This is a genomic window from Microbacterium sp. A84, from assembly GCF_051842815.1.
Lineage (GTDB): Bacteria > Actinomycetota > Actinomycetes > Actinomycetales > Microbacteriaceae > Microbacterium.
Genome location: NZ_JBPXMS010000001.1, coordinates 342,016 through 396,836, shown reverse-complemented (window position 1 = coordinate 396,836; position 54,821 = coordinate 342,016). Strand labels below are relative to the sequence as shown.

The 54,821-nt window shown below is 62.1% G+C and carries 62 protein-coding genes, 4 tRNA genes and 1 pseudogene (2 of these 67 only partly in view); 32 read left to right on the top strand and 35 right to left on the bottom strand.

Annotation, left to right across the window (positions count from 1 at the left end; genetic code table 11):
* The 12 genes from thrS to idi all read right to left on the bottom strand — a co-directional run.
* Positions 1-1,024: the 5' portion of a threonine--tRNA ligase gene (gene thrS, locus ACSU04_RS02000; RefSeq protein WP_439289404.1), read on the bottom strand. It extends 905 nt beyond the left edge of the window; the window shows 1,024 of its 1,929 coding nt (coding positions 1-1,024); the start codon lies at positions 1,022-1,024; its stop codon lies beyond the left edge, outside the window.
* Between the two features lie 354 nt (positions 1,025-1,378).
* The gene (locus tag ACSU04_RS01995) at positions 1,379-3,340 is read right to left on the bottom strand and encodes a fibronectin type III domain-containing protein (RefSeq protein ID WP_439288267.1); all 1,962 of its coding nucleotides are present in this window, start codon (positions 3,338-3,340) and stop codon (positions 1,379-1,381) included.
* Positions 3,341-3,479: 139 nt separating this feature from the next.
* Entirely contained in the window at positions 3,480-4,664 is a 1,185-nt protein-coding gene (locus ACSU04_RS01990; protein ID WP_439289403.1) for a ferrochelatase, read from the bottom strand.
* Between the two features lie 23 nt (positions 4,665-4,687).
* The gene (locus ACSU04_RS01985; protein ID WP_439278162.1) at positions 4,688-5,185 is read right to left on the bottom strand and encodes a pyrimidine dimer DNA glycosylase/endonuclease V; all 498 of its coding nucleotides are present in this window, start codon (positions 5,183-5,185) and stop codon (positions 4,688-4,690) included.
* Positions 5,182-6,654, bottom strand: a complete 1,473-nt coding sequence (locus ACSU04_RS01980) for an SDR family oxidoreductase (protein ID WP_439288266.1) — start codon at positions 6,652-6,654, stop codon at positions 5,182-5,184. The genes ACSU04_RS01985 and ACSU04_RS01980 overlap by 4 nt, the downstream gene beginning before the upstream one ends.
* Positions 6,651-7,541, bottom strand: a complete 891-nt coding sequence (locus ACSU04_RS01975; RefSeq protein WP_439278160.1) for a prenyltransferase — start codon at positions 7,539-7,541, stop codon at positions 6,651-6,653. The genes ACSU04_RS01980 and ACSU04_RS01975 overlap by 4 nt, the downstream gene beginning before the upstream one ends.
* Positions 7,534-7,869, bottom strand: a complete 336-nt coding sequence (locus ACSU04_RS01970) for a lycopene cyclase domain-containing protein (RefSeq protein WP_439278159.1) — start codon at positions 7,867-7,869, stop codon at positions 7,534-7,536. The genes ACSU04_RS01975 and ACSU04_RS01970 overlap by 8 nt, the downstream gene beginning before the upstream one ends.
* On the bottom strand, positions 7,866-8,189 hold the full coding sequence (locus ACSU04_RS01965; RefSeq protein ID WP_439288265.1) for a lycopene cyclase domain-containing protein: 324 nt from the start codon (positions 8,187-8,189) through the stop codon (positions 7,866-7,868). The genes ACSU04_RS01970 and ACSU04_RS01965 overlap by 4 nt, the downstream gene beginning before the upstream one ends.
* On the bottom strand, positions 8,186-9,745 hold the full coding sequence (gene crtI / locus ACSU04_RS01960; protein ID WP_439288264.1) for a phytoene desaturase family protein: 1,560 nt from the start codon (positions 9,743-9,745) through the stop codon (positions 8,186-8,188). Before crtI ends, ACSU04_RS01965 begins: the two co-directional genes overlap by 4 nt.
* Positions 9,742-10,608 (bottom strand): phytoene/squalene synthase family protein, encoded by an 867-nt coding sequence (locus tag ACSU04_RS01955; protein ID WP_439278156.1) that lies wholly within the window; start codon positions 10,606-10,608, stop codon positions 9,742-9,744. Before ACSU04_RS01955 ends, crtI begins: the two co-directional genes overlap by 4 nt.
* Complete coding sequence (locus tag ACSU04_RS01950; protein ID WP_439289402.1) at positions 10,605-11,531, bottom strand: polyprenyl synthetase family protein; 927 nt, start codon at positions 11,529-11,531, stop codon at positions 10,605-10,607. Before ACSU04_RS01950 ends, ACSU04_RS01955 begins: the two co-directional genes overlap by 4 nt.
* 130 nt (positions 11,532-11,661) lie before the next feature.
* Complete coding sequence (idi, locus tag ACSU04_RS01945) at positions 11,662-12,204, bottom strand: isopentenyl-diphosphate Delta-isomerase (RefSeq protein WP_439289401.1); 543 nt, start codon at positions 12,202-12,204, stop codon at positions 11,662-11,664.
* 72 nt (positions 12,205-12,276) lie between these two features.
* On the opposite strand from idi, the gene ACSU04_RS01940 reads away from it, so the two are divergent.
* Positions 12,277-12,837 carry a MarR family winged helix-turn-helix transcriptional regulator gene (locus ACSU04_RS01940; RefSeq protein WP_439288263.1) on the top strand — a complete coding sequence of 187 codons (561 nt, stop codon included), beginning with the start codon at positions 12,277-12,279 and terminating at the stop codon, positions 12,835-12,837.
* 24 nt (positions 12,838-12,861) lie between these two features.
* Here the strand turns inward: ACSU04_RS01940 and ACSU04_RS01935 are convergent, their stop codons facing one another.
* The 4 genes from ACSU04_RS01935 to ACSU04_RS01920 all read right to left on the bottom strand — a co-directional run bounded on the left by ACSU04_RS01935 (position 12,862) and on the right by ACSU04_RS01920 (position 15,698).
* Positions 12,862-13,098, bottom strand: coding sequence for a hypothetical protein (locus tag ACSU04_RS01935; RefSeq protein WP_439278152.1), 237 nt, complete (start codon positions 13,096-13,098; stop codon positions 12,862-12,864).
* Positions 13,099-13,888: 790 nt separating this feature from the next.
* On the bottom strand, positions 13,889-13,957 hold the full coding sequence (locus tag ACSU04_RS01930; protein WP_439278667.1) for a hypothetical protein: 69 nt from the start codon (positions 13,955-13,957) through the stop codon (positions 13,889-13,891).
* A gap of 32 nt (positions 13,958-13,989) precedes the next feature.
* Entirely contained in the window at positions 13,990-14,397 is a 408-nt protein-coding gene (locus tag ACSU04_RS01925; RefSeq protein WP_439288262.1) for a hypothetical protein, read from the bottom strand.
* A gap of 131 nt (positions 14,398-14,528) precedes the next feature.
* Entirely contained in the window at positions 14,529-15,698 is a 1,170-nt protein-coding gene (locus ACSU04_RS01920; protein ID WP_439288261.1) for a glycosyltransferase, read from the bottom strand.
* A gap of 255 nt (positions 15,699-15,953) precedes the next feature.
* On the opposite strand from ACSU04_RS01920, the gene ACSU04_RS01915 reads away from it, so the two are divergent.
* On the top strand, positions 15,954-16,559 hold the full coding sequence (locus tag ACSU04_RS01915; RefSeq protein WP_439288260.1) for a TetR/AcrR family transcriptional regulator: 606 nt from the start codon (positions 15,954-15,956) through the stop codon (positions 16,557-16,559).
* A 258-nt stretch (positions 16,560-16,817) separates the two neighbouring features.
* Here ACSU04_RS01915 and ACSU04_RS01910 read toward each other — a convergent pair.
* The 3 genes from ACSU04_RS01910 to ACSU04_RS01900 form a co-directional block, all read right to left on the bottom strand.
* A tRNA-Val gene (locus ACSU04_RS01910) sits at positions 16,818-16,889 on the bottom strand.
* Between the two features lie 29 nt (positions 16,890-16,918).
* Positions 16,919-16,989 (bottom strand) — tRNA-Cys (locus tag ACSU04_RS01905).
* Between the two features lie 54 nt (positions 16,990-17,043).
* Positions 17,044-17,115 (bottom strand) — tRNA-Gly (locus ACSU04_RS01900).
* Between the two features lie 150 nt (positions 17,116-17,265).
* Between ACSU04_RS01900 and ACSU04_RS01895 the strand changes: the two genes are divergently transcribed.
* From ACSU04_RS01895 to ACSU04_RS01885, 3 genes are all read left to right on the top strand, one after another.
* A tRNA-Val gene (locus ACSU04_RS01895) sits at positions 17,266-17,341 on the top strand.
* A gap of 160 nt (positions 17,342-17,501) precedes the next feature.
* Positions 17,502-17,729: a helix-turn-helix domain-containing protein gene (locus tag ACSU04_RS01890; protein ID WP_439288259.1), complete on the top strand. Its 228-nt coding sequence runs from the start codon at positions 17,502-17,504 to the stop codon at positions 17,727-17,729.
* Positions 17,726-18,838: a tyrosine-type recombinase/integrase gene (locus tag ACSU04_RS01885; RefSeq protein WP_439288258.1), complete on the top strand. Its 1,113-nt coding sequence runs from the start codon at positions 17,726-17,728 to the stop codon at positions 18,836-18,838. The genes ACSU04_RS01890 and ACSU04_RS01885 overlap by 4 nt, the downstream gene beginning before the upstream one ends.
* A gap of 19 nt (positions 18,839-18,857) precedes the next feature.
* On the opposite strand, the gene ACSU04_RS01880 is transcribed toward ACSU04_RS01885, so the two are convergent.
* A complete protein-coding gene (locus tag ACSU04_RS01880; protein WP_439288257.1) occupies positions 18,858-19,523 on the bottom strand; it encodes a hypothetical protein in 666 nt (221 codons plus the stop codon).
* Positions 19,524-19,577: 54 nt separating this feature from the next.
* Here ACSU04_RS01880 and ACSU04_RS01875 point away from each other — a divergent pair, with 54 nt between their 5' ends.
* Positions 19,578-20,639, top strand: a complete 1,062-nt coding sequence (locus tag ACSU04_RS01875) for a ParB N-terminal domain-containing protein (protein ID WP_439288256.1) — start codon at positions 19,578-19,580, stop codon at positions 20,637-20,639.
* 100 nt (positions 20,640-20,739) lie between these two features.
* Here ACSU04_RS01875 and ACSU04_RS01870 read toward each other — a convergent pair whose 3' ends face one another.
* Genes ACSU04_RS01870 through ACSU04_RS01860 form a run of 3 tightly spaced genes read right to left on the bottom strand, consistent with a single transcriptional unit; the run spans position 20,740 to position 21,958 of the window.
* A complete protein-coding gene (locus ACSU04_RS01870) occupies positions 20,740-21,249 on the bottom strand; it encodes a hypothetical protein (RefSeq protein ID WP_439288255.1) in 510 nt (169 codons plus the stop codon).
* On the bottom strand, positions 21,246-21,446 hold the full coding sequence (locus ACSU04_RS01865) for a hypothetical protein (protein WP_439288254.1): 201 nt from the start codon (positions 21,444-21,446) through the stop codon (positions 21,246-21,248). Before ACSU04_RS01865 ends, ACSU04_RS01870 begins: the two co-directional genes overlap by 4 nt.
* Positions 21,443-21,958, bottom strand: coding sequence for a hypothetical protein (locus ACSU04_RS01860; RefSeq protein ID WP_439288253.1), 516 nt, complete (start codon positions 21,956-21,958; stop codon positions 21,443-21,445). Before ACSU04_RS01860 ends, ACSU04_RS01865 begins: the two co-directional genes overlap by 4 nt.
* 85 nt (positions 21,959-22,043) lie before the next feature.
* On the opposite strand from ACSU04_RS01860, the gene ACSU04_RS01855 reads away from it, so the two are divergent.
* Both ACSU04_RS01855 and ACSU04_RS01850 read left to right on the top strand, forming a co-directional pair.
* Positions 22,044-22,655: a hypothetical protein gene (locus ACSU04_RS01855; RefSeq protein ID WP_439288252.1), complete on the top strand. Its 612-nt coding sequence runs from the start codon at positions 22,044-22,046 to the stop codon at positions 22,653-22,655.
* A 381-nt stretch (positions 22,656-23,036) separates the two neighbouring features.
* Positions 23,037-23,573 (top strand): hypothetical protein, encoded by a 537-nt coding sequence (locus ACSU04_RS01850; RefSeq protein WP_439288251.1) that lies wholly within the window; start codon positions 23,037-23,039, stop codon positions 23,571-23,573.
* Between the two features lie 1,763 nt (positions 23,574-25,336).
* Here the strand turns inward: ACSU04_RS01850 and ACSU04_RS01845 are convergent.
* The 3 genes from ACSU04_RS01845 to ACSU04_RS01835 form a co-directional block, all read right to left on the bottom strand.
* Positions 25,337-26,032 (bottom strand): hypothetical protein, encoded by a 696-nt coding sequence (locus ACSU04_RS01845; RefSeq protein WP_439288250.1) that lies wholly within the window; start codon positions 26,030-26,032, stop codon positions 25,337-25,339.
* Positions 26,029-27,303, bottom strand: coding sequence for a hypothetical protein (locus tag ACSU04_RS01840; protein WP_439288249.1), 1,275 nt, complete (start codon positions 27,301-27,303; stop codon positions 26,029-26,031). The genes ACSU04_RS01845 and ACSU04_RS01840 overlap by 4 nt, the downstream gene beginning before the upstream one ends.
* A 262-nt stretch (positions 27,304-27,565) precedes the next feature.
* The gene (locus ACSU04_RS01835; RefSeq protein ID WP_439288248.1) at positions 27,566-28,057 is read right to left on the bottom strand and encodes a hypothetical protein; all 492 of its coding nucleotides are present in this window, start codon (positions 28,055-28,057) and stop codon (positions 27,566-27,568) included.
* Between the two features lie 295 nt (positions 28,058-28,352).
* On the opposite strand from ACSU04_RS01835, the gene ACSU04_RS01830 reads away from it, so the two are divergent.
* From ACSU04_RS01830 to ACSU04_RS01755, 16 genes are all read left to right on the top strand, one after another.
* Positions 28,353-31,124, top strand: a complete 2,772-nt coding sequence (locus ACSU04_RS01830) for a DNA primase family protein (RefSeq protein WP_439288247.1) — start codon at positions 28,353-28,355, stop codon at positions 31,122-31,124.
* Between the two features lie 594 nt (positions 31,125-31,718).
* Entirely contained in the window at positions 31,719-32,183 is a 465-nt protein-coding gene (locus tag ACSU04_RS01825) for a hypothetical protein (RefSeq protein WP_439288246.1), read from the top strand.
* 300 nt (positions 32,184-32,483) lie between these two features.
* Positions 32,484-32,888, top strand: coding sequence for a hypothetical protein (locus tag ACSU04_RS01820; protein ID WP_439288245.1), 405 nt, complete (start codon positions 32,484-32,486; stop codon positions 32,886-32,888).
* A 324-nt stretch (positions 32,889-33,212) separates the two neighbouring features.
* Entirely contained in the window at positions 33,213-33,761 is a 549-nt protein-coding gene (locus ACSU04_RS01815; RefSeq protein WP_439288244.1) for a hypothetical protein, read from the top strand.
* Positions 33,762-33,970: 209 nt separating this feature from the next.
* Positions 33,971-34,561 (top strand): hypothetical protein, encoded by a 591-nt coding sequence (locus tag ACSU04_RS01810; RefSeq protein ID WP_439288243.1) that lies wholly within the window; start codon positions 33,971-33,973, stop codon positions 34,559-34,561.
* A 311-nt stretch (positions 34,562-34,872) separates the two neighbouring features.
* A complete protein-coding gene (locus ACSU04_RS01805; RefSeq protein WP_439288242.1) occupies positions 34,873-35,916 on the top strand; it encodes a hypothetical protein in 1,044 nt (347 codons plus the stop codon).
* A gap of 61 nt (positions 35,917-35,977) precedes the next feature.
* Positions 35,978-36,181: a helix-turn-helix domain-containing protein gene (locus ACSU04_RS01800; RefSeq protein ID WP_439288241.1), complete on the top strand. Its 204-nt coding sequence runs from the start codon at positions 35,978-35,980 to the stop codon at positions 36,179-36,181.
* On the top strand, positions 36,174-37,007 hold the full coding sequence (locus ACSU04_RS01795; RefSeq protein WP_439288240.1) for a hypothetical protein: 834 nt from the start codon (positions 36,174-36,176) through the stop codon (positions 37,005-37,007). The genes ACSU04_RS01800 and ACSU04_RS01795 overlap by 8 nt, the downstream gene beginning before the upstream one ends.
* Before the next feature lie 125 nt (positions 37,008-37,132).
* A complete protein-coding gene (locus ACSU04_RS01790; RefSeq protein WP_439288239.1) occupies positions 37,133-37,360 on the top strand; it encodes a hypothetical protein in 228 nt (75 codons plus the stop codon).
* On the top strand, positions 37,360-37,611 hold the full coding sequence (locus tag ACSU04_RS01785) for a hypothetical protein (RefSeq protein WP_439288238.1): 252 nt from the start codon (positions 37,360-37,362) through the stop codon (positions 37,609-37,611). The genes ACSU04_RS01790 and ACSU04_RS01785 overlap by 1 nt, the downstream gene beginning before the upstream one ends.
* Positions 37,612-37,770: 159 nt before the next feature.
* A complete protein-coding gene (locus tag ACSU04_RS01780; RefSeq protein WP_439288237.1) occupies positions 37,771-37,998 on the top strand; it encodes a hypothetical protein in 228 nt (75 codons plus the stop codon).
* Complete coding sequence (locus ACSU04_RS01775) at positions 37,995-38,561, top strand: hypothetical protein (protein ID WP_439288236.1); 567 nt, start codon at positions 37,995-37,997, stop codon at positions 38,559-38,561. The genes ACSU04_RS01780 and ACSU04_RS01775 overlap by 4 nt, the downstream gene beginning before the upstream one ends.
* 312 nt (positions 38,562-38,873) lie before the next feature.
* Positions 38,874-39,725, top strand: coding sequence for a hypothetical protein (locus ACSU04_RS01770; protein WP_439288235.1), 852 nt, complete (start codon positions 38,874-38,876; stop codon positions 39,723-39,725).
* Positions 39,726-39,898: 173 nt separating this feature from the next.
* Positions 39,899-40,486: a hypothetical protein gene (locus ACSU04_RS01765; RefSeq protein ID WP_439288234.1), complete on the top strand. Its 588-nt coding sequence runs from the start codon at positions 39,899-39,901 to the stop codon at positions 40,484-40,486.
* Positions 40,487-40,922: 436 nt separating this feature from the next.
* Positions 40,923-41,579 carry a hypothetical protein gene (locus ACSU04_RS01760; protein WP_439289446.1) on the top strand — a complete coding sequence of 219 codons (657 nt, stop codon included), beginning with the start codon at positions 40,923-40,925 and terminating at the stop codon, positions 41,577-41,579.
* Positions 41,580-41,783: 204 nt separating this feature from the next.
* Positions 41,784-42,554, top strand: coding sequence for a hypothetical protein (locus ACSU04_RS01755; protein WP_439288233.1), 771 nt, complete (start codon positions 41,784-41,786; stop codon positions 42,552-42,554).
* 64 nt (positions 42,555-42,618) lie between these two features.
* Here the strand turns inward: ACSU04_RS01755 and ACSU04_RS01750 are convergent, their stop codons facing one another.
* Positions 42,619-42,810, bottom strand: coding sequence for a hypothetical protein (locus ACSU04_RS01750; protein ID WP_439288232.1), 192 nt, complete (start codon positions 42,808-42,810; stop codon positions 42,619-42,621).
* Between the two features lie 182 nt (positions 42,811-42,992).
* Between ACSU04_RS01750 and ACSU04_RS01745 the strand changes: the two genes are divergently transcribed.
* From ACSU04_RS01745 to ACSU04_RS01735, 3 genes are all read left to right on the top strand, one after another.
* Complete coding sequence (locus ACSU04_RS01745) at positions 42,993-43,547, top strand: hypothetical protein (RefSeq protein ID WP_439288231.1); 555 nt, start codon at positions 42,993-42,995, stop codon at positions 43,545-43,547.
* A gap of 43 nt (positions 43,548-43,590) precedes the next feature.
* A complete protein-coding gene (locus tag ACSU04_RS01740; RefSeq protein ID WP_439288230.1) occupies positions 43,591-44,169 on the top strand; it encodes a recombinase family protein in 579 nt (192 codons plus the stop codon).
* 84 nt (positions 44,170-44,253) lie between these two features.
* Positions 44,254-45,165 (top strand): restriction endonuclease, encoded by a 912-nt coding sequence (locus ACSU04_RS01735; protein ID WP_439288229.1) that lies wholly within the window; start codon positions 44,254-44,256, stop codon positions 45,163-45,165.
* 12 nt (positions 45,166-45,177) lie between these two features.
* On the opposite strand, the gene ACSU04_RS01730 is transcribed toward ACSU04_RS01735, so the two are convergent.
* Together ACSU04_RS01730 and ACSU04_RS01725 are read right to left on the bottom strand one after the other, a co-directional pair.
* Positions 45,178-45,945, bottom strand: coding sequence for a metallophosphoesterase (locus ACSU04_RS01730; RefSeq protein WP_439288228.1), 768 nt, complete (start codon positions 45,943-45,945; stop codon positions 45,178-45,180).
* 163 nt (positions 45,946-46,108) lie between these two features.
* A complete protein-coding gene (locus ACSU04_RS01725; protein ID WP_439288227.1) occupies positions 46,109-46,543 on the bottom strand; it encodes a hypothetical protein in 435 nt (144 codons plus the stop codon).
* Positions 46,544-46,987: 444 nt separating this feature from the next.
* Here ACSU04_RS01725 and ACSU04_RS01720 point away from each other — a divergent pair, with 444 nt between their 5' ends.
* Together ACSU04_RS01720 and ACSU04_RS01715 are read left to right on the top strand one after the other, a co-directional pair.
* Positions 46,988-47,380, top strand: a complete 393-nt coding sequence (locus ACSU04_RS01720; protein WP_439288226.1) for a hypothetical protein — start codon at positions 46,988-46,990, stop codon at positions 47,378-47,380.
* A gap of 87 nt (positions 47,381-47,467) precedes the next feature.
* Positions 47,468-47,692, top strand: a complete 225-nt coding sequence (locus tag ACSU04_RS01715; protein ID WP_439288225.1) for a hypothetical protein — start codon at positions 47,468-47,470, stop codon at positions 47,690-47,692.
* A gap of 75 nt (positions 47,693-47,767) precedes the next feature.
* Here the strand turns inward: ACSU04_RS01715 and ACSU04_RS01710 are convergent, their stop codons facing one another.
* From ACSU04_RS01710 to ACSU04_RS01700, 3 genes are all read right to left on the bottom strand, one after another.
* Positions 47,768-48,403, bottom strand: a complete 636-nt coding sequence (locus ACSU04_RS01710; protein WP_439288224.1) for a hypothetical protein — start codon at positions 48,401-48,403, stop codon at positions 47,768-47,770.
* A 148-nt stretch (positions 48,404-48,551) separates the two neighbouring features.
* Positions 48,552-49,133, bottom strand: coding sequence for a hypothetical protein (locus ACSU04_RS01705; RefSeq protein WP_439288223.1), 582 nt, complete (start codon positions 49,131-49,133; stop codon positions 48,552-48,554).
* An 18-nt stretch (positions 49,134-49,151) separates the two neighbouring features.
* On the bottom strand, positions 49,152-49,343 hold the full coding sequence (locus tag ACSU04_RS01700; RefSeq protein ID WP_439288222.1) for a hypothetical protein: 192 nt from the start codon (positions 49,341-49,343) through the stop codon (positions 49,152-49,154).
* Positions 49,344-49,407: 64 nt separating this feature from the next.
* On the opposite strand from ACSU04_RS01700, the pseudogene ACSU04_RS01695 reads away from it, so the two are divergent.
* The 3 genes and pseudogenes from ACSU04_RS01695 to ACSU04_RS01685 form a co-directional block, all read left to right on the top strand.
* A pseudogene (locus ACSU04_RS01695) lies at positions 49,408-50,742 on the top strand (zinc-ribbon domain-containing protein); the annotation flags it as partial.
* A 60-nt stretch (positions 50,743-50,802) separates the two neighbouring features.
* Entirely contained in the window at positions 50,803-51,141 is a 339-nt protein-coding gene (locus ACSU04_RS01690; RefSeq protein ID WP_439289445.1) for a DUF559 domain-containing protein, read from the top strand.
* Positions 51,141-51,959: a restriction endonuclease gene (locus ACSU04_RS01685; RefSeq protein WP_439288221.1), complete on the top strand. Its 819-nt coding sequence runs from the start codon at positions 51,141-51,143 to the stop codon at positions 51,957-51,959. Before ACSU04_RS01690 ends, ACSU04_RS01685 begins: the two co-directional genes overlap by 1 nt.
* 16 nt (positions 51,960-51,975) lie before the next feature.
* Here the strand turns inward: ACSU04_RS01685 and ACSU04_RS01680 are convergent, their stop codons facing one another.
* The 3 genes from ACSU04_RS01680 to ACSU04_RS01670 all read right to left on the bottom strand — a co-directional run.
* Positions 51,976-52,656 (bottom strand): hypothetical protein, encoded by a 681-nt coding sequence (locus ACSU04_RS01680; protein WP_439288220.1) that lies wholly within the window; start codon positions 52,654-52,656, stop codon positions 51,976-51,978.
* A 33-nt stretch (positions 52,657-52,689) separates the two neighbouring features.
* Positions 52,690-53,424: a hypothetical protein gene (locus tag ACSU04_RS01675; RefSeq protein WP_439288219.1), complete on the bottom strand. Its 735-nt coding sequence runs from the start codon at positions 53,422-53,424 to the stop codon at positions 52,690-52,692.
* Between the two features lie 83 nt (positions 53,425-53,507).
* Positions 53,508-54,821, bottom strand: partial view of a DEAD/DEAH box helicase family protein gene (locus ACSU04_RS01670; RefSeq protein ID WP_439288218.1) — the 3' portion only. Its footprint extends 1,221 nt past the window's final position; 1,314 of the gene's 2,535 nt are visible here — the last part of the coding sequence; the start codon falls outside the window, past its right edge; the stop codon is at positions 53,508-53,510.

Below are 54,821 nucleotides of genomic sequence, written 5' to 3'. Positions count from 1 at the left end.
ATGAGCGTCCGCGGGAGCGGTAGATGAGGTTGTGGAACGGGCAGTTCATCGGCTTCAGGTAGTAGTCCTGGCCCTGGCGGGTGATGTTGCCGTCCTCGTCGGTGACCTCATCGAGGTGCATCGGCGGGAACATGCCGTCCGCGTAGGTCTGCAGGTGACCGGAGGTCTCGAACAGATCCTTCTTGGTGATGTGTGGGCTGTTGACGACGTCGTAGCCGTTACGCAGCAGGTGCCGGCGCAGATTCTCTTCGATCTCGTAGCGGATGATTCCACCCTTGGGGTGGAAGACCGCGAGGCCCGATCCGATCTCGTCGGGGAAGGAGAAGAGGTCCATCTCGACGCCGAGCTTGCGGTGGTCGCGGCGCTCGGCCTCGGCGATGCGCTCCTTATAGGCGCGCATCTCGTCCTTCGTGGGCCAGGCAGTGCCGTAGATGCGCTGCAGCTGGGGGTTCTTCTCGCTGCCGCGCCAGTAGGCCGCGGCAATGCGGGTGAGGTCCCAGCCGTTGCCGATCATGCGGGTGCTCGGAAGATGCGGGCCGCGGCAAAGATCCTTCCAGATGACCTCGCCGTCCTTGTTCACGTTGTCGTAGATCGTCAGCTCGCCGGCGCCGACCTCGACGGAGGCGCCTTCAGCGGCTTCGCTGCTGCCGCCCTTGAGTCCGATGAGTTCGAGTTTGAAGGGCTCGTCGGCAAGCTCTGCCCGTGCCTCGTCGTCGGTGACGACGCGACGGGTGAAGCGCTGACCCTCGCGGACGATGCGCTGCATCTCTTTCGAGATCGCCTTGACGTCTTCCGGTGTGAACGGAGTATCGACGCCGAAGTCGTAGTAGAAGCCGTCGGTGATCGGCGGGCCGATGCCGAGGTTGGCCTGCGGGTTGATCCGCTGTACTGCCTGGGCGAGAACATGGGCCGTGGAGTGGCGCAGGATCGCGAGTCCGTCTTCGCTCTCGATCGTGACAGGTTCGACCTGATCGGTCTCGGTCACGGTGGCCGCGAGATCCTTCAGTTCGCCGTTGACGCGCATGGCGACGACGGATCGGTCAGAGAACAAGGCGAAGCCGTCACTCGGCTGGGCATTTTCAGGCACAGATCACTCCATTAGGTCACCACCCAGATTACTCGCCTGAGCAGTGGGGACATGCATCCGCCGGGGATCTGCGCTTCACTGCGCCCATCAGCGAGGGGATCACCCTGTTAACGAAAGTGCTCCCGAAGGGTGGAAGCCCCCGGGAGCGGCGATCACGTTCGTCTAGAAGGGACGACGCGTGAACTCATCAATCATCTCACACATCCTGACGTTGCCTCGCGCCGTCAGTGCCATCGGCCAACCAGCGTGCTGAGTGCTCGGCGTGCTGGTTGGCCGCGATCTCGTCGCCGGCTAGCCGATATGTGGCTTCTTTGCACGATTGTGCAGCCGTGCGGCGCCGAACACTGCCAAGCCGGTCATGAGCAGAAGTCCTGCCAGCCCCATTGGCAGCGCAGGGTCCGAACCAGTCGCGGCCAACGATGGATCAGCTGGCGTAGCCGCCGGCTTCACCGGGGCGGGTGTAACAGGTGTGGGAGTCGGTGTCGGCAGCGGGGGCGACGGCACTACCGGTGCGGGCACAACGGGAGCCGGTGTCGGTTCCGGTGTCGGCACCGGTGTGGGTTCCGGTGTCGGTACCACCGGGACAGGCACAACGGGAGCAGGCGTTGGTTCCGGTGTCGGCACTACCGGGATAGGCACTACCGGAGGTACCACCAGCGTCACGGGCTCGGATGCCGCAGAAGCCGCACCCGTGCCGGCGCTGTTCGTTGCAGTGACCGTGAACGTGTAACTGTCCCCGTTCGTCAGACCCATTACGGCCAGCGGGGAAGCAGCACCGGTCGCGGTCTGTCCACCATCATCCGGATTCGTCGTGTTCGTCGCGGTGACCGTGTACTCCGTGATGGCCGCTCCCCCGTCATCGCTCGGTGCGGTGAAAGCCACAGACGCCTGCCTGTCACCGGCGGTCGCCGACACCCCCGTCGGGGCACCGGGTACCGTCACCGGGGCGGAGGGAGTGACTGGATCGGATGCCGCGGAGGCAGCACCGGTGCCACTGCTGTTCGTTGCGGTGACCGTGAACGTGTAGCTGTCGCCGTTGGTCAGACCTGTCACAGTCAGTGGGGAGGCAGCACCGATCGCGGTTCGTCCGCCAGCACCCGGATTCGTCGTGTTCGTTGCGGTGACCGTGTACTCGGTGATCGCGGACCCGCCGCCGGCGGTCGGTGCGGCGAAGATCACAGACGCCTGCCCGTCGCCAGCTGTCGCCACGACATCCGTCGGGGCGCCCGGCACGGTCATCGGGGTGATTACCGACACCGTGTCGCCGTAAAAGTTGGCCACATACGCGGCGTTCGTGTTCACATTCACCGCCACCCCGCCCGCACCGCTACCAGTAGGCACGGTGGCAGTCACCGTGTTGGTGGCCCCGTCGATCACCGATACCGTGTCGTCGCTCTGGCTGGTGACATAGACGGTGTTCGTGTTCGCATTCACCGCCACCTCGGGCGGCTGATCACCGACCGACACGGTGGTGATCACCGAGTTAGTGGCCCCGTTGATCACCGACACCGTGCCATCGATCGCGTTGACCACATACGCGGTGTTCGTATTCGCATTCACCGCGACACTTGACGGAAAGGCGCCGACGAGCACGGTAGCCGTCACGGCGTTAGTACCCCCGTCGAGCACCGATACCATGCCGCCAAAAAGGGTGGTCACGTACACAGTGTTCGTGGTCGCATTCACTGCTACCCCGAACGGAGCACCGTCGACGGCCACGGTAGTGGTCACCGCGTTAGTGGCCCCGTTGATCACCGATATCGTACTGTCGTCAACGTTGGTCACGTACACGGTGTTCGTGGTCGCATTCACCGCTACCCCGAACGGAGCAGCGCCGACGGCCACGGTGGTAGTCACCGTATTGGTGGCCCCGTCGATCACCGACACCGTGCCCGCGTTGCCGTCGGTCACGTACACGGTGTTCGTGATCGCATTCACCGCCACTGCGCGCGGGTTGCCGTCGACGCGCACGATCGAGGTCACCGTGTTCGTGTCCCCATCAATCACCGACACCGTGCCGCTAGCGAGGTTGGGCACATAAACGGTGTTCGTACTCGCATTCACCGCCACCCCACTCGGGTTGACGCCGACTTGCACGGTGGCAGTCACCGGGTAACTGGTAGCAGCCGAAGCGGATGCGACTGGGCCGGCCACAATGCCGGCGAAGCCGAGCGTGACGGCAAGCCCGGCCGCGATAATGGGCGAGCGGGCTTTCCTGACGAGACGGCGTTCAGGCGCGCGAAAAGGGTACATATGCTCAATACTGGCAGACTGGCCGAGCCGCACTGTAGGGAGCTAGGTCCCCAAAAGCCATGGACCGTGTTCCAGTGAGGTGGTGCTGGGCGCGGACGAAACATGCTGTCGCCGGCTGATTACTGAATTCGCGCGCGTACTACGGTTGCAGGCCGGCAATCGCTGGTTTGAAGCCGAGCCGGGGATTCTCACAGCAGCCCGGACGACACACGTCGAACCACGGCCCGATGTTCGTGGCGTTGGCACGCTGCTGAGCGGGGCGCCCAGAGCATCTTTCCTGCACGAGGTCGACGAGCGCCTGCACAAAATCGGGGTTCGTGCCAGGGGCGGGGGTGCGCGTGACCCACAGTCCGAGGCGCCCCGCCGTTTCGCGAGCCTCGGTGTCGAGATCCCACATGACCTCCATGTGGTCGCTGATGAACCCCACGGGGACGATCAACACCGCGGTGCGTCCTTGGAGCGCTTCGAGCGCATCGTTGATGTCGGGCTCGAGCCAGGGCTGCGATGGCGGGCCGGATCGCGACTGGTAGACGAGTTGCCATGAGATTCCCGGCGCGGCTTTGGCGATGACGTCCTCAGCGACTGCGAGGTGTTGCGCGGCGTAGCCTCCCCCATCGACGTCGGCGAAAAGGCCGGCGCCGGATCGAGCTGCATCGTCTGTCGGAATGCTGTGCGTGGAGAACAGCACCTCGATTCGCGAGAATTCGTGACCCTCCTTCACTGCTTCTGCCACGCCTTCGCGCACCCCATCGATGAAGGGCTGGATGAAGCCCGGGTGTGAGAAGAACTGCCGAACCTTGTCGATCTGGAGCGTCCGTTGCAGCCCTGTGGCTTCCAAGGCATCAGCCCAGTCCTCACGGTATTGACGACACGACGAGTACGACGAGTACGCGCTTGTCGGAATCGCGATCATCGTCCGGACGCCGTCCCGCGCAGCTTGCGCGAGTGCCTCGTCGAGATACGGAGCCCAGTTGCGGTTGCCCCAGTACACAGGCAGGTCGAGGCCTGCCTGTGAAAGCGCATCCTGGAGCGCCCGCTTGAGTTGGCGGTTTTGCTCGTTGATGGGGCTGACCCCGCCGAACTGCCGATAGTGGTGCGCGACTTCTTCGAGCCGCTCATCGGGGATACCTCGCCCGCGAGTGACGTTCCGCAGGAACGGCAGAACGTCATCTTGCCCTTCGGGGCCACCGAACCCTGAGAGGAGGACCGCGTCGTAGTTCATCGGCCGGGTGGCGTGTTCTGGACCGCTCCGCGCCGCCTCCGTGGCGCCCGGAACGACAGAACCGTCTTCCAGATGCACGCCCGAAGCGGCGGGCGGTTTCATGTCGCGGCGGTCAGGTGTGCTGCTCATGGTGATGATTCCTCCAGATCGCTGGCGTTTCTCAGACTGAGAGACTCCCCCGTGGTGGGGCGCGCATCGACTTTCTCCCAGTCTGCGATTGGTCCGTCGACGACGATGAAACTCGGATGCGGGTCGGGGAACGCGATGCTGTCCCAGCGTTCCCATACGTTGGGGCTGCGTAGTTGCAGCTTGGTGAGAAGATGCGTCCACTCGTACGCGAGCTGCGCGTCGTTGACTGTCAGCCGTGCTTCAGCACCCACAGTTCGAATCTTTCCGCTGGCGAAGTGATAACCGCGCGCGTCTGCTTCGTCGACGATGGCGCCGAGGTAGTCGCCGATCGCCGCTCGCGGATTCTCCATCTGCTGAAAGCGCCGCAGTTGAGGATGGCGAGAGTAGCCTCGACCGGGTTCCGTGATCACCGCTTGGGCGAGGAGTCCCTCGCGCCAGCACGCTGTAAGCGCTTGGCGGTCGAAGTACCGAGGATGCATCGACCACAGCCTCATGTTGCATCCACCATCGCCTGCTCGGCGTCACGCAGGATGCTGGCGGCCATGCCGTTGAAGATGATGCCGTGGAACGGTAGAAGGACGGCCCAGTACAACCGGCCGGTGAGCCCCTTCGGGAAGTAGACGGCGCGCTGGCGGTAGCGACTTCCGTTCTCGGTCGGCTCCACTCCCAGCTCGAGCCATCCGCGACCAGGCATCCGCATCTCGGCCCGCAGACGCAGCATGCGTCCCCGATTGATCGACTCAACCCGCCACACATCGATTACGTCACCGCTGTTCACTCGCGATGGATGTCGTCTGCCACGTCGCATACCGACTCCACCGACGATCCGGTCGATCCACCCGCGTGCCGCCCATGCCAGCGGGAATGAATGCCATCCCTTCTCGCCGCCGATCGCCTCGATCACGTCCCACACAGCGCCTGTGGATGCAGTGCTCTCACGCTCGCGCAGGTCAGTGAAGACGGTGTGGCCCGCCCAATCCGGATCACTCGGCAATGGATCACTCGGTGCTCCAGGGACGGTAGCGCTCTGCCAGCTCGTTTCGACTTGCCCCTCAGCCTCACGAGTGAGTGCCAGCCGGACTGATGTCCGATATGGGATGAGTCCTTCCTCAGGCAACGCGATGTATCTGTCGATGTCGGTCTCTTCCACGACACAGTCGTTCTGAAGTGATGCGATGATCGGCACAGCAATCTGGCGAGGAACAGGGCTCACCAGGCTCACCCACTGAGATGCGAGCCACGGCGTGAGCACGGGTAGCGCTGCGATGTGTCGTTGAGGAAGCCCGGCTTCGACTGCATAGCCATTCATCATCTGCCCGTAGCGCAGGGTGTCTGGGCCGCCGATATCGAAGGTTCGGTTGAGCTCTTCTTCGATAGAGACGGCCTGCACCAGGTAACGGAGCACGTCGCGGATGGCTATGGGCTGCACATGGTTGCGCACCCAGCGCGGCGCGGGCATGTACGGAAGAACCTCGGTGAGATGGCGGATCATCTCGAACGACGCCGAACCAGATCCGATCACGATGCCCGCTTGGAACACGATTGCTGGCACAGTGCATCCAAGAAAGACCTGCCCCACTGCCGCCCGGGACGCGAGATGCTTCGACAGCGTGGCATTGTCGGGGTGCAGACCGCCGAGGTAGACGATTCTCCTAACCTCCGCCGCGGAAGCGGCATCAGCGAAGACCTGCGCGGCCTCTTTCTCTGCGCTCACGAAGTCACGCCCAGCACTCATCGAGTGCACGAGATAGAACGCAACGTCCACGCCGTTCATCGCGCGACGCGTCGCTACTGGATCTGACAGGTCTCCTTTGAACACACTTACTCGTTCCCGCCACGGGACATCTCGCAGCTTCCACGGGGCACGAACGTACACGCTCACCTCGTAGCCGGCGTCAAGCAGCTGGGGAACCAGACGTCCACCGATATACCCGGTCGCGCCGGTGACGAGCACATGGGTCATGAGAAAAGTCCTTCCATCGTGCAGACGATGAGCAGCAAGGTGATTGCGAATCCCACTGCGTAGTTGATGCCGAGAAAGCGGCGCCAGGCGCGGTTCGCAGTTCCTGAGTTCGCATCCTCTACGCGCAAATATGGTGCGGCGCTGATGATGTAAGGCAGCGCGGCCAGCACGGCCAGGATCGCCGGCCATGGGGTGAAGAGCATGAGGATTCCGGCGGCCGCCCACAGCACCACCGCGATTCTGACGGTCGTCATGGCGCCGAGGGCTGTGGCGATGGAGCCGATGCCTGCCTCGCGGTCAGGCACGATGTCCTGCACAGCGCCGAACGCATGACTTGCCATGCCCCAACAGAAGAACGCGAGCATGGTCACGACAATCGCGGGGGTGATCGTCGTCCCCGCGAGGGCGAGCGCGTAAAGCGCCGGTGTGACGAAGTGGGTACTCGAGGTGATCGAGTCGAGCACCGGGATTTCCTTGAATCGCAGTCCGGGCACCGAGTACGCAAGGACAGCGAAGAGACTTACGGCCAAGATGAGCCAGGAGATCGGTCGATCAGAACCGAGGACCACGAGAGTGATGACAAATGGCACAACGAGCACCGAGGAAGCCAAGAGAGTCGCCCGGTGTAGTCGGGGTGGCAGCTTCGCGCCCTCAGCGCCGCCTTTTCGGGGATTCGCCAGGTCGGACTCATAGTCGAACACGTCATTCACGCCGTACATCGCCAGGTTGTACGGCACGAGGAAGAAGATGGTGCCGACCACCAACGACACGTCGATGCTCCCGGTCGTCAGAAAGTAGACGGCGGCGAATGGGTACGCCGTGTTGATCCAGCTCAGCGGCCGTGAGGCGGTGAGCAACGTGCGAATCGTGGACGAGCCTTCAGACATCGGTGCCAGCTCTCCTCTCTTGTGCTCCGCCGAACAGCTGCCACACTCCGGCAATCAGCAGAGCGCCGGCAATCGGATAGAGAAAGTCCTCTACAGGCATGAGACCGAACCGGATGCCGGAGATCTCATCGGCGCCGTAATCGAAGAATCCGGCCGCCATCATCACGTTGTCGAACACGGCAGTCAGCACCATGAGCGCGGCCGTCGTCACCGCCCAGGAGGAGAAGTAGCGCCCCACGGTTCCTCGCCGCCCCGCATGAGCGACACCGACAGTGAAGACGATGAATGCTGCGCCGACGAACGGCAGTGACATGACCAGGTATGTCATCGGTTGTCCTCCCTCTCTCGCCAGCGTTGCCAGCCGCTCAGCAGAATGAGCGTGAGGTAGCAGAGGAACCCCAGGAAAAGGAGTTCTTCGACCGGGAACTCCGGCGCCAGAAGAATGCCAGTCGCCCATCGTGAATCGAGATGCCGGAACACTCCGAGACCGATGCCCACCGCATCCCAAGCAATGAAGAAAACCACGCCGATGACGAGCACCGCTCCCCCGAGCAGCGGGCTACGGCGGAACACGAGCGCGAAGCGCAGGTCGAGCAGCACAAGACACGCTGCACTGACAAGCAGCGATGCCGCATAGACACCGCTCATGATTCCTCCAGCGGTCCTGGCGAGTGGTCGCCTCGCACGTGCTTGAGAACCAGTTCTGCGCTGATGAGACACATCGGCAACCCGACGCCCGGCACGGAGGTCGCACCGGTGTAGAAGAGACCACCAACCCGACGGGAGCGAGTCACGCCGCGGAAGAACGCACTCTGGCCCAATGTGTGGGCAGGTCCGAGAGCGCTTCCTCGGAACGTGTTGAACTGATCGGCGAAGTCCGCAGGACCCACGGTACGTCGCACTACGACACGCGACGCTAGATCGGGGATGTCCGCCCACGTGGCGATCTGGTCGATGGCACGGTCAGCGACTGCAGTCACCAGCTCATCGCCAGAGGAGCCAGTTCCGCCATGCCCGATGGTGGTGTCCGGTGGCAGCGGAATGAGCACGAACAGGTTCTCATGGCCATCCGGGGCCACATCGTCGTCGGTCGCGCTCGGCTTGCAGACATACAGTGACGGCGCCTTAGGAATACGCGTCGACGTTCCGAAGATCGCCTCAAAGTTGTCGTGCCAGTCGTTGGAGAAGAACAGCGTGTGATGCAGCAGTTCCGGCAGTGCCCCTTCGACACCCAGCATGATGAGCACGGCGCTCGGGCTAGAGACCTGCTTGTCCCACCGCTTCTGTGGGTAGGAACGGTCGGCTTCCTTGAGCAGTACCGTCTCGGTGTGGTGTTCGTCGATCGCCGAAACGACGATGTCGGCGTTAAACCGCCGCATCTGACCGTCTCTCTCGAAATCGACTGAGCGAACGGAGCCGTTCTCACTGGTGATGGCGAGGACATCGCTGTCGGTGAGAATTTCGACGTTATTCTCGCGTGCGATCTCGACGAGAGAGGTGACGAAGCTTCGGAATCCGCCGAGCGGGTATTTGACCCCATCCACCAGGTCCATGTGACTCATCAGTTGGTACAGCGCGGGTGCGTCAAACGGTGATGTGCCGAGGAACACCGCGGGGTAACCGAGGATCTGGCGCAGGCGCACATCACGGAAGCGGCGCGCGATGAAAGACCACAGCGAACGCGTGAGCAGCGGGAGAACGGCGGGCACGGAACTGAGCACCTTCGCCGACAGAAAGTCTCGCCATGAAGAAAACGGGTTGTAGAGGAACGAGCTCACCGCCGCGTGATAGGTCCTGGTCGCCGACACAAGATACCTGCGAATACGGTCGCCTCCCCCGCGTTCACGGCTCTCGAACAGTGCGGCGGCCGCATCCGCTCCCGAACTCACATCGATAGGGCCCTCTGCCTCTCGCCCTTCCGGCTCGCCATAAATGCGGTAGCCAGGTTGAAGTGGCACCAGGTCGAGCTGCTCCGTCGTTGTCGTGCCCATCATGCGATAGAAGTGTTCGAAGACCTCGGGCATGAGGTACCAGGAGGGACCGGTGTCAAAGGTGAGTCCGTCCTGCTCCCACGACCCTGCCCTTCCACCGAGTTCGCTGTTCTTCTCGAGAACCGTCACCTGATGTCCGTCACGTGCAAGAAGACAGGCGGTGGCGAGCCCGCTGACCCCTCCGCCGATGACGATGACGCGCGACGCCTTCACCGGATTGCCTTCATCGCGAGCGCACGAGCCAGGATCCGTGCTTTCACGGAGTTCGGAACGCGCACCCGGGTGCTGATCAGCTCGGACACCGGTGTCGACTCAATGCGGTCGGTGAGCTCACCGAACATTGCCCGCGCCGCCCATACTGACGCCCGACAACCTGGAGCCAGAAGCGGAATCGAATCATCCGCGACATGCAAGTCGTCCCTGATGGATGCAACGATGTCGGCTTTGGCCGCCTCCGTCAGTTCGTTCTCCGTCCCGGGGAAATATGCGCGGCCGAGGTCGTCATGATCGCCGGCGAAGTCGCGGAGGAAGTTGACCTTCTGAAACGCTGCGCCGAGGCTGCGTGCACCGCAATCGAGCCGCCCGCGCTCGTCGTCTTCGCGATTCATGCCGGATTCGAAGACTGCCAGGCACATGAGTCCGACGACTTCGGCAGAGCCGTAGATATAGTCGTTGAGCTCAGTCTGGTTGAACACCGCGGGTTCGAGATCTCGTCTCATCGACGCGAAGAACGGTCGGCACAGGTCCATGCCGATCCCGTATTCGCGCCCGCTCAACGCGAACGCGTGCACCACAAGGTTTGTGCTGAAGCCCAGCCGCAGAGCTCGTTCGGTCTCTGCTTCGAGTTCATCGAGCAGCACTGCGCGCGTTCGCGTATCTACTCCGGCCATCTCTGCCGGACCATCGACAAGCTCATCGGCGATGCGCACCAGTGCGTAGATGCGCGCTATGTGATCCCGTGCGGGGGCATCAAGCAGACGGCTAGCCCACGCGAACGATGTCGAGTATTCACGGATGACGGTTGAGGCGGCGGCAGTTGCCGTCGCGTTGTAGAGATCGAGGTCTGTGATTTTCATGAGACACGCGAATTGCAGGCGGAGGTCAAGGTGAGCAGCTGGCTTTTCAGCGCTGCGGGCAGAGCCGCTTCCTGGACCAGCTGGTAGACCTCATCACAACGCTCAGTGATGAAGGATTCCACAAAAACGAGTGCTCCTGATTCTTCGATCACCCGCTTGAGCCGACGACTGTCGGCGACACTGAGTGCGCTGTCGCCGAAGAGGGATTCGACCTCCGCCCACGCCACGTCAGAGCGTGCGTATGCGATCAGGAGGGTTTCTTTCCCTTCACGCAGGTCACTGATGGTCGATTTCCCCGTTTCTCGTTCATCGCCGAATAAGCCGAGTACGTCATCGCGCAATTGGTAGATCACACCGATCCGCCGGGCGATGGCCGTCAGCTCGTCGATGACACTCGTAGTGGAGCCGGCAAGAATCGCGGCCAGTATAAGGGGGGCTTGAAAGGAATACGCGGCGGTCTTCTGATCAACCATCGCCAGAACATCCTGCGCAGTCGCCTGCTGGAGACGCATGCTGAGCCAAACGTCGTAGTGTTCTCCCGCTGCGCTCTCGAAGACGGTGTCGTCGAAAACATCGAGAACTGCTTGCCGTCGCTCGTCGTGGATGTCGAGCCGCGCGAGAAGTGAATGAGCGAGGGTGAGCATGAGGTCACCGGCAAGTAGCGATGATGCTTCGCCCCAGGCATTTGCGTCCCTTCGCGTGGTTCCACGGAGCATCGCTTCCGATGCGAACCGTCCAGAGATATTCATCTCGCCGCGACGCATCAAGTCTTTGTCGATGACGTCGTCGTGGATCACAAGAGCGATATGTAGAAGTTCCATCGCGCATGCGGCATCCACCGCAACACGCTCGTCGATACCTCCGAGCGCCTCATACGCGCCCATGAGCAAGCGTGGTCGAATCCTCTTCCCTCCCGCCGCCATCCGTTCCAAAGATTCCCAAAGCTTCGTGTACGGAGCGGAGAAATCTCGCGAACGTTCACGGCCCTTCGCAAGCACTTCCATCAGCCTCGATTCGAAGGCGAAAGCGATGTCGTCCACCCGAGTAGACGAGTCAGACATCTTCATCGACGTCCAAGGCCGCAGCGGCGAAATGTGAGGTAAGCGCAGGAAGATGCTCGATCAGCCAAGGGCTGAATGCCCAGGGAGCCGCTTGCGTTGCCGAGGTGAGCGCCGACACCGTCGTCCACTGCGTCTCTGCCACCTCAGCGGGGTTCGGATCCAAGACTGACGCCGCCTGGGCGATGAATACCGGACAGTGCTCGTTTTCCTGAATCCCAGAAGCATCGCGCGCGGAGTATCCGAAATGGGGAAGCGCGCATACGATCATGTCGACGGTGAGCCCGAGTTCGAAAGCGGCGCGACGCCGCACCGCACTCTCAAGCGTCTCACCGGGACCAGGGTGGCCGCAGAACGCGTTAGTCCAGACACCTGGCCACGTCTTCTTTTCCAGCGCGCGTCTGGTCACGAGAAGACGCCCATCGGCATCAACGACGTGGCAGGAAAAGGCGAGATGCCGAGGCGTAATGACCCCATGCACAGTCTCCTTGCTCTGGATGCCGACGGGGCATCCGTTGCTGTCGACCAGAACGACCATCTCCATCACATGACCTCCGTTTCGTTAGCTAAGCGAGAGTTAAACGTAGCATAAGAAATGTATGCTGTGAATGTGACCGAATCAGACAAGAAAGTTCCACAAAGCTCACACCTGAGCTACTTTTCGAGCGATTCGGACCTCATCGACCGTCAACAGCTCTCCGACCAGGAGCTCGACCAGAGCATCGGCGTGATGGAAGCTCTTCGCGAGTGGCAAGAGGCCGCCCGCACTCTGTCCGAGGCATCCAAGCGATTCATGAAGCTCAACGAAAGCGACATGCGGGCGATCCGGATGATCATGCGAGCTCAGAAGCAGAATCAGATCGTCACGCCGAAGGACATCGCCCGAGAAGTCGGGATATCCAGCGCATCGACGACGAAGCTGGTGGACCGACTCGTCGCCGGAGGACATCTCATTCGCGTACCGCATCCGAGCGACCGACGAACAATGTGTATCGAAGTCACGGAGCACACACGAGAGTCAGCTCACAACACAATCGGCCGCCAACACGCCCGCCGATTTGCCGTCGCTGCCGGAATGAGCACGGATGACCGCGAAATAGTGATTCGCTTCCTCATGGATCTCGCCGAATCCGATCTTCCCCAGGGTGAGCTACTCGGCCACAGCGACTGACAACGCGTTCCTTTGACGCGTGGCCTATTCAAATCTCGCAGGGTCACTGGCGGGTTCGTCTGGGCTCGCACGGTGCTCCAGCGCACGCCTATCGTCCTCAACGCGCCGACTTCGCACGAGGGAGATGAGCCCTTTCGTTGCTGCGCCCGCCAGAAAGTTGATGCAGACGGCCACGACGACGACAGACAGCACCAGGATCAGAAGACCTGCGAAGACGAACGGCATGCCGAAGAGCATGAAAGCGAAGGAACCGTTGTCCATGCGCTCACCTTACGCCTGAAACAACGAAAAACCCCCGGAATTCCGGGGGTTTTAGTATGTGCGCGATACTGGGATCGAAGGTGTGTGAGCACCATGACATCCTGACCGTTCACGGCCACGATGTCCGACTTTGTCCCAGATTCACGACAGTTCCCGGTTGTGTAATTGACCCATTTCGAAACACCGGCGTCCAATCGTCGCCACCATCTAGTGTGCGTTGGTGTGCAGAATCTCGACGTTCATCTATACGGAGCGTTCTACTGTTTACCGGATGAGTTCGCGGTCCTGCAGGAAAACGAAGCCGCGGAAGTGTCCGGTGCCTCCATATCGGGGCTCTGGTCCGACTCTGACCCGCAGTCGTGCCCCGCTCCCACCAGCGTTAGGACAGCACCCTCGGAGGTCACTTCTGCGGCCTGCGCCGATATTTCCGGCGAGGAACGCATCGCTCGCCATGCACATCTACTCACCGGCATCGACTGGGCGATCGACAGCGAGCAAAACGACGAAGACGACGCTGAGTCGCTGAGCCCCGAAGCGCGCTGCTCGAGTGCGCGCGAACGACCTCATCAAAGGTTCTCTCTGGCATGCGAGCAACACCATCATTGACAGGCTACTCAGCGACATCTATGAACTCGATAATGCAGACGACGAGTTAAGCAACGAGGACACGCTCGTGCTCTCCGACCTTCCTCCTCGATTCGCCAAGGCATACGGGCCGTTGGCGTGATGGTTCCTGCGCAGTGCAACTGGCGCATTCGACCCAACATTTTGGGGCGAATGCGCCATACACCTACGCCTGTTTGCGCCGCGAGGTGAGCACCAGGCCAACTCCAACTAGCGCAAGGAGAACTGCTGCCACGAGAGACGTGGCAGGATCACTGCCCGTGCGTGCTAGATCCGTTTCACCCACGATCCGTCGTCGTTATTCACGAGGTCGATCGCACTGATCCCACCAAACGAAACACCCGTTATTGACGTATGCGTAAGAACCAGCACCGGCACGTCACGGTCCACGCCTGTACCGTCCCCCAACTGCCCGCCGCCGTTGCCTCCCCAGGCATACGCGACAGCGTCTTCAGCAACCGCAACCACATGCGAATCGCCTGCACTCACCCGCGTAAAAGTCACCCCAGCAGGTCGTTCAATCGTGACCTCGGTACCCCCTGTCACAGGGCCGCTCGTCGGGGCCAGCACCGCACTCGTCGGTGTCGATGCCGCGTTCGCTGTGGCCCCCACCCCGACAAGCCCCACCGCCAGACTGGCAGCGAGCACTCCCCGCAACCCGTTACGCAACATCATTCAACAACTTTCCCCAGGTTCATCCGCTTGGCGGCTCGGCCTCGAGCCAGAAAATAATGTGTGGCAGCACGCAGCCTTCAGCAGGGCAGGCGGCAAGGCCCGACCCCCCACGAAACCACGCCCACGCACGCTCACCCCTGCATCGCCTTTGGCACCAAAGTTTCAAGCACTGTTTCCAGGCCCGTAAGCCCGCTCGACGCATCGATTTCCGCACCAATCGTCCGGGTGCGTTCAGCGTAGCCCGGGTCAGCGAGCACCCGCCTCACCGCTGAACCCACCTGCTCGGACGTCGGCCGGTTCGTGCGCAGACGCATCCCAGCACCCGTCCACTGCACACGCGCAGCGACCTCGGCCTTGTCTTCGGTCGCGCCCGCGACCACAAGAGGCACCCCATGCTCGAGTGCGTAATGCACTCCGCCGTACCCGCCGTTACTCACATACACGTCAGTGACGGGCAGCAGCCTGTCGTGCGGCAGATACTCGGCAACACGCACGTTCGCCGGCAGTGGCGACGGCAGGGTCGAAAGTGGCCGCCCACCCGTGCTGACGACCACGAGAACATCATCGTCAGCCAGCGCAGTCATAGTGGGGGTGATGAGTTCGTCGTAATCAGTGTTCGCGATCGTGCCCTGGCTCACGTGCACCACGGGCCGTGATCCATCAAGCTCAGACCACCACTCAGGCAACGCGCCGTCACTCTTCGTGGCACGAGACAGTGGGCCCACGAAGTGCACTGTCTCTGGCAGGTCACGTCGTTCGTACTCAAAACCCGGAACAGTGAACTGCACAATCGCATCAGCCCGTGAAGCGCCCGACATAAAGAACCCGTCGAGTTTCTGCCCCGTCGCCTCCAACAAGATCTGCTCAGCCTGCTTCTGCACCCCACCAAAGATGACTCTCTTCGTGAGCACGTCAAGCACGGCATTACGCACCCGCCCCAGCACGCCAGGCCTCGGAAGAATCCCCAAACCAAACGGGGCCGTGTCTTTACTTTCCACACCCAGCGGAATGATTCCGAGATTCACAATCGCGGGCCGCTCTGCACGGGGCCTCGAGAGCAGCCCCACGGCCCCAATAAACATGCTCTCAACGAGGATCGCGTCGACCGGGTCCTGCGCGACCGCGTCATCGACCGCGCGAATCTGCATCGGCGCGGGTTTCAAGAAAATATTGCTCACGTCCCAGCGGATCCCCGCCACCCCGGTCTTGCCCACCCGGCCAGGGAACGCGACATTCATATCTGTGTCGTCGTAGTCCGCCCCTGTTGGGAGCGCCAGAAACTCAGCCCCCGTGCTCCGCACCCGGTCAGCGTAACGCTGCCCGGTCAAGAAACGCACCCGATGACCTTGCTGCACGAGATAACGCGAAACCGCAAGCAACGGTGTCACGTGGCCGTGAACAGGAGTACTGCAGATCAGGAACGAGCTCATGCATGTCTTTCGGTAGAGGGCAGACCAAGGTAACCTTTCCAATGGAATAGTATTCACTACACCCGGAGGCAAGTCAATATGTCTGGCCAGGAATCACGCCCCCGCAATCGCCGATATCAATCCGAGGTGCGCACAAACCAAGCCGCCGCAACACGGTCCCGAATCTTGGATGCCGCAGCCAACCTGTTCACAGTCGCGGGCTACACCGGCACCTCACTTGCCGACATCGCGCACGCAGCGGGCGTCTCCGTCGAAACAGTGAAGCTCGGCGGACCCAAACACCGCCTATTGCTTGACGCATTCACACACAGCTTTGCCGGGAGTGATGACATTGCATCGCTCGCCAGTCACGGCCCGGTCGCCGAAATTACCGCTGAAATCGACAACACCCGCTACCTCGCAGGCATCGTGCATTTTGTAGCGGAATCGAACCGACGCAGCAGCATTCTCTGGACGACACTCCTGTCAGCAGCCAGATCCGACGCGCCCCTCCGCAAAGAACTCGACGAGCTGCAACAACGCCGCCGCGCAGACATGCTCGTGCTCGTTGACGAACTCCGCCGCCGCGGACTCGCCCAGACTCCCCAGCCAAGCGCAACGGTCGCGGATACCATCTCATTCATATTGTCACCCGAGGGCTACAACCAGCTCGTACACGACTCAGGCTGGAGCCAACCCGACTACGAAATCTGGCTCGCACGCACCATACTCCACGTCTGCGCCCGAGACTGACACTCACAGCCACCGGCCGGAGCCGATACTCAGCAGATGTCCAGGCATCCGAGTGCGTCGCGCTACAGGCTCCAGCCTCGACACGGAAGGAATCTCCACAGCAACGGCTTACCCCGCGATACTGGGGCGGCGCAAGAAAGACGGTGACATCAATCACGAAGCTGCCTGAAACAACAAAAAACCCTGACCAACAGACAATAGCTGTTCATCAGGGTTCCTTGACGTTCACCGCCGTTAGTGTCGGTTACTTGTCGTTTGTGCGCGATACTGGGATCGAACCAGTGACCTCTTCCGTGTCAGGGAAGCGCGCTACCGCTGCGCCAATCGCGCCTATAAAGGCTATTAAATTTGTGACCTTGAGGTGGCGACGGGATTCGAACCCGTGTAAACGGCTTTGCAGGCCGGTGCCTAGCCGCTCGGCCACGCCACCGTGTGGATTGACCCCACGTGCCGTGAGCCTCAAAAAAGAGACTCTCTGCACTCGAGCGGATGACGAGATTCGAACTCGCGACCCTCACCTTGGCAAGGTGATGCGCTACCACTGCGCTACATCCGCATTTTGTTTCCGGCGTCCCGGGCACTTATGAAACATTAGCCGATGATTCCCGAGGCGCAAAACTCAACACGGATCTCGCGCGTGTCTTCTCATTTGGTTTAAACAGTCCGAATCGTTCCGGTAGTATCGAATCTCGACCCCAAGGGTCATGGGCGATTGGCGCAGTTGGTAGCGCGCTTCCTTCACACGGAAGAGGTCATCGGTTCGAGTCCGGTATCGCCCACCACGTACAGGTCCGGAAAATCAACGTTTTCCGGGCCTTTGTTGTTCTCGTCGGCGGTCTGATTTCGTCGGCGTGGCCACATTTTGGCCACATTCTCCCGAGATGCTGGGAGATGTCGCGTTCCGAAAGGGCCGCGTTTGCGGACGTCGCGCATAGGCGCTTCATGACCGACACACTCACTCCCTCTCTCCCGTTCGCCCTCACCGCCGCGAAGGCGGCCGCACACCTAGGCATCACCGAAGCCGCACTCGCGCAGATGCGCTGGCGTCGTGACGGCCCTGACTACGTCAAGCACGGCCGCGCCGTTCGTTATCTACCGAGCGCCATTGAAGCCTGGTGGGAAACGAACACCGTCAACGTCCACCCTGTTCTGAAGGCGGGCCAGCGATGAACGTCAAGAAGTACGAAACGGCGAACGGCCAGCGATATCGCGTGCGCTTTCGGACGCCGGCAGGGAAGCAATCTCAGAAACGTGGCTTTCGCACGAAGCGCGATGCGGAGCTTTGGGCCGCGAAGAGCCTTGTGGACAAGAGCCACGGACGCTTTGTCGACCCAACCGCGGGCAAGACGCTTCTGAACGCCGTGCTGCGTGACTTCGTGGACCGAAAGGGCGACCGGGCCGAGACGACGCTCTCAAACCGCGAGAGCCACGCGGTGAACTGGGTAGAGCCGTATTGGACGGCTTGGCGTGTAGGCGATGTGCGCGCCGACGACATCGATGCGTGGGTTGAGTGGATGCGTGACCAGGACGCGAAGCCGGACACGGTTGAGAAGGCCTATCGAGTCCTGACCGGGACGCTGCAACTGGCCGTGGGCCGCGGGCTCCTCTCCCACTCTCCCGCGCTTCCTTTGAAGGTCGCTCGACCGCCTGCCAAGCGCCGTGCGTACCTCACGCACGAGCAGGTCCGTGAGCTCGCTGATGCCATCGACCCGCGCTACCGCTTGCTTATCCTGACCCTCGCGTACACCGGCTTGCGATTCGGTGAAGCCGCGGCGCTGCGCCGCGACTCGCTAGACAGCGCGAAACGGCGGCTTCACGTGCGAGAGTCCGTGACCGAGGTCAGCGGAAAGCTTGTGTGGAGCCTCCCGAAAAGCAGGCTCGAACGTCCGGTCCCACTGCCGCGGTTTCTCGGCGAAGCGCTCGACACGCACGTCACCGGCATGCGCGACGGCGACGTTGTCTTCACTGCTGCACGCGGTGGGACGATTCACCTGACCACCTGGCGGCGACGAGTCTTCTACCCGGCTCTCAAAGCGCTCAACGCGCGACGTACGAAAGAAGGCCTATCAACCTTCCCTGCCATCACTCCACACGACCTTCGACACACTGCCGCATCGCTGGCGATACAGGCGGGCGCGCACGTGAAGAGCCTGCAGCGGATGCTCGGGCATGCTTCTGCGGCGATGACTCTCGATGTCTACGGTGACCTTTTCGACACGGACCTGGATGACGTGGCGAAAAGACTGCACGAGGCTGCGACCGGCGCACCACTCTCCTAGCTTGCTGCCGGAGAGCGCGTCATGCGAGACGAATAGGGTCGGAGTCCAGCCGCATCTTCTTCCGCTTCGTTGCTGGGCTCCCTCCGCTCTCAACCCATTGACGTGAGATGGGTTGCTCCGCATACAGCTCGTCAATGGGTCGGGCGTCGACCTGCTCTCGAATGTGAGCGGTGAAGCGGCGTGTCACCTCGGTGAGCAGTGCCTGGGACTCAGCGGTCAGGTTCAATAGCCGAACGGCGTCCTCTGGCCCGAACCCGCGGCGCATTGACATGGCGCCGATCCCTTTTACCGCGCGCGGTTCTTTTCCGGGATCTGCGAGCATACAGATCGCGATGATCGTCTCCATCGAGTTTTCAGAGTGGGCCACATGCTTGTTCCGCACTGCGGCGATGTCCGCGTGGACCGCCTGGTTTTCTGGTGACAAGGAGTCGACGAAGTCGGGCGGCAGATCTTGGCGTGCGTCACGTTGAAACGGGCGCATGTAGTTGACCACTGCTGCGGTCCACAGCAGGTCCACGAGCTCATCGTCAGGTTGCACTTTCCGGTACTCGGCGAGAATACGCTGGCACGCATTCGCCGACCTCGCCAGATCAGCACGATAGCCGGAGAGCGCAGCAATCCCTGCGCCTCCCTCACCGTGAAGTTCTCTCGCCCACTCCAACGCATCCTTGCCATGCTCGCTCATACAGCCAAGCTACCGCCGCACGCAGACGTCTCTGGGAACCCATAGCCTGTACAGGTGCCCACCACTTCAGTGACCACTCTCCCACTGCACCCGTTCGCGCTGCTCCTGCCAGCGATGCAGCCGGATGAGCTGGACGCGTTGACGGCAAGCATCGCCGCCAGCGGTCAACAGGTACCGGCCACGTCGTGGACAGATGCCGCCGGGATCGAATGGTTGCTCGACGGCAGGCACCGCGCTCGAGCGTGTGCACAGCTCGACGTCCCGCTCGTCGTGGAAAGGCTGAGCGGTGACGAACACGCAGCGCGCGCCTATGTGCTCGCCGCAAATATCTACAGGCGCCATCTTTCCGCCAGTCAACGCGCCGTCGCGGCATCCGCACTCAGCACGCGCGGCCGTGGTCGGGTCGAAATAGGCAGCCCTGCATCTTTGACTCAAGCCGAAGCCGCCGCGGCGGCTGGCGTGTCACTGCGTCTCGTGCGCGCCGCCAGGACCTTTGCCGACGATCAGAAGCTCACGCAGAGTGTTCTTGCCGGTGCGCTCACCGTGACGGCTGCGGCGGCTGAGCGGCGTGCGGCGCACGCGGAACGGATCGCGGCGGCACGGCAGAGTGTTAGCGACGAATGGTTGACGCCTGCACATATCCTGCACGGCGTCGAACGGGTGCTTGGCGGGATTGATGGTGATGTGTGCGCTGAGCCCGGGCGGCGGGTGCCGGCGCAGTGGTGGCTTACGGAAGACGATGACGCGTTCTCCGTCCCGACGTGGGCGAACCCGGACGGGTCACCGTCCACGATCTTCATGAACGCGCCGTGGGCATCGGCGGGTCAGTTCGTGAGGCGCCTGTTACGCGAATTCGATGCAGGGAACGTGAGCGCCGCGGTTGTGCTTCTGCCCGCGCGCTTGGGCAGCGAATATGTCGCGTCACTCACATCCCGCGGGTGGCCACGCGTGGAATTGACCGGGCGGCTGAAATTCCTACCCGGCCGCGGTGCGATCCCGGGAGGTCAGGGCGTCAGTCATTTCTCGAGCATGTTAATCGGTGTCGGTGTCGAACCTGCTGCAATAAATGCGGAGTTCGGTGCGCTTGGCCCGGTTCTAGTTGCGTTCGGGCCGTAAGCGCCGCGAACCCGCCGCGATCCCAGGGCGCAGCGGGTCGCTTCGCTCCCTTGCCGGAGCCTAGCGAGGGCTTCGGACACCCGTGGGCGAGAGTGTCGGTCTAACCGTCGCGCCTGAGCCTTCCGCCGCGTGACGGCGGCGGATTCTGTAGAACGTAACCGCCGGGCAGCCCGCCAAAGAGATGCATCCACATCAGAGACGCGGCCTCCGCAACGGTGAACAGCTGCGACGCGTCAACGTAGGGCAACCAATACTGAATGTCCGCAGGCATCATGACCGTAGCGACCGGCGCACCCGTCCGTCCGACAAGCTGCGTGCCGATACCGATGCCGATCTCTACCGCGACTCCCTCACGCGCGTCACCGATGGCCTGAACGAACGCCTGGCCGCTAATCGGGTCATCGTCGCGACAGAGCAAGAGCCATGGACTCGCATCTGTCCCGTCCAGCGCACCGAGCAGACGAACGATTTCACCGAGCCCGCCGCGCAGCCGTTCCCACGGGTGACTAACGCACTTCTCCCAGATCGGTACAGCCGCGTCGGGCTGTAGCCGCAGGTCGAAGTCGAACGCCGTCAGGTCGTCGATGCGCGGTTGTTCGAGAAGCATCATGAGCCCGCGCTCATTTGACTTGCCGCACGCATCAGGGCCGAAGCAATTTCGCGCGCGGTCTCAGGAGAGAGCGTCGCCCTTGGTTCTGCACTCGTGATGACGACCGTGCCGCATTCGTCGTGTGTCGAAATAGTCAGGTCGTTGAGCGAGAACAGCGTGCGAAAGGTTGCGGTGTTGGTGCGGGTGAACGGGCTCATGACGCATCCATGCGCAGTCCGAGCGCGGCTCCGTGCCTGCGTGCCATCCGCCGCACGAGAATGCGCAGCGCCGCCGGTGTGAGCCGCGGGCCGTGCTCACCGTCCGCGAGAAGGCGGTGAGCGTTACCGCCGGATGTCGCGAAGGCTGCGTGCGAGAACATCAGAATCCAGCGGCCCGCGCGCAGCTCGCCTTCGCCAGGTTCGCTGACGAGCGTGCCGGTATGAACGGCGAGCACCTCGCTCGTCGTCACCCACGCACCGTGACCCGACATCCGAATGTGCATCCCGGGCCGGATCTCCGACGGATCGATGTCGTGCGTGTGCTGTTCGTTCACGACGCGCAGGTGCGAGAGCAGCCGATGCCCGTGGCCGGCCGGCACGGCGCCATCGCGCAGTGCGATGATCTTTACCCAGCCGCGCGTGCCGTCTGGTGCGTGCGCAATCAGATGAATGCCGCCACGGGTGAGAAGCGCGGTGCCGGTGGTGAAGAATTCGCCGAGAGAAAGTCGCATGTGTTCTTCATGCGCGGTGCGACCACCTGCGAGGTTCACGCTCTAATCTGATGGTGAGTGAATTGTTGAGTCGAGGGAGACCGCGTTGGAGCCCGTCCGTTTTGCCCGCATGACGCCTCGGAGGCTTGAAGACCTGACGCTCGGGACGCTTTATCTGACGACCAGAAAGCGCAATGCCTGGCACAGCACCCGGGTCTCGCATTACCGAGGCGAGACCAGCCTGAAATCTACCTGGAACGAAGCCGCGCAAGCGGCGGAGCAATGGCGCAAACAAGGCTCCGAGTTCGTGATCCTGGAGGTGCCGGCGGTCATTCTCCATAGTGAAGAACGCCGTGGTGCGATCCTGCGGGTTGCGATCACCGAGTTCCACTCGCACAATTCCTTCGAGCGCTGGGACTTGTTCAACGCCCGTCTTCTGAGTCGCGGGATGCGCCTTGGCGGCGCGTTCATAAGACTCGGGCATCCGGCCAAATGGACTGGTGAGGCACCCAGCGAGCAGTCCTTCGTGAGCGGATTCCTAGGCGATAACGAAGTCGTCAAACGTGTTACTACGAAGCCCAAGCGCTGGCATTCGTACCCGCAGGGCAGCGACTTCCTGCTCGGCTGGCAGGAACAACGTGGCGAGTACTCGCCGAAAGGCGTCCAGCGAATTCGGCGGGCGTTCCTAGAACAGAATCGCGTTACCGCGGGCGACTGACGGACATCACCGTGCGGGTAGTTCTTCGTTCCAAGTGTGAGCGCAGCGAGCACAGTGGCGATGCGTGATCGTGACGGCGCAGTGAGATACGTGAGCGTGTGACGAAATTCCGCGCTCGCAGGGAGCGCAGCGACCCCGCGAAGCGGTAGCGAGTGGCGTAGCGATGCGTGATCGTAATGCTGCGGATCGAAGGCTGAGCTTGCCTCGTGATCGGGAGACGCGGGTGTCGAACACGTGAATTTGGGCGAAGCACGCAAGCGTGACACGCCGCGACATCCCTTGAGCCTCAAGGGATGTCACAATCGTGTCGACAAAGTGGCACCCGGGCCGCGCATGGAAGTGGTGCACCGGGAGACCTACTTCCGGTGCAGAAAGCTCAAAATGTCAACCCTGACCGTTGCTCCCGTCGTCCACGTCACCGCTGCAGATTTGATGCGCGGACGGCCCGCCGTTCACCCGAGCGTTCACAGCTCGTCGTTGTTCAAGCCAGGCTCGCAGCACTGGAAGTTGCGTTACCGCTCCGACCGTCACGAGGTCGAGCAGATTTGGTGGGACGGCAAAAGCCCGATGACCACCACGGATGGCGAGTTTGAAGTTGCAGTCCCGCTTGAACTCTCCGCCGCCGGCTGGGCAGAGGCGCTCAACCGCTTCGCCACGCGGCTTGCCGACCTCGGCGCTTTTTACAAGCGCCGCCGCATGAACCGTGCTGCGAACATCCAGCCCGCCATGCCGCGCAATCACAGCGAGTTCCTGCCCGACGGCTTTGAGGTGCTCCGAGGCACATGGCTCGGCCGTATCGAGTTCTTCCAGCAGCTGGCGGAAGCATATGAAGTCGTTGGCCTTTCGGTTGACGCCACACGCGAGCAGGCTGCTGAGCTCCAAGCAGCAGTCAAGGCAAGGGCGGCCGTCAGCACGTGATTCGTTCGCGAAGCGTGCGATGAACCCGTAAGTGAACGAAGTTCACGCGCGCCTCGTACATATAGGACACCTCTCTTCTGTGGTGGTGGAGACGAAACAAGACCCTGACCAACTGGTCAGGGTCTTGTTGTTTTGCGGGTCAGGGCGCGTTTGTCGTGATGACTACTTCGCCAAAGCCTGCGCCGATTGCGGGCACGAAGATCGTGACCTCGAGGTCGCCGTAGATGAAGGCGATGGTGTAGTCCTGTGACGTCCTCGTAGGTCTCCCAGTCCATCTCGGGTGGCAGCTAAAAATCTGTCAGTGTGCCCATCAGATAATCTTCAGACATTTCTTCGTACCTGAAGCTCGTGGCAGGTATTGCCACGCCATTCACTGTCAAGCCCTTGGTTTGATAGAGGCTCAGTGGGACCCGGGGCTTGACACCTGTCCGAACGTGTCGAGTCAAGCAACTGCCTGACCAGTCGTCTTGACGGGAGCGGGCGCGGGTGTGGCTTCTACGACAGGTGCCGGTGCGGGTGCGCGAGCCGCTTCAACGACGGGCTCGGGTGCGGGAGCTGCGACGGGTGCGACTGACCCGACCGTAGGTTCGGTTACGACGGTCGCGGGAACCGCAATAGCCATCTTCGAGCCACCAAGGGCGATGCCGTGCTCTTCGTACTCACACAGGTCCGCGCGCTCGGCGACAGCTGCGTTGGCGGATGCTGTGACGGCGGTTGCGACGTGTGTACCGGCTACGGTCGCGATGACGCACGACAGTGCAACGGCGATGGCTGTGATGGTGAAGCGCTTGCTGTTCTTGGTGGTGGTCGCTCTCTTTTCGGCAGTGTTTCCGCGTCTGATGAGACCCTCGGGCCGCGCCGAACCTCTGGAGCAACTGCTTCAAAATTTCCTTCTTGACCGCATATAAGAGAGAAGCGCTCACGCGCTGGCGCGCGCTCGCTCTTCGTGATGCTGCGGATTGGGACTGATCGATGCGTGATGAGTTCGACACCCGCTGCGCGTGCGGCTCACTTGCTCGCTGCGCTCACTTGGAACGAAAGTTGTGCGCGACGTTCGGGAGATCGGCGATGGTAAAAGGATGCCGGTCTTCGTTGCCATGTGTCGTGACGTGCCTCACGTGATCGAGACGGGTCATGATGAACAGCCGCCGGCAGCTGTAGCTTCACGAGTTCACAGAGACTCGTCAAGCCCCGCCGGAGGCGGGAGCGCGTCACGGATTCGGAAAGGCTCATGACGAACAGCCGCGGCGGCTGCGTCGAGGGATCGTGACGGGACGTAAAGAGCGGCCGCAGGCGGCAGGGCATCATGTCATCGCTACGGGTCATGACGCGACGTCGCGTCATATGCGGGAGGCTGTGGACGGTGCAGCCGGTATGGGAGTGCTGAAGGGATGTGAGTTCGTTGCTAGAGATGTCGGCACAGCCGGCATCGAACGAGTGAGCGCAGCGATCATCAGTCACAAGAGGGCGGGCTGTTCGTCACGATCACCGGCGCACGATCACGGGTGCGGCCGAAACACAACGGCGGCGCAGCCAGGAAAGATGATGAAGAACGGCCGCGCGCAGCGAGAGAATCAGCCGTTGGCGGAAGCCGTTCAGCGCACACCTCGAAAGGTGGGAGCGGGCCCGGCGGCTTTTGAACGCAACGCGGCCAGTAAAGGGACCAGAATTACGGCAGAAACCCGATGAAAACACCACGCTTTTTGTTGACAGAATAGGCCCGTTCTCCGGTGGTTGGAGAACGGGCCTATCGGGTGTGTATGTCAGGCCGCCTGGTCGCGGGCCTGACCGATGGCGTAGCGGGACTCGCCACTCGCCGCGGATGCGCCACGTACCGACAGCCGGCCGGCGCGAACTTCCGCCACGGCTTCCGCCAGCGACATCGTCGGCTCGACCGGCTGTTTGACTGTGGCCGGCTTGCGCGGTGCGGCGGCGTCGGCCAGCGCAGCAACCGGGCGGACGGTGGCGGGCTTCGTGACTGTGGCCGCGCTCTCCGCCGCCCGTGTCTTCCGTGCAAGCGAACGACGTGGAGCGTCGGCCAGGACCGCACGGAGTGCTGAGTGACTGGAGAAGAGCACTACAAGCGGTAATGACGCACCTACCGCCGCGGGCAGCCATGCCGCGGGATCGATAGTCAGCGCATGTGTTACCTGGACGGCGACAGACAAGCCGGTCAACGCAATCATCGACCAAGTCTCTGCGGTTGCGCGGCGGTGACGGGATCGAAGGATTGCCGACACCAGTGCGAAAGTGACCAGGCCTAGGTCAATGACGATGGGAATCGTCGCGGCATGAACTGGATTCAGACCCAGCCGCGTGCCCGCCCACCAAAGCGCCGGGAAGCCCGCCGTAAACGCGAAGGCCGCCAGCGCGACGGTCGCGGCCACGGTGAGCAGCTGAGCACGGCGGCCGTCGCCGCGCAGCTGGATGCGTTCGGGTTCGGGCGCTTCGGTGCTCATGCGTTCGTCTCCTTGGTGGTCATGTCTTGCGCTAGGTGCTCAACCGCCTGCGGGCTGCGATCCGCAACACTCATATGCGCGGTATGGATGGCGGCCGCGCCCGCGACTGTCGCCGGGTGCTGCAGTCGCGGTGCAAGATCGCTGCGAACAGTGGTGACCCATGCACGTAGTTCTTCGCCGCGGAGCTCGAAGAGTCGGCCGTGCATCTCGAGGACGTCGTTGACGCTGTCGCGGGCGACAACGCTGTGCACGCGCGCGTTGTCGTGGTCGAGCGGCCAGGCCGCCTTACTTGCCAAGCGCAGCTCGTTGATCTCTGCCGTTCTCTCGTCGATCTGTGCCTGGCGAACTCGTGCAGCTTCGGCGCGAAGATCCAGCGGTGTCTTAAAGGGGGCGTCAGGCGTCGCGGCGATGCGTTCTAGTGCGGCGAACAGTGAGCGGGTGTCTGTGACTTCAGCAGTACGCAGTCGGGCACGTGCCCGACCAAGTGTGCGGTCTTCAAAACCGCGGGCGCGTGGATCGATGCCGTGAGTGCCCAACAGCAAGACGTAGACGTCGGTCGGCAACAGCGCGGTTCCGTACGCGAGGCCGGGATGTACGAACACGTTGAGTAGCGTGCGGTTGCCTGCGACGATGTCCCGAATGCGCTGTTGCGCTTCAACCGTCTGCGTGCGTTCCCAGTCCGTGCCCTTCGCGCGCTTGACCTTGATCTTCTGCGTCTGACCGTTGCCCGTGCTGCGTCGGTCGACGACGTCGGCGGCGGCCAGCGAGATGATCCGGTTCTGTGCAGTCGAACGCGCGCAACCCATGTCGACCGCCAGGTCGTCGGCAGGGACGTAGATCGCATCGCCGAACGTCGCGGCCTCGCGGACGGTGGCGAGGGTGATGGCGGCGAGGGCTTGAATGTTGTTCCGGTGAGCGTACGCGGTGACGTCAGGGCTCGGTTCCGCAAGCATCCACGCAACGCTTTTCGTTGCACTGCGGATCGGGTCGTGAGAGTGCTTACGTGTCGCTTTCATCGACCGTGCAAGTGTGGCCCATAGACCGCCGTTGTGTGCGAGGTCGTGCAGGTCGCCGGCGACGCCGTGCGGTTCTCGCTGTAGATAGTGCGCGATGGAGGACGGGTGGATGCCGAGTTCGAGCCCGTGCGTTATCACGGCTGCGGCGGCGAACCGGGCCGGCCTGCCTACCTGTTTGCGCAGGGTCGGGCGGATGAGTGCGCGGACCTCTTTGTGTGACTTGAAGGCGAGCTTGGGTTGTGATTCAGACGTCATGTGGCGGCTCCAGATATAACTTCCCGCCAGGGAAGTTATTTTGGCAGCAGGCCCAGGTAGACCTACTCACCCAGCTCCTCGGGCCGGAGCAAACGATCTGCGCAGAGAATCTGGTTCAGAGATCGAACAGGGCCGCTGCCCGGTGACGGTGGCAGCGGCCCTGTTCGTCGTCATGCGCGCGAGGATTCTGTCGCTCGCGGTCGCCCGGCGGATTTCCGTTTCGCGGTTTTCGCGTTTCGGTCTTCCGCGCCGCGTTTTCGCGTCAGCGGAAATTCGCGTGAACGAGTTTCCGAATTTGCGTCTGCAGTTCCGGGCGCAGCCGCGCGTATCGTGCGCGGTCGATCTTGCCCGTTGCGTCCACGAGGCCCGCGGGAATCGTCGCGCCGCGCGGAGCCGGACCCTCGACAGCGGAGCGAAGCGCCTTGAGTTTTGGATCCGTGACCTTCGACCAGATCACGCGGCCATCCGAGGTGCGGAATTCGGCGCCGATCTGTTCGGCTGCGATGTTGCGTTGTTCTGCGGATTTCGGGTTGGTTGACAGGGCGACGACCCAACCGCTGTCGTCAACGCGAACCGTTTTCGGAATGACGATCGAAGGCTCGGCCTTCCGGCGCGAATCGACGTCGCCCTCGCCTCTCGCGGCCTTCTTCCTTGCGTACTGAGCGCGCTCGTAGATCCTGCGCGCTTCCCGTTGAGCGGGCGTCGGCGTGTGGCGCGTGCATCGGCGTCCGCCTTCATCAGCTGCTCTACACATCTTTTAACTCCTGTGGTGTGAACGGGATACTGCGTGTGTCCCTGGTATCTGTCATGTACGCGGCGTGCACAAAGAACGCGCGCGCTGCTCGTCGTTTGTGCGACCGAACAGGCTGAGCGGCTGTGTGTGTGTGTGTGTCCCGTGCCTCACCTATGCGTGCGTGCTGATCGCCCCGCGACGGATCGCATCGAAGAATTTTGTGCGCAGATCTGGAGCTCCGGCCCGAGGGAGTCTCTGAAGGCGACAGGGACCGATGGTCGGTTACGAAAGTTCGCCCTCGGATAGAGCGATTGAAATGACTGATTTGGTTCTCGACCAGGCCGCGTGGAACGTGCAATACAACGCGCTGTACGCACCGCACCTCGCTGCACTCTCAGTAGCCACCGGCGGAGACGCAGCGCGACTGACACTCTCCGTCATCGGAACGAACAAGCAGCACCGCGCACTCGCGCCGGTGCGCATCGATGACCCTGATGCCGCTTGGAAGGCTGTTCAGCGTGACGCACGTGCGAACGCATCTTGCTACCTCGGCATCGCCGCCGCGGTTCCTTCACACCTGACCGGCCGCATCAATAAGGACGTCGTTCTTGCGCTACCGGCGCTCGTTGCTGACCTTGACACCGCAGACGGTGAACACAAGGGCCAGCTTGCCAAGGGCTTGGCGCTACCCACGATGGATGAAGCGCTTGGCTGGGTTCGTGAGCTGCCTGTTCCCGCAACCCTCGTGACAACCACAGGCGGCGGGCTTCACGTATGGATGCGCGCGGAAGAACTTATCGTTCCCGGGACCACGGACGGTGACGCAGCGCTCGTTGCGTGGAAGGCGTTCTGGGTTGGACTGGCGGATCGTGATGGACGGCACATCGATAGCGGCGTGCTTAGCGACGTCGCGCGCATCATGCGCATGGCAGGGACCGGAAGTCACAAACCCGATGTTGCCGCCGGCTTCACCGTGCAGATCGCACAGCACAATCAGGACAGCGTCCTGACACGCGCGCACCTTGAAGCGATGATGCCGGAGCCTGTTGCGGTTGCGGTTGCCTCGAAGGTTGCGCCGCAGCGTAAGGCTGTTGCGGCGGGATCTAAGGCGGTTGTTGCTTCGACCGCGCCGGGTACGCGGCCGGGAGACGTATTCAACCGTGAGTGCGATGCAGAGGCGCTGGGATATTGGAGCATCGAGCTGCTCGGAGCCATTGAGCCCGCGCCGAACCTGCTGATCCTGCCGGTACCGACCGAGGACGGCGAGTTCGAATACGGTGACACACCGAATGCGAGCATCGCGGCCGGCGATTCCGGTGAAGTTCTGCTGAAGGTATTCGGCGAGCGGGTCAAGGCGGCTTACGGGATCGAAGGGCACGACCGGTTGACCGCGTTTGATGTCATCTGCCTGGCCGTGAAAGAGAAGGGCGCCGGGAACCCTGCGGCCGTCGTTGCAGGGATGTTGAAAGATGTGCGCGTCGTCGTTGACGGCGTCGCACAGTATGACAACCTGCTCGAGGCGGTCGAGAGTTACGATCCCGCTGCCGCGGTAGTCACTGGAACGGGCTCACAGGTCATCGAAGGTGCCGTTCGTGACACGTCGTACATCGACGAGTTGGTCCAGGCTTTCGGCCTCGAGCTCGGATTCACGGACCTTGGTGGAGCGAAGCTGATGCACCGCCACATCGTCGAGAACGGCTCAGGCGTGAGGCACGCACCTGAGCTCGGATACCTTTTCTACACCGGTGCCGTCTGGCAGCGCGACAACGGCTCCATCGGCCGTGGATTCGCACACGATCTCGCTGAGCTGGTTGCTGATAAGGCAGTCCGCGCACGCTGGGCAGTCGGTGATGACCCGGGCAAGGACGCCTCGCCGGAAGCGCAGAAGGCATACGCACAGCGCGCCGCCGCCGCTAAGGCACTCGCCGACTTCGGCCGCCGGCTGTCGTCGACACGCGGGATCGATTCGGTTCTCACTGAGCTCCGTGCGCTGAAGGGTGTTCCCGCCCGAAGCCGCGAGTTCGACACACAGCGTCACCTGCTGGCCGTCGAGAACGGCGTGGTTGACTTGAAGACAGGCGAACTGCTCCCGCACAGCCCGGATCACATGATTACGCGCCAGGTGCATCACAGCTACGATCCCAACGCACCGATTGTGGAGCCTGAGCGCTTCCTGCAGTTCCTTGCAGAGATCTTCCCGGCCAAGCCCGCTGAGATGACAGCGTTCATGCAGCGGATGCTCGGATATGGCGTCACGGGTGAGACCTCGGAACACGCGTTCGCGATCTTCGTCGGCAAGGGCCGTAACGGCAAGTCTGTGCTGCTCGAGACCATTGCAGCGATCTTCGAGGAACTTCACCAGACCGCACCTTTCAGCACATTCGAGGACTCGAAAGGTGGCATTCCGAATGATGTCGCCATGCTCGACGGCGCGCGGCTTGTGAGTGCATCCGAGGGTGACTTCGGAAGGCCCATGAGCGAGAGCACGTTGAAGCGCGCATCCGGCGGCGACGCGATGCCGGCCCGATTCCTGCGTCAGGAATTCTTCACCTTCATGCCAAAATTTCTGCTGATGCTGGCGACGAATCACGAGCCGCAGTTGCGCGGGCAAGATGACGGGCTCTGGGAGCGCATCATGCTGATTCGTTTCGAGAAGTACTTCACGAAGGAAAAGCGCGACAAGGGTCTGATGGCAAAGCTGATGGCTGAGGCAGAACAGATCGTTTCGTGGGTGATCCGCGGTGCGATGACCTGGTACAAGAACGGGTTGCAGACTCCCGCCTTCGTGGACGACGCTACCAAGGCCTATCGGAAGAGCTCGGATCAGATCGAAGGGTTCCTGCCGGGCATTTATGAGGCGACACCAGCGGTGAAGGATGAGTTGGAGGTCGTGCCACTGGTCCTCGCATCTGAAATGTTCTCGGATTTCCGCTCCTGGGCTTTCCAGGGCAACCACCAGTCGATGCTGAAGTGGAGCATCCGCGCGTTCTACAAGGCTCTGCTTGAGCGAGGGTTCGAACGGGTTGAGGGCGCCGGGCGCACTGCATTCATCCGCGGAGTCGTTCGAGTGGCACCGCTGGATGACTAAGCCTCACTTCTAAAACTGCTCACAACGGCCCTGGATCACCCAAAACGGTGGTTTAGGGCCGTTTTGGGTCCGAATAGTGAAGAAGTGAAGAAGTGAAGGTGTTTTACAGTTACCTACACATGAAATTGAAGAACTCAAAGCTATGTGTAAGTAACCCGAAAAGTGCTTCACTTCTTCACTTCTTCACTTCTCCACTTTCGAGCCATTTCCACTCCCGAACCCGGACACCGCAACACAGGGCATTCGTCCAAATCACGCGGTGATCGCAACGGGCTCTTTAACTTATTGCAACGCTGTCACGTTGATCGTGAAACGGGATCGCAGACCGAAAACCAGGTTTCACTCATTCGGTCCCGTGAGCTTGCTCACACATCACGCCGCATGAAGCTCATCCTGAGACATCCCGCCGCAGTGATCGTGATGAGAGGACCGCAGCAGCGCTGCGGGGTTCGCTACGCTCACCCACAACGCGCGCAGGTCATTCGGTCCTGCTCACGTTCACGTCACGCGATGAGCCGCAACGCCGGCGCTGTGACTGTTCGACGCGACGACCAGACCGACTCGGAGCGAAGCGACACCGCGCATGAACACCGCATGTCACAGACTCACGTGCTCATCACCGACGGCGGTTGCTATGTCATCGACCACCACAACGAGCTCGGCATCTGGATCTACCGCAAGGCCGCGAGCTTCCGCCCGGGCTTCTCATGCCCGCCTAGCCCGCTGAACTCCCTGCACGCCGGCTTTGGGCACGAAACCCGACACAGTCTCATCACATCGCCGGCAGAGATTCAGATCGGGCAGAGCGTCCTGATGATTGCCGACCGGCACAACTGGACGGCGACATCACTCGTGCGGGAGATTCACACTGGCGACGTGTTCAACCCTTACGAGGTCGGTGTCGATCTGGCGGTCGGCCGTTACTTAGTCGCCCGCGAGGATGCCGCCTGGATCGTGGACGATGACACGTGGACGGCACGCCTCGCAGAGGGTGCACACGGTGAAGCTGTACAGGGCACACAGGGCTACGCGTTGACCTTCGCCATGCGGCTCGACTGACCGACGCCACACGCGCGCACAGCACGCGCTGTGCAGCCCGCAGGGACCACAGCAGCGGCACATCGGACAGGCGCAGGGTCATTGTTCCCAGGCCGGCAGAACGCCGCACAAACCTTCGTTGCAATGCCGTGATGACCGCAGTGAGCGTTGTGAGTGCGTTGTGCCTCTGTATAGAGGTGCATCGATCACCGCGCTGGTTAGGGACACACGGGCTCCGAGAACTCGTGTGCGCAGATCGCCCGTGCCGGCCCGAGGAGAACTGTGAGGGCGGACAAGCCGCCACAGATTCAGGAGGCCATCGTGGCTAAGAACATCACCCGCGTGACGGACACCACCGCAGTCAACGCCGCAATCACCGCCACCGAGGGCCGCGCAACCCAGCGTCTGCTCGAGGCTAGAGACCTGCAGCGCGCAGCTCGCGAGGCAGAAGCAATGCTCGACAGCATGAGCATCCGTCAAGCCGACCGCCTGGGTCTCGTCGTCCGTCAGAGCGGCTCTGTGTCCCTTCCGAACTCGTACGGCGGCGGAGCCGAGGCCACCTGGATTGAAATCACCCGCGCCCGTGACGGCTGGCGGCTGACGAGCACCGAGCGCACCTGGAACGATGCCGGCGGAAGCAGGGACTGGTTTTTCACCGTCCTGCCGACCGCTGAGAGCATCCTGAACGGCGCAACTAAGCATCTCAGGGCCGGCAAGACAGGCTGAGCCGGAGACCAAAGCCCAGGCCCGGGAGAGAGTCGCTCACTCTCCCGGGCCTGTTCTATGCCCGCGATGGCTCGTCGATCAGTGATCGGCACGAGAACAGCCGCCGCCGGCTGTTCGTGATGCCCGCGTTGGTTCATGTCCGCGCAGCCGCTCACGCGGCATCGCGGACATGCTCTCGCACGCATCTTGCGGGCACCGCGCATAGAGGAAGGGACACACGGAACCGGACAAAGGTTCCGGACGTGCCGCGCACATAGGAGATAGAGGCAACACCGCCTCACCACCACCACAGCGGCCGGAAGGCCGCAACGTTAGGAACACATCATGAATGAAAACCTGGTCGCAACAGTCGAGGAAATCATCGACGAGCTGCCCGAGAATTGGGAAGCGTACTTCGACGGCGGGACGCTGGAGCTGACCGCGCCGAACTTCGACCAATTCAGCCTCGACGCGTTCGACGACGAGGCTGAGGACGTAGTCGAGCGCCTCGAATCAGAGGTCGCAGACCTGCTCGCAGAATTCGACGGCTACCAGAAGCTCCACTTTGGCGAGACCGGTGTCCTAGAAGGCTCCGACGGTCGCGGCTGGGAAGTCACCGGCTACGAGCTGACCACGGTCGAGCTCGAAGTGAACGCCGAGTTCGACTCCAAGGACCAACTCATCCACGAGGTCGCACGCTGGGCACGCGCTTCGGAGCTCTCGGACGAGGTTGCTGATTCGGAACAGCACGCCACGGACATCGAGGAGGAACTGGGCAGCCTTGAGTACGACGCGGCGAACCTGCTGCACTTCCTCTCGGACGACGAGCACGACGAGGAAACCATTGCAGTAGCCGTTCAAGCCGCGGAAGACGCGGTCAAGCTCCGCAGCTGACAAGAAGGGCCCGGGAATCTCCCGGGCCCTTCTTCATGACCGCAACGTTCCGTCAGCGATCACGCGATGTTCCGCTATGCCCGCGTTGCGGGACTTATCGCTACAGCCGCAAGCGGCGCCGTGAGCTGGTTGCAGCGCAAACTGTTCGGCGCCATCAGGTGACACACAGAGCCCGGAACTGTTCCCGGGCTCTTGTTCTTGCGCAGATCGTGTTCGCCGGCCCGAGGGATCTCATGAGGGCAGATCCGCTGCCCGGAATCGAGAACACCATGGCCTTTGTAGACATCGCTTTTCACTTGACCACCGCCGGCTGGACCGTGACCGACACCCGTGACAACCCGGTCAGCTGGATCGACACCGACGACCGATCCGTCGAACTCGTCGCCTCCCGCGGCACAGTCGCGACGCTTCGGATCGAAATGCCGAACGACGACCTCGCGCTAATGGTTGGCATCGTCCCGGATTACGATCCCGCCGCCGGCTCCACGCTCGAAGTCTTCGTTCGGGACACGAAGATCGATGCATCTGTCGATGCACTCTGCACAGCCCTCACGCGTTTCGTTGCCGACGAGGCCGTAGACGGCGACCGAGTCTCGAACGAGAACCTTGACCGTATCGTCGAGCAACTGCTCCCGGACGGCTGGAAAGCAAGCCTGCTCGATGACGACCGGGCTGGCGACGGATCCGGGCGGATGCTCACTCTTTACCCGCCGAGAGGGAGCTTCGTCGAGATCATCTTCCTGGATCAATTCCCAACCGAGCGCCGGCTCCGAGCCGAGCTCCGTTACGTGCTGCCGTGAACTCGTTTGCGCAGATCGAGTCGCCCGGCCCGAGGAGATAAGTACAACGGCACAGAACCCGAAAGGAACCGCATGAAGTAACCCGTCCGCCGTCGCTCATCGAAAAGCCCTGACCTCACCTCCGTGGGTCAGGGCTTTTTCGTGCCTGGACACACGAAGTCGCGCACTTGGCGCATAGGGCAGGCATGACAACCACTTCATACAGCCACCCGTCCGCCGCCAACTCCGAGATTTCGGGAGCAGAAAAAGCCCGTCTCAAGGGACACACGTACTCAAATCGGAATGTTTTCGCCGCCTCGTACATGACAAATATGGCTACGAAAACAAACACCACCACCAAGTCCACCACCACCAAGTCCACCACCACCAAGTCCACCACCACCGAGCGCACCGCCGCAGAAAAGGCACTGCTCGCTGACATCGCCGCCCGCTGGGCCGACGAAGTGCGTCGCGTCGCATCGCACGCAAAGCACGCCAAAGGTCTCCCGATTGAAGTCGACGACGTCGTGTCCCGCTTCTGGGACGCCGTCGCAGAAGCGGTCGTCGGCCGCGACGACCTGCCCGACGCCTACTTGGGCGCGATTGCCCGCAACATCACCGCCGACGCCACAGAGGACGCGTTCGGCCAATCCCGGCGCACGTACAACCGCATCCAGGACGCGCGATTCGAAATGCAGGAGATGGCCCGCCTCGAGGGCAAAGCCGCGTTCGAACCGACGGCCCTGGAACTGCACACCTGGATGGAGCTGAACTGGTCGGGCAACGGGCTGGCGCCGGCACCATTCGTCAAGCCCGTCGTTTCTGACGAGACAACTGCATGGGTCAGCGAGCGTATCTCCCGCATCGCGCCGCTCGCGCAGCCCGCCCGCGGAATCGCCGCACGCAACACCGACACTCGCGTCGTGGGCCTCGAGCTCATCGAGACGTCGGGCACCCGCGTTGACGGCGCTCACACCAGCGAGGCACTTGCCGACGAGGCGCTCGTCACGACAGACGAGAACCCGTACGACAGCGCACTGCGCGAGGCCATGGAAACCGTCGAGGTCGAAGCCGTCAACGCCGCCGGAGAGCGCGTCATCAAGTGCTTCCGCTACGACGTCGCCCGCGGCTCGTTCGAGGCTGAAGCGATGGTCGCGGCACAGGAGCCCGGTGCGAGCGACGAGCTTATCGCCGCAGTCGCAGAGATTCAGGTCCACCGAGGCCACCTGGTCGAGTTGCTGAAAATCAGCAACAGCCGCCCGGTGTCGTTCCTGAACCGCGAGCTTGCCGCGATGCTCGGCACCACTGAGAGCAAGGTCCGCCGCCAGCTCACCGAGCTTCGCAAGCTCGCTCGCGAAGCCGTTCTCGCCGTCTGAATCACCCGCCAGGGTCCGGTGATTCAGCCGGGCCCTGGCCTTACCCGCCGGGAGGCACAGCATGACCAGCAAGGCATTTCTGAACTACACCGAGGCAGCACACCTGCTCTCGGTGCACCCGCGAACGATATCTCGAGGCGTGCGCGCAGGGTCGATCCCTAGCGTGTGCGTGGGCGGCTCTTCGAGGCTGAGCATCCCAGCCTGGTACGTCCGCGGCGCGCTCACGGGCAACGCCGGCGTCGATGGCGGTGAGACCGATGACTGAAATCATCGGGCTGCCCAGCGGCACCCATCTCGCGCGCGCGTGGTGGCAGTTCAACAGTGTGCACCGGCCGCAGTCGTTCCGCGACGGCTGGGCGGCAGAGGTCGCGGGAGGCGAACTCCTTCAACGAGTCACAACGAATCTGGGCGCTGCCGCGTACGCGGCCGACTTCATACAGCCAACAGATCGACCCGCAATCCACGGAGTCGGCGCTCTCATCGAGAGCAATATAGATCACATAGCCGTCAGCGGGAACCGGTTGATCCTGGTGGATGACAAGGGCGTGCCGCCCGGGCATCATTCGATCCGTCCCGCGCGCAAGCCGGTCGTTACGACCGAACCCGCGCAGCTCCGCGCTCAGGGCATTGACGGGTCGTATTACGACGGATGGGCGCCGATGTCAAAAGCCGGCACCGGTCAGCGGATCACGCGCGGGTTGCACATCGGAGCCTGGGAACTGCTGCGCAGCGCCCGATCCATGCGGATCGACGTCGAGGTCGATTGTGTCCTGCTGGTGATGCCGGAAGAGCCGGGCACGGTGAGAATCCGACGCCCGGCGCGGGACGTCATCGACCGGCCGTTCACCGACGCGATATTCGCGCACCCGGACGGCTCAAAACTGGTCACACCCGGCCTGGTCCTGACGAACGATGCCGGACTTGCCGAGACGCTAGCGGCGCACATCGATCCCACGGCCGCGCCTGACGAGTGGGTGTTGTCCTGGCTGCGAGGGCTGTATGCCGATTCGGAGCGAGTTCGCCAGGCGCACATCGACCGCGAGCGGGCTGCCGGCGCGCACCTGCGAATCCCGAATCCGTTGACTGCGTGAGCCGAACAGAGCGAGGTCGCAGCGTTCACGACCTCGCTCTGTGAATTTGTTTTGCGCAGATCGTCCGTCCCGGCCCGAGGACACCTATAAGAGCAGATCCGCTGCTCGGAATTTGGAGAACCACCTTGACCGCAGCACTCACGCCCGTCGCGAAAGCGGCGGCCGCAGCACTCACCAGCAATCCCGCGGTGTTCAATCGCAGTGATGGCACACCGTACATCGATCCCACGATCTGGGTAGCGACGTTGGAACAGCTCGCATCCGGCGTGCCCGCTGACGTAATCGTGCGCACGCTCGAAATGCTGGCGCTCGTCACGCGCCAGCAGTCGGACGACGAGGAGGTGACCCTCTGATGTTGGATCTCGCGTTCATTCGCCGCATCGACGCTGCCGCCGGTGCCAACGGATCGGTGACTGCCCTGTTCGATGGCAGCTGGTCCGACGATGAGGCCGCACAGCTCGCACTGGTCGGCTCTGATGATTTCCCTGGACGCCTAGCTGCAGCGACTGTCGCAGCACTGGTGGCCGGTGACGATACTTCCGCGATCCGAGTTTCGCTCGCTCAGGTCGCGGAGGCTCTGGACGGAAAGGAAGGTGATGGATAGGTAGGTGTCTGCCTGAAAGCGCCGCCGGTCAGTTTTATTCAACCGGCGGCGCTTCCGTCCGTCCCGGAACTTTTCTTTGCGCAGATCGGTGGTCCCGGCCCGAGGGAAGAAGCAGAGGCGGAACACACCGGCTCTCACATCACCACCACAGGAGTTCACATGTCCGTTTCCTACCTAACAGGCGCCGCGCTCGCGGTATTCGAGCAACACCGCACACTGTCCCGGTCCACGCTCATCGAGCCCGACCACGCGCAACACGTCGTGTCAGCGGTTTTCGATCTGCTCGCCGAAGAAGCAGACCCGGGCGATGTTGCGCTGCTGCTCACGAAGATTCTTGACGTAGTCGAGACAACACCTGTCGACTACTTCGAACAGAGCGCAGCATGACCGCGGCACGCCTCGCAGCGTTCCAGCTGCGACTCGATGACCTGACCGCCGAGCTCACCGAGCTGCCTCCCGGCGCTGAACTGCGGCTCACGCTACCTCGCCCGCCCGAAGAGACTCGGACACTCCGTGCGCGCATCGCGCCGCCGCTCGGAGTTCGCGAACACGAGGTCCTAAGGACCGTGAGCTCTGGACGCTCATCGAGGGCGCCCCGGTACCTGACGCCTCGCGCGCGGTGCTTGATCTCGTCGCTGACGCGCGCCACGAATACGACACGGCGATTGCTGACCTCGTCCATGGGCGTACGGCATTCATTGATGGTGTGGGCATCGCGCAGGCGCCGGGTGATGCTCGCGCTGCGGCTGGCTGTCGAGGCCGAAGCGGCCGTTGCGCAGATGGGTGCGTCGATTCACTCTGTGATCAATGCGTTGAACGTGGTGCTCGTCGTGAACGTAGTTTGCACCCGGCGTGGGAGCGTCACGGCAATTCGGCATGTCATCACGGAAGCAGGGTGGGGGAGATCGGGACTGCTGCTTGTCGGGGTGGGCCAGGTCACTTCGCAGTGAACGTCTGGGGCCGTTGACTCCAGGCATTCAGACTCACGCGCCTTGCCAGTGTGGCAGGGCCGCGTCCAGTGCTCCGGCACGCTCAGCTGCAGGAGCCGAGAAGCCATCCATCCGACACGTTTTACGATACGACACGCCCGGGCGTCTAACCGCGTAAACCGCGGAATTCCGGGGTAAAACCGGCCAGTGTCGCAAGGACTCGGGGCATACCGTGCATAGACGTAGTGGCGCAGGACACCGCGAGGCCGGGAATACCGGTCTTGGGCCGTGACGAGCAAAAGGCTCGCCACTCGCTCGCGGAGGAAAAATCTCATGTATGTATTCGCCGCTGACGTCCAGGACGTCACAGAGTTCAATCGGCTCGCACCTATCGCGCTCACACCGCATGCATCCGGCTCGTACCGGGTATTTGCACCGCACTTCAAGAGCAGTGGAGCGACGCTCGGGCTTCTGAGTGGCCGAGTGCACAGTCCCGAACACCCGTTCGCGGATATGGCTGCGGCAGTCTCGCCGGCCGTCGAGTTGCTGAGCGATGCGCACAGCAACCCGCTCGAAGGTATTGCACTCGGCAGCAAAATCATCGCCCTCGTTGTGGCCGGGTACGCGGTGCACATCGTGCAGGGTCGATACCTCGGTTTGCGCGGCGGGCAGTACCTGCTGCGTCCGGGGCGGACGCGCGGGGCGCAGGATATGTGCATCGCCAATGACCGTGAGCGGCGGGTGCTCTGGGCACAGAAGGACGGCACCATGGAGGACGCCCTTGCCATTTGGGCTGACGTGGTGGGCCGTTGCCCGCAGGTGCACATCTACGATGCCGACGACGCGGCGCCGATGATGGCCGGCATCCCAGCACCGACAGAATCTGGGGTGATGGCGCGCGCCGCCTTCGTGCTCAACCATCCGGGCTTTGGCGAGGGTCCGAGTCGCGGCGCGCTGTTCTTTGCGACAGGGCACGACGTCGATGATGGCGTCGTGTATGGCCACTACTGGGCACCGGACGACAACACGTTCACGGAGATGGGCGCGTTCGAGGTAGAGCAGCTTCACAGCCTTGGCGCTCGCGTGCGAGGCTTCGTGCCGGTGCGTCGGCCTTGGGCTGTCTGGACGTCTCACACCAGTCGCGCAGATGGCTACGCGCTTCTTGCCGAGCACTGCACCGAGTGACGCCAGCCGATGTGCATGTGAGCGGCGCAAGCGCCGCCCACATGCACATCTCCAAACCCACGCGCATAGGGCATCTGAAAGCGGCAGCTCAGTCGCGCAGCACGGTAGTAGGAAGAAGCGGAAAATCCGCCATATACACCGAGCAACAACCCACCACCTAAGGAACTATCACCATGACTGGTATTGCTTCTCCTTCCATCGAAATCACCGTCCTCAAGACGGAGTACACCTCTATCGGCGCCGGCGACGCTCACTCTGAGTGGTGCCCCACCATCGAGCACAACATCGCCGCCGGTACCGTGCGCTTTATGCTGCAGCACACGTCGCAGTTGAGTTCTCATTGGCCGGGTATCGATGAGCTCGTCCCCCGCGGGGTAATGACGACAGCCCACGGCTGGAACAACTTGCTCGAGGACGTCGCCGAGCACCTCAGCGAAGGCGGCTCGCTGAGGGACTTCGTCCTCGTACCGGACGCTTACGAGGACGGTGACGCGCTTTCAGATGAGGCCGACGCCTACTGGGAGCGCGAGGGCGAGACGCTGGACAGCCTCATGGCAGGCCTCAAGCTTCCTGATGGCTGGACCTCTCATTGGAGTTACGCCCTGCTGAAGGTGACAGATGTCGGGGGAACTGAGCACCAGGAATGGTTCGAGGTCTCCGGGGATTGCGGCGCCGAGAGTGCTTTCGGGAGTGCAGAGATGTGGCTTGCCGAATGCATCGATGCCTTCGAGCTCGAGGCAGATGAGGCACTCATCGCCTGATATTGAGCCGCCTCGCTTACGGCGCACCCGAAAGCGGAGAATCCGCCTCACACGCACCAGGCAACAACCCACAACCAAATGAATCATCACCACTTCTTCGTTCAGCCGGGACGACAACGGGACATGGGAATATCCCGACATCTCGTTTAACCTCCACGACACAACATCGGGCGAACCGGGGGTCGCAGTCATCGACGTCACCGATGACTGTGCACCTTCGCACCAACTGATCGCGTTCTCCGTCGCCGACGACCACGGCCTGACCGGCTTCGGCCAGCAAATCGACTCCGACGAAACGATGAAGGAGTTCGGTCGGACGCTCTCCGAGGTGCCCGCTCCGGTCGCGCTATCCTTTTTTGATAGGAGCGTTGGGAATGCGCAAGAACATCAAAGTTGAGAGGGCAGCGCAATGCACATGGGTGTGAGGGTGGACCACATGTTGGTCGTTCAAGCCTTGGAAGGCATCCAGGCGATGGAGCCGTTCGAACCCTTCGTGCTCATCGGCGCCCGTGACGGCTCATTCATCGTGCTTGGGCCGCATCAGATCGCGGACTGGCTGGGAACCACCATTGCGGCCATCGGGCCTGTCCAGCGCCTCGACTGGGGTGTGAACGCCGCCCGGTCCTTCGTGCGCGACGGTGACATCGACGGATGGGCGCTGGCGTTCTTCCGCGAACCTAACCACTGGAAGGTGTACCGGGAGCCCGTCAAAACACCAACAGAACCCGCTCCGCCAGGCACGCTCAACTTGCTCCAGACCGACCTGCAGTGGAAGGGTCAACCGACTCGCCGTGCGCGGCTCGAGCGCTCGCTCGCCCAGCAACGTCTGGCAGCGCAAGCAAGTCCAGAGGAGCTGGACGAAGGGATCTCTTGGGAGAGGTCGCAAGCGCGCGATGAGCTCTACGACACCTTGAACGAGTGTGCAGAACTCTGCCTCCTGGAAGATCTGAACGACCTGGCTGCAGCCTACGAGCGGGAAGCCGCCGAGTTCGGTTTGAGCGGGCACAGAGTCAACCTCGAAGGCACCGTCCTTTCGTTGATCGATGAGAACGGCAACAAACACCCGGTGCCACCCGGATCCCCTTTCAGATGAAGCTAGAACATCAATACCCCCGTGGCGCCGTACACGGTAGACGTTGCCGGCGTATCGCATTCCAGGGTGGAGTTGGGTCTGAATCCTCCCAGCTCCGAGGCGACTCGGCGCGATGTAGCTAGTGACATTCCGGAAGCTGAGGGCTGTGCCGCGGAGATGTTCGAGGCAACCACTCACACACGCACAGCGCTACGCCTACACTGAATGTCATTCAGCCATCGGGCAAGACGAGACCTGGGCAACCTAGATCTCGCGGCGTTGATGAGGAAGACGGTCACTGTGGTCCGGACGAGCGTAGCCACCCGAATTTGGCTGGTCGCAATACTGCTGTCGTTGCTGATTCTGAGTAGCTGCAGCAGCAGCAGCATGGACTACGGGAGTGCAGCGAACTCGCAAGGTCCGACATGCGAGGATGTGCTCGCCTCAGTCGTGCAGCGAGAACGCACAGGCGATACAGCAGGTGTCATCAACGAGGAGCTTCAATGGCTCAGCGACCGCTGCTCCACGCAGTACAGCACCTTCACCGAGTACGCATCCGGAAAGAGCTCCATACGCACGGGTGGAGCTGCCGCATGTGCCGTGGTCATTGAGCACAGCGGCCCGGAGGCGATAGCGCTCCTGCAGGAAGACGGGGCATGCACCGGAGGCGATGCGGCTCCACCTTCAAATCAAGCACCCGCAGCGCCACAATGGCCCAATGGCGGGCTCTCCTGGGACAGCGCGTTGGAGTCAGTCGGGACAGACCAGCGCGTATGCGGCCCGCTCGCGAGTCTCCGCAACTCAGAGGGCGATGCGTTCCTGAATTTGGGGCATGATTACCCAAGCCAGGAACGCTTCACCGTGATCGTCTGGGGCATTACCGTCGAGGATGTTGCCGCCGGCACAACCATCTGTGCCACGGGGACAATCACTCAGTACGAGGAGCATGCACAGATCGAGCTGTACTCCGTAGATCCCATCGAAGTGTGGGAGTAGCGCTCTCGGCCATCGAGTCAGCGGTGCGCGTCAGCGTTTTTCAAGCTCAGCGGTTGGCGACGTCCTACGAGTTCGAGGAAGGCCGCGGTGCGTACTTCGCGTCGGGCTCTTCAAACGCAAGCTTGTAGGGGTCTTTACGGACAGAATCCGTCGCGCGGGCAAGCTGGTCAGGGTTCGGTGCGTGGACGCCAAGCTCCACCGATTTCTCAGATTCCACGAGGCGAGGTTCAATCTCGTCCTCCGAGAGTACTGTCATGCCATTTACATACGCGTGCCACAATCGATGGTTATGGCCCTTGAACAGGTCCACCTGATCGAGTCGATCCGGTTCGCGGAATCCTGCGGGTGGCGGTTGGTCAAATACGTACGTTCGGCCTCCCGCTGCGCGGGGTACCTTTTGGACCCGCCGCGCGGTCTCATTGTCGATAGGCTCGCGGCGTGACCACAGCACTCGACCCGACCACGCAAATTCTGCTGACCGTATTCGGTGCAGCGCTAGTCACTGCTTTGGCTGGGTTTGCGGGTGCCGCGGTACAGGCTCGGCGCGATCATCGTCGGTGGGTTCGCGAGCGCCGCTTCGACGCATATGTCGACTGGCTGAAATATGCGCACGAGATACGGGACGTCCTCGAGAATATTGAGCGACTCGGGAGCGAGAAGAACCAGTTGATGGTCGCTATCAAGACGGCTGTCGAGGCGCGGATCACCTCTGACGATGACTTAGAGAAGGCAAAGCGGACCGAAGAATTGACTGCACATCGCGCGAAGGCCGCCAGCGTGAGCGAGGAGCTTGTCGCGGTGAATGCCCGCCGAAAGTCGAACCTCGCTCAGCTCATTGAGCGAGGAACGGCGTTTTTCCTCCTTGGTCCGAAGCCCGTTGCAGAGGCGGCTTCCCACATCGCAGACGTTATGGGAACGGACTCCGTCACCGTCAGCAGGGCCGTTGAAGTAATGGAACGCGAGATGCGGCGCGCGCTGAAGATCACGCGCTAAGCCGGCGGCCGTCTCGTGGCCCTCTACCGCGCATGTAGACGTCATGACCACAACTTCTCGTTCCTACGGCCTCGCCCGCGTATCAACCGATAAGCAGGCCCTGGACCGGCAACTCGACGCATTACGCAGCGCCGGCGTCGAAGATCAGCACGTCATCATCGAGCACGGCGTGTCCGGTGATGCCGATAAGCGCGACGGCTTGGATGAACTGCTGCGGGTTGCTCGCAGCGGCGATACCGTCACCGTGGCTGAACTCTCACGCCTGGGACGAAGGACACGTCAGGTTCTGGAACTCGTCGAGACACTGAACGCCCACGGCGTCACGGTTCGCTGCCTTGAACCGAGCCTTAGATTCGACGGCTCGCCAATATCGCAGCTGTTGCTTTCACTCTTGGCGGCGGTGGGACAGATGGAATTGCAGACCATCCGCATTCGCACGAAGGAGGGCCTCGCCGCCGCACGCCAGCGCGGCCGGGTAGGCGGGCGGCCCGCGTCGCTCACCGATATTCAGCGACGCGAAGTCCTTCGCATGCACGCCGAGGGCCGATCCGCAGCCGATCTCTCAGAGGTCTTCGGTTGCAGCGCACGCACCGTTCGCCGCACAGTGAGTGGGACGCGATGAGTCGCCGACAGCAACGACTGATTGAAGCGCCGATCCAGCATCGGGCAAGATGGGTTAGTCCATCGCTTTGAATAGAGAGCACACATGCCCGAGTCATCTGCAGTTGCACCGGCCGAGCCCAAATACACCTACGCCGGAACGCGTGAATATGCTGCCGGCGAATTGATAGAGGGCAAGCGTAAAAGCGTGAGTCCGGATTCGGACGCGGTGATGGATCATGCACGCGCGTCTGGGCGGTTTGCTGCCCGCAGCGGCCTTGTGCGAGAAGAAGCGGCAGCGGTTCTGCCGGGCTCTTTCTATCAGTGGACGAAGGATGGTGTGACCGCACCGGGTTTCGCAGGATGCCTGCCGGTGTTGATGATCGTCGCCGGAATCATCTGGCTATTGACGCTGTACATCGCCAATCCAAAGAGCATTGGCGGTGACGAATATGGTGTGCCCGTTCTGCTCGTCGTAATCGGGTTCGTTGGCGTGGGCATCGCAATGAAAGTGGAGAGCAAACGCTTCGAGCCACAGCGCAAGGAACTGGTCGCGAGGATGGTCGAAGCCGCGCTGCAAACCTTCGACACAGAGGCTACGGCCCGCGGGCCTCGACCCACTCCGCAGTCCTATGGTGTCGGCCACGAGGGCGCCGAGCGCCTGGCCGCCGAATGGATGCGCCATCTGGGCGTTCTCGACGCCAAGGTGACTCGACAGTCAGGTGATGGTGGGATCGACGTCACAAGTACTCACTATCTGGCCCAGGTGAAAAATTACGCGGGCAACGTCGCCATCGAATCGGTGCGTGCGCTACACGGAGTGGCAACGGCAGAGCGCAAGCGGTCGCTTTTCTTCACCAGCGGGCGGATGTCAGTGGAGTCAGTCGCATTCGCAGACCGCGCCGGCATGGCTCTTATCCATTACGACGCCGTCGCGGGCTCGATTTCGGGCCTCAACGATCTAGGACGGGCCGTCTGTGACTCACGGTCGATTCCCGACGTAATGCCGGTGCTGTGAAGAAAAGATCGGTCAGATCTCCACGCGCGTGAGCCGCAGTGCGTCCACGTCTAAGAGCATCACGGAATACGGCTGTCCGTCGGATGCGACGCTGACAACGAAGCGCTTGTCTTCGAGCACGAGCGTGTCGTAGGTATGAAAATGTCCGTGCAGCGCCAGGCGTGGCCGCACGACATCTCTCACTAGATCCACCTGCCGGCGTGACGCAGCACTTTCGGCACGCGCACTCGCCGGGAATCCGCCCGGGTTCATACGCAGAATCTGCCGCACGGCCGGCACTACATCCGTATAAGCGCTCTCGTGCGTCAGCAAGATATCGGCCGGCCCGCCCGCAAGAGCTTCGGCAACCTGCTCATCGGTAATCAGCTCATCAGGCCACCATTCGATCCCGGGCGTGCGCCAACCTTTATCAGGCGATGAAGCACCGCCAACGCTCAGGACCGAGCGGCCTGCGATGGTGAAGCGAAACGGCCGCGGCAGGATCGTGATGTGCGGGCCGAATGAGATCGGCTTGCCGGGTACGCGACTCATCAGGACATCCAGACCGCCGTAGGGTTCGTGGTTCCCGAGGGTCACAAGAATCTTGATTGATGTCCCGGCACACGCGTCATCGGCCGCATCGATGATGTCTCGACCAACCCAGAAATCGCCGAGCTGCAGGATCGTGGTCACGCTGGGATCAGCCTTCCGGATCGCCCAGATCGCCTTACGCAGGAAGATCGGTGAGCCGTGCACGTCGCCAAGGATGCCGACGGTCGTATCGGGAAGATCAAGTGTCATACCTTCTATATGCGCAGTGTGACCCAGGATCGTGACCACGGATCGCCGAGTGCGTGACGAACAGTGCTCGCGCTCACACTCACAGCGCCTCATGCCGCCACAGCACGAAAGAACGCGTGCCCGTTCTTTCGAGGCGGGCACGCGTTCACAAAATGGTTGAGCTCTAGGCAATGTCCCTGAGGCTCTTGAGTGATGCAACCAGGTTGATTCGCTGCTCACGGTGCGCGGTGTCTTTCGCACCGGCCAGGAAAATCTCAACCGCGTGGGACGGCTCTGCGAGAGGGATATGAATGTACTTCGGCGTTTCGGCTTCTTCTTCATCATCACTTTCTGTAGCGACGTCCGGGAGCGTAGCGACCCAGGAGTGCAGGAACGCTTGGAACTTTGGCTGCGTGCGGGCTTCGTCTCGCGCCCGCAGTTCGTCGATGACGACCGCATCTTGTTGTGTGCGTGCGCCGCGGGCAAGCGCCCAGAGCGCGTAGTCGGAGAGGGATTGTTGTTGAGCGACCCGCAGACGTACGCCTGTGGCCGGGTACGTCGAGTCGATGTCGAGTTCGTCAGGGTTTGCGCCGCGTTGTGCGACTGTCTGGTTGTTCATATTTACTCCATGCGCGGTGCCGTTTCGGTTCGTGTATGCACGAGGCGTGATGCGACCGCGTTGAGCCGTGCTCGCAAGCTCACACGGGAACGAATGAGTGTGCGGGTTGTGGCGTTCCAGCGCGGGTGTCTGTCTCACGCGTGGTGACGTCCAAGGCGCCCGCTTCGCGGGCCACGGCCGCCAGGCCGCAAAGAACCCAGGCATCTACAGACCGACGCGCGCACGATCACTGACCCGGCTCCCGCCTATTCGTTCCCACGAGGCGCAGCCTCGCGCGCGCAGCGCTGCACAACAAGTTCATAAGGAAGCGCAGCGACCCCGCGCAGCGGGCGTGAAGCGGGCGTAACGAACGGCACAACGCCTTCATGCCGCTACGGCACGAGTGAGCGTGTGACGAAGTCGCGGGCGACCCAGGAGCGAAGTGACACCGCGCATATAGAAGGCATGCGAGGAACAGCCGGCCGCAACAGCGCCGCGGAACACCAGGCCGTGATGCTTTGGAATGAAGAGCACGGCCGCCACAGTCACGCGTTTCAGGGCATATTTCTAATGGACCATGAGCTGACATCTGCCGATGCGGTGATGCGAATGCTTTTGACAATGGACGTGCCGCCGCCGAGCGAGTCGCGGATCGCTCACATGGTTGCGGGTGTTGTTGAGTGGAGGCTCACTGACGTTCGCGCTCTCATCCCGGCATGGGTTCTGAGGGTTGTCGGACAGCCGGCCGACCCGTGGAGCCCGGGTGGTGTGCCTGGTTGGGAGTACCCGCCGGGAACGGATATCCCGGGCCCGTTACTCAGGCGCGGAATCGTCCTCGCGCGCTCGGAGTTCGATTGACAGGGAGCGAAGCGACACCGCGCATAGAAGACGTATGCCCACACGCACCGCCGCTCACCTGTCGCAGTTCTCGTCGCTCTTGAGTACATGGGATGGGACAGCATCGCGTTGAGCGAGTACGAACTCTTCGCAGCCGATCTCGCCGTGGCTGACGCGGCCACGTGCGTTGCGCTCTGCATCGATGAGCCGGTGCGTACGGACAGTCGTTGGGGCGTGGTTGTCACGGGTCTGGTGCGGCAGCGGCTGACAGAGCTTGGTGTGGACTTGCCGGCCTGGGTCGTTGAAACCACCGCCGAGCCGAGCAACACGTGACAGCCGTAGAGTGTCAAGACGGGACCAGCGGCGTGCTCATCGAGGCCGGTGAGCTCGAGAGCGTTTAGCGACAGATCATTCTGCCCGCTCGCGGATCATCGCTCGGATGTTTTCTAGCGCGGCGCGCATCTTCGGAACCTGCTCAGTAAAGCTAGTCCGTTCGAACGCTTCGACTGTCCTCGCCCATGCCTTCTCAGCATCCTGCAGCGTCCACGATGACTCGGTCTCATCAAGCGCGAGGCGCCTGATGTGGGCGGCGCGGCGTGCGTGCAAGAGCGCGGCCATCCGCACCTGGCTGAGCCGTTCAAGATCCTTAATGAGAACGTCGTAGCCGCGAGGGTTACTCGGTGGGTCGCTGATCATCACACGTCCGCGTTCCACCAGGACCTTTGCTTCCGCCTGGTCATTTCCTGCGGCCCACAGGTACCAGCTGAGCTGACCCAGCGCCTTTCCGCGGCCGACATAGTCGACGTCTGCCAAGCTGTCGACCTTCGACCGGAAGTGGGCGATGAGTGCATCCCACACCTGCGATCCTGGTGCAGATTCTGGTGCAAGCGGTGTCGTCCCGTTGAGGACGAATTCGTCCGGGAGCCATGTCCCTTTCGTGTCCTCCAGTACGAACCATCCGCTCTCGACAGAGACCATCCAGTCCGCCACCTGTGCAGTTCCGAAGGCGAGATGCGGGATCGGTTTGATATCGACCCGGGTCATCGTTCCCGGGAACCGGAGCAGCTGAGCCCATTCGCTTTGTAAGCGGAACACATTCAGCCCAGCGCGCTTGTTAGCTATGTATCCCATCGGCTCTCCAATCGGTGCAGTACCCGCCAGACTACAAGCGTCAGCGCTACCTCGGCCATGCCTAACCGAGCTCTGCTTCGCCCGCCCGCTCAATCGCGGCGCCAAGCTCATCGAAACCCACGTCGCCGCCAGACTCGACGATAGCCCGCGCCCACACCATCGACTTCTGACCAGTCGCCACGATCCGGCTTCTCGGGATGACAGCGAAGCGCCACAGCCCAACGTCCAACTGGTCATACGCAGCGTGGGACTCAGCCAGATTCGCTGCGAAGACGTAGACCTGGGCGTTGTAGGTTTCCTCGTCAGCGTACGTTTTTGTGATGGGATCGAAAAGCTTTGATCGAAAGCCACTGAACGTCAGATCGGAAGGCCTGCGTTGTGCCCAGCGCTGCACGAAAGCACTGGACTTGACCTCGACCCGGATGCCCTTCCAGAGGACGTCGAACGCATCCCACTCGATCCGGAGCGGCTTCTCGATACCTAGGGCACGCCAGACAAGGTATTCCGCGAACCAACCGCGAGTGTTATTCGTCTGAACATCGGGAAGGGCGAATCGCCAGAAATCGGAGACGGTGCCCTCTAGTCCGACAAAGGGTTCCTCGCCGTGCAGCGGATTTATCGGCGGCGGTTCGATCATGGTCATGGCGTGAGCGTAGCGGCCTCAGAGGTTGTCGAGTAAGTCTCCGCCGTCGGTCGGGATATCGTCGCCCTCGAGATGCGATGCGTACAGGCAACCAACCTGATCGCAGCCCAGATAGGCAGCGCCCGTTTCGAGAGTGAATACTGAGAGCATCGCGCCGCACCGCGGGCACGCCCATACGTGATCCGGGTCATCGAACTGCTCGGTGTCCATCACGTCACAGTAGCGACCGCGCCGCGCCGGTTCTAGAGTCACACCCTTCTGGCACGATTGGTCCATGGTCGATATTGCACAGTCGTGCTCGGTGGAGAGCTGCGTCAACCGTGCGGCTTTCCGGACGCGCACCAAACCGGCGTACTGCGATAGCCACGTCACCGAGATCCTCAAAGCCGGTGGGCTCGAACCACTCGAGCCATTCAAGAGCGTCAAGGAGCATCGGCTCTGCCGCTGCCTAGACTGCCACGTCGAGGCGCACTATCGCTTCGAGTACGTGCTCGACCAGAGCGCCCAGGGTGTGAAGACCTGCCGTGCGTGCTTCTGGCGACGCTGGGCAAAGGACGCGAGAGACGCGCTCGGCTCGTATGCCAATCTGTCACCTGTCACAGAAGCCGCCGCTCGGGCAGCGGCTGAGCGAGGCGGCCTCGACTACCTGCAGCCACTCACAGCTCCATCGCTTTCGGGCGACCCGCATCTGACACGCTGCCAGTCCTGTGGTCGAATCGAAGCGACACGTCTGGCTGACATGGGTTGGCCGTGTCCTTGCCTGAAGAGTCCGTCGAGGGCGAGCGTGCCGAAGGCCCACCGCGTCCTGTTCAAGGACTCTGACAGCGCAGCATTGGCGTGGTGGCACCCGGGTAATAGCGAGAGCCTGTGGGAGACGGTCACACCAGCCGCGCGGAAGGTCGCCCGGTGGAGATGCCCAGAAGGGCACGATTTCGAAGCGCCCATTTTTAGGATGACGGACCGACCGACGTGTCCCGAGTGCGAGAGGCTCCGGCGCTTCTTTGACGATCTGAAATGGCTACAGCTTTCCGCGTACTCCATCGCTGAATTGCCAGAGCTTCTCGCATCGTGGGCTGATGAACGTGATCCAGGGACCGTATCGGCCGCGGAAGCGCGCGAGCTGTATCGCTGGCAGTGCCCGCAGGGTCATTATCCGCGACTCGGCATTCGACGGTGGATGGAGGCCGGATGCCCTTCCTGCCGTGGACTCGAAACACGTGCGGCCGAGGCTGACACCGTTCGGCTCGCACCTGAGTTGGTGTCCCAGTGGCACCCGACGAAGAACACCGTGAAGCTTGAGGGCCTGTCGGATGGATCTTCACGATCTGTCTGGTGGCGGGATCCTGTCTGCGGTCACGAATGGGAGGCCTCGCCGGGTGACCGTGAGTACGAGCCGCGCTGGCGATGTCCTGAGTGCCGCACTCGTCGCGATTCGTTGGCGTGGTGGTACCCGGAACTCGCTGCAGAGTGGGCGCCTGAGAACGCGCTCAGCGCCTGGCACATTCGGCCAACCGGCAAGATGTCTTTCGTTCCTACATGGATCTGCCGTACCGATGCGTCTCACCGCTGGGAGGCGCCAACCACGTCACGAGTGAACGGTGCAGATTGCCCTGAGTGCAAGATCAGCGGTAAGAGCAAGGTGGAGCTCGCATACATGGAGGCCGCGAGGGTGCGATTCGAAACCGTCGCATCCGGGCGGACTCTTCGGAGCGACGCATTCCGCCGCCGCCTCACGTGGACGGCAGATATTCTCATCGAAGCGAGTGACGCGGTAGCCACCGTCGTCGAGTACGACGGTTCGTACTGGCATGCTGACAAAGTTGAGCTAGATACTGACAAATCACGCGATCTTCTCGCCGCCGGATATCGGGTCATTCGCCTACGCGAGTATCCGCTGCCACCGCTGGAGATCGAGGATCCCGGCTACACGGAGATAGTCGTCTATGCCTCAGCGCCACAGGCCGAGCCGGTTATGGAACGAATCTCCGCCTGGCTAAGGAGAGTGTGATGACACCTGCTCAGAAGACCGCTCTTGACGCGTTGGCTGAACGTGCGGCGGCGGAGTGGTTGCGCCACAGCGTCGGCTGGGTGCCTGTCGAAGTCAACGAACTCATCGCCGCTGGGTTGCGGGAAATCGACCTGCAGGGCAGCGACGCATCGGCCATTCATGCACAGGTCCGTGAAGCGGCACGGGCACGGCGGAATGCTGACCGGGACGCACGGAGCCTGAGAAATAGCGACGAAATCACGCAGGCCCGAATCCGCGCGCAGCGGCGCTTCGAAGTGGAATCCGATCAACGGCGTGAGCAGGAAGAATCGGCGACGCAGGAGCGTCTGCAGATGCTTCGAGAACGCAGGCGCGCGGAGCTCGAGAAGCAGGAACAGGAAGAACAGGCGCTGCTGCTGAGTCGCCCGGCACCGGCGCCCGATCCGCAGCCGTTCGGTGTGTCTCACGAGGGTGCAGAGCACCTCGTCGCGGCATGGATGCGGCACCTAGACGTTCTCGATGCGATGGTGACACAGTTCTCAGGCGATGGTGGGATCGATGTGGAATCCGCGGAGTTCATCGTCCAGGTCAAGAACTACATCGGTTCAGTCCCGGTTGGTGAGGTGCGCTCCATATTCGGCGTCGCCGCGGCCGAGGAGAAGCATTGCCTGTTATTCACGAGCGGCACGATCACCAGCGAAGGCCTGATCTTCGCCGACCGTGTTGGGATGGCACTCGTTCGTTACGATGCGGTGGCAGGCACCTTGGCCGGCATCAACGAGCTCGGTGCGCGGGCTGTGGCGACGAGCGTTCCTGAGGCCTTTGGCCTGCCAGGGTAGGGCGTCGTGCAGTACGTCACTCCGCGAAAAGGTAGAGCCAGAATTTGCGGACTGGTTCAACCACACGGGACCGAATGCTCTCCCGTAACTTGAGCATTGACTTGTTGTACGCCTTACGCACAACGCCTGTCGGCACTTTAGCGTCCGATTTGTATGCATCTTCACGTCTGTAATGAGCGTCGACCTTACGCTCAATCTTCCGGAGCCTGCGAGCGATTCGGCGCGCGTGCCGCGGAACACGTTCACCACGTAGCCAAGCAGCGGCCGTCTCGAAGGCCCACCACGAGATCTCCCTATAGTCATCGCGTTCTGTCTGGCCGAGGCCTACTTCCAGGTGGTGGCTTGTCGGGATCAATCTGATCCCGTCGATGAACGAAAGTATGACTGTGCGATGTTTTCCACGCCCGGCAAGTCGGGCCGCGAGTGATGGAAGTTCGGGAGAGACGAGATCCCACTGGGTCGCGTGGGCTTCGTACCAACTGCTGTCGGCGCTTTTCTTAGCAGCCTGGTTCCTAGTTGCAAACTCCGAGAACTTGTAGAACTCCATCATCAGCTTTGTGCCATCGTCGCGGACGAGTTTCGTGAGCTCATCGCGTCGGCGTCGGCTCTCGTTGAAGAGCGTGATTGTCTGCGCGGCGAGCACACCCAGCAACGCGATAACGGCAACGGCAAGCGCGACCCAGGCAGCAGTGTCCACGGGACGAGCGTAGCGGGATTCAGAAGTGTGCGATCACGATGACGACGCAGATGCGTCGTCATCGTTCTTGACCTCACGGAAGACCCGGACAATCTCGGCCGAGTCGTCCTTGCTCAACAGATCGGGTCGGGCTTTGCGGATCTGCTTCATACGTTCTGAGAACTGTCGAGGCGAAAGCTCGTTCATCGTGGTCTGAGCCTCGATGGCGGGTCCAGCACCCTCGATATCTGCGTGCAGCAGAAGACGGAGCTGCTCTTCGTGAAACGCCTTCGCCGCGAGCATGGCGAGGTACCGCTGCTCCCACTCGGCGCTGTTCATCCGGATCTTCGGTACCGGCACTGCAAGGTCCGTTCCAGGGCGGTCTTCAACGATCCGGGTCGCGGTGAGCATGACGGGTTCGGCCTCCGCGGCTGGATCCACAACCTTCGTTGAGCTCTTCGTGATGCGCTGCCAGCCCGCTTGCACGGCTGGCACGACGGACTCGCGCATCCACCTCCGCACGTGCGGCACGGCTACTGCGACACCCTGGGCAATAAGCGCGGCAAGTGCGAGCGCGGCCTGAATGTCTTCTTGCGTTATCTGACGCGGCGGCTCGGCCCTGTAGTAAACGGGTTGGTAGTCGTCGTCGGGCTCATCTACCCACTTCCACGCCGCGTGGCCGACAAGATTGTTCGTGTCGTCGTCGAAAAGGTGGCCGACCTTGGCATCATCGACATCTCGGGAGTTTCCGAGGTGCTGTCCCTCCGGGACAATGGGTTCGTACGGCATGCTCTGAGGATACTGGGCATTAGCGCAATCGAGATGGCAGTCCACGTCAACAAAGTGGACCGTCGGAAATCAGCTCGATATAGTCACTTCATGAGTTCTGACTCGTCCACGGCGCTGTCCCAGAGCCCGACCTTGCGGTCGTCCACGCTCAACTCACCATCGTTCGCGTAGCGAAGACTCGCGGACTCGAACTGGCGGAACTGGAAGATCGCATAGTCCATGTGCTGCGCGTTGAAGACACCGATGGATGCGAGCATCTCGAAGTCCGCGACCGTGAGTCCGGTTACTCGTTCGAACAGGTCTGGGTCGAGCGACCGGATGACGTGTACGAGCGCTTCTTCCCGGAAGTCCGTCAGGTACATGAACACCGGCACCTTGGCGACGAACTTCTGCAGCTTCTCGCGGATCTGCTTTCGGAGCGATGCGGTCTCTGACTGTTCCTTCTTCTCCGGCGGGTCGAGCTTCCCGCCCTTCTCACGCTTGACCGCTTTGAGCTTCTTCGTCGACGTAATGACCTTCTGAGCGTCACTTGACAAGTTGCGGAAATCCTCGATCTGCTCCAACGAAGCGAGCAGTTCCGGACTGTCCAGCAGCTTCCCGAGAGTCGCTTCATTGACGTCAACCAGCAGCGGCGAATTCCAACGCTGTGCGAGCGCGGTCGCACCGATACCGATGGATGCCCAGTTCAATACGTCTGTCGCGTCAAGCTGGTCCATTCGTGCGCCGTCAAAAGCAAAGATCGGCAGGTAGTTGATGAGCTCACCCAGAACCTCGGCGCCGGTGTCGTCGGTGTTCGTTGCCAGCCGCGTGCCGTATTCAGCAAGCAGCGTGAGAGCGCGGTTCGGGTCGAACTCAAACACATAGCAAGTGTCCTTGATGACCTGCCGTGGCTCGCCCGGTGCTTTAGTCGACCACGGCGACTGCACGCGGAACGCAGCCTGGAAGTACGACTCCGGCGACTTGAGTGAGCGCAACATGAAGATCGCAGACCACTGCTTGATCGTGACACCGGTCATCAGCTTCCCGCATGACAGGGTGATGGAGCCTGACCTACCTTCGCTATCCGCGCTGTGGATGAGCTCGTCAACGGGCTTCTTTGCCGCTGCACCCTGCCCGGCCTTGCCGCCGGCGGAAACGTGGACGTCGAAACTCGAGAAGTACGGATGCGCGTCGAGCATCGCTTTCATTGCGTGACATGAAGCGACGTCGTTCATATACCAGACGGAGTGCCGCACTCCCTCGGAGAACTGGACGTCTTCGTACGGGAACGGCGGTTTCTTGCCGGTCTCGAGTGCGGCCTTCATCTGGTCGCTGAGTTTTCCTCGAAGCATCTCCAGAAACTCACGGACCTGCGTTGGTTCTGCGAACTCATAGCGACCGTCGTCGAGCTTCTTTGC

Bases quoted from the DNA above. Each gene is read 5' to 3' on its own strand.
- ACSU04_RS01825 (WP_439288246.1), top strand. From the start codon at position 31,719: ATGTCACAGACTCACGTGCTCATCACCGACGGCGGTTGCTATGTCATC.
- ACSU04_RS01800 (WP_439288241.1), top strand. From the start codon at position 35,978: ATGACCAGCAAGGCATTTCTGAACTACACCGAGGCAGCACACCTGCTC.
- ACSU04_RS01880 (WP_439288257.1), bottom strand. From the start codon at position 19,523: ATGAGCGAGCATGGCAAGGATGCGTTGGAGTGGGCGAGAGAACTTCAC.
- ACSU04_RS01815 (WP_439288244.1), top strand. From the start codon at position 33,213: ATGAATGAAAACCTGGTCGCAACAGTCGAGGAAATCATCGACGAGCTG.
- ACSU04_RS01865 (WP_439288254.1), bottom strand. From the start codon at position 21,446: ATGAGCCCGTTCACCCGCACCAACACCGCAACCTTTCGCACGCTGTTC.
- ACSU04_RS01765 (WP_439288234.1), top strand. From the start codon at position 39,899: ATGACTGGTATTGCTTCTCCTTCCATCGAAATCACCGTCCTCAAGACG.
- ACSU04_RS01885 (WP_439288258.1), top strand. From the start codon at position 17,726: ATGAACGTCAAGAAGTACGAAACGGCGAACGGCCAGCGATATCGCGTG.
- ACSU04_RS01850 (WP_439288251.1), top strand. From the start codon at position 23,037: ATGTCAACCCTGACCGTTGCTCCCGTCGTCCACGTCACCGCTGCAGAT.
- ACSU04_RS01935 (WP_439278152.1), bottom strand. From the start codon at position 13,098: ATGGACAACGGTTCCTTCGCTTTCATGCTCTTCGGCATGCCGTTCGTC.
- ACSU04_RS01805 (WP_439288242.1), top strand. From the start codon at position 34,873: ATGGCTACGAAAACAAACACCACCACCAAGTCCACCACCACCAAGTCC.
- ACSU04_RS01890 (WP_439288259.1), top strand. From the start codon at position 17,502: ATGACCGACACACTCACTCCCTCTCTCCCGTTCGCCCTCACCGCCGCG.
- ACSU04_RS01725 (WP_439288227.1), bottom strand. From the start codon at position 46,543: ATGAACAACCAGACAGTCGCACAACGCGGCGCAAACCCTGACGAACTC.
- ACSU04_RS01740 (WP_439288230.1), top strand. From the start codon at position 43,591: ATGACCACAACTTCTCGTTCCTACGGCCTCGCCCGCGTATCAACCGAT.
- ACSU04_RS01965 (WP_439288265.1), bottom strand. From the start codon at position 8,189: ATGAGCGGTGTCTATGCGGCATCGCTGCTTGTCAGTGCAGCGTGTCTT.
- ACSU04_RS01845 (WP_439288250.1), bottom strand. From the start codon at position 26,032: ATGAGCACCGAAGCGCCCGAACCCGAACGCATCCAGCTGCGCGGCGAC.
- ACSU04_RS01760 (WP_439289446.1), top strand. From the start codon at position 40,923: ATGTTGGTCGTTCAAGCCTTGGAAGGCATCCAGGCGATGGAGCCGTTC.
- ACSU04_RS01975 (WP_439278160.1), bottom strand. From the start codon at position 7,541: ATGTCTGAAGGCTCGTCCACGATTCGCACGTTGCTCACCGCCTCACGG.
- ACSU04_RS01735 (WP_439288229.1), top strand. From the start codon at position 44,254: ATGCCCGAGTCATCTGCAGTTGCACCGGCCGAGCCCAAATACACCTAC.
- ACSU04_RS01870 (WP_439288255.1), bottom strand. From the start codon at position 21,249: ATGATGCTTCTCGAACAACCGCGCATCGACGACCTGACGGCGTTCGAC.
- ACSU04_RS01970 (WP_439278159.1), bottom strand. From the start codon at position 7,869: ATGACATACCTGGTCATGTCACTGCCGTTCGTCGGCGCAGCATTCATC.
- ACSU04_RS01860 (WP_439288253.1), bottom strand. From the start codon at position 21,958: ATGCGACTTTCTCTCGGCGAATTCTTCACCACCGGCACCGCGCTTCTC.
- ACSU04_RS01840 (WP_439288249.1), bottom strand. From the start codon at position 27,303: ATGACGTCTGAATCACAACCCAAGCTCGCCTTCAAGTCACACAAAGAG.
- ACSU04_RS01995 (WP_439288267.1), bottom strand. From the start codon at position 3,340: ATGTACCCTTTTCGCGCGCCTGAACGCCGTCTCGTCAGGAAAGCCCGC.
- ACSU04_RS01775 (WP_439288236.1), top strand. From the start codon at position 37,995: ATGACCGCGGCACGCCTCGCAGCGTTCCAGCTGCGACTCGATGACCTG.
- ACSU04_RS01755 (WP_439288233.1), top strand. From the start codon at position 41,784: ATGTCATTCAGCCATCGGGCAAGACGAGACCTGGGCAACCTAGATCTC.
- ACSU04_RS01750 (WP_439288232.1), bottom strand. From the start codon at position 42,810: ATGACAGTACTCTCGGAGGACGAGATTGAACCTCGCCTCGTGGAATCT.
- ACSU04_RS01685 (WP_439288221.1), top strand. From the start codon at position 51,141: ATGACACCTGCTCAGAAGACCGCTCTTGACGCGTTGGCTGAACGTGCG.
- ACSU04_RS01830 (WP_439288247.1), top strand. From the start codon at position 28,353: ATGACTGATTTGGTTCTCGACCAGGCCGCGTGGAACGTGCAATACAAC.
- ACSU04_RS01715 (WP_439288225.1), top strand. From the start codon at position 47,468: ATGGGATGGGACAGCATCGCGTTGAGCGAGTACGAACTCTTCGCAGCC.
- ACSU04_RS01770 (WP_439288235.1), top strand. From the start codon at position 38,874: ATGTATGTATTCGCCGCTGACGTCCAGGACGTCACAGAGTTCAATCGG.
- ACSU04_RS01780 (WP_439288237.1), top strand. From the start codon at position 37,771: ATGTCCGTTTCCTACCTAACAGGCGCCGCGCTCGCGGTATTCGAGCAA.
- ACSU04_RS01985 (WP_439278162.1), bottom strand. From the start codon at position 5,185: ATGAGGCTGTGGTCGATGCATCCTCGGTACTTCGACCGCCAAGCGCTT.
- ACSU04_RS01710 (WP_439288224.1), bottom strand. From the start codon at position 48,403: ATGACCCGGGTCGATATCAAACCGATCCCGCATCTCGCCTTCGGAACT.
- ACSU04_RS01785 (WP_439288238.1), top strand. From the start codon at position 37,360: ATGTTGGATCTCGCGTTCATTCGCCGCATCGACGCTGCCGCCGGTGCC.
- ACSU04_RS01955 (WP_439278156.1), bottom strand. From the start codon at position 10,608: ATGAAAATCACAGACCTCGATCTCTACAACGCGACGGCAACTGCCGCC.
- idi (WP_439289401.1), bottom strand. From the start codon at position 12,204: ATGGTCGTTCTGGTCGACAGCAACGGATGCCCCGTCGGCATCCAGAGC.
- ACSU04_RS01675 (WP_439288219.1), bottom strand. From the start codon at position 53,424: ATGCCGTACGAACCCATTGTCCCGGAGGGACAGCACCTCGGAAACTCC.
- ACSU04_RS01990 (WP_439289403.1), bottom strand. From the start codon at position 4,664: ATGAAACCGCCCGCCGCTTCGGGCGTGCATCTGGAAGACGGTTCTGTC.
- ACSU04_RS01730 (WP_439288228.1), bottom strand. From the start codon at position 45,945: ATGACACTTGATCTTCCCGATACGACCGTCGGCATCCTTGGCGACGTG.
- ACSU04_RS01980 (WP_439288266.1), bottom strand. From the start codon at position 6,654: ATGACCCATGTGCTCGTCACCGGCGCGACCGGGTATATCGGTGGACGT.
- ACSU04_RS01720 (WP_439288226.1), top strand. From the start codon at position 46,988: ATGCGAGGAACAGCCGGCCGCAACAGCGCCGCGGAACACCAGGCCGTG.
- ACSU04_RS01705 (WP_439288223.1), bottom strand. From the start codon at position 49,133: ATGACCATGATCGAACCGCCGCCGATAAATCCGCTGCACGGCGAGGAA.
- ACSU04_RS01950 (WP_439289402.1), bottom strand. From the start codon at position 11,531: ATGGCGGCGGGAGGGAAGAGGATTCGACCACGCTTGCTCATGGGCGCG.
- ACSU04_RS01700 (WP_439288222.1), bottom strand. From the start codon at position 49,343: ATGGACACCGAGCAGTTCGATGACCCGGATCACGTATGGGCGTGCCCG.
- ACSU04_RS01925 (WP_439288262.1), bottom strand. From the start codon at position 14,397: ATGATGTTGCGTAACGGGTTGCGGGGAGTGCTCGCTGCCAGTCTGGCG.
- ACSU04_RS01795 (WP_439288240.1), top strand. From the start codon at position 36,174: ATGACTGAAATCATCGGGCTGCCCAGCGGCACCCATCTCGCGCGCGCG.
- ACSU04_RS01835 (WP_439288248.1), bottom strand. From the start codon at position 28,057: ATGTGTAGAGCAGCTGATGAAGGCGGACGCCGATGCACGCGCCACACG.